The sequence below is a fragment of the Sporosarcina sp. P2 genome, assembly GCF_002743255.1.
Classification (GTDB): domain Bacteria; phylum Bacillota; class Bacilli; order Bacillales_A; family Planococcaceae; genus Sporosarcina.
This window is the reverse complement of the sequence record NZ_PDYY01000017.1, coordinates 1-57,671: the sequence shown is the minus strand read 5'-3', so window position 1 is coordinate 57,671 and position 57,671 is coordinate 1. Positions and strand designations below refer to the sequence as shown.

60 protein-coding genes (1 of these 60 running past the window's edge) are annotated in these 57,671 nt (G+C 41.5%); 18 read left to right on the top strand and 42 right to left on the bottom strand.

What is annotated here, in order from left to right:
* The 4 genes from cshA to CSV67_RS15315 all read right to left on the bottom strand — a co-directional run.
* Positions 1–1,345: the 5' portion of a degradosome RNA helicase CshA gene (gene cshA, locus CSV67_RS15330; protein ID WP_099632475.1), read on the bottom strand. It extends 170 nt beyond the left edge of the window; the window shows 1,345 of its 1,515 coding nt (coding positions 1–1,345); the start codon lies at positions 1,343–1,345; its stop codon lies beyond the left edge, outside the window.
* 429 nt (positions 1,346–1,774) lie between these two features.
* A complete protein-coding gene (locus CSV67_RS15325; protein ID WP_099632474.1) occupies positions 1,775–2,467 on the bottom strand; it encodes an alpha/beta hydrolase in 693 nt (230 codons plus the stop codon).
* Positions 2,464–3,834 (bottom strand): UDP-N-acetylmuramoyl-tripeptide--D-alanyl-D-alanine ligase, encoded by a 1,371-nt coding sequence (locus CSV67_RS15320; protein ID WP_099632473.1) that lies wholly within the window; start codon positions 3,832–3,834, stop codon positions 2,464–2,466. The genes CSV67_RS15325 and CSV67_RS15320 overlap by 4 nt, the downstream gene beginning before the upstream one ends.
* A 14-nt stretch (positions 3,835–3,848) precedes the next feature.
* The gene (locus tag CSV67_RS15315; RefSeq protein ID WP_099632472.1) at positions 3,849–4,910 is read right to left on the bottom strand and encodes a D-alanine--D-alanine ligase; all 1,062 of its coding nucleotides are present in this window, start codon (positions 4,908–4,910) and stop codon (positions 3,849–3,851) included.
* A 217-nt stretch (positions 4,911–5,127) separates the two neighbouring features.
* Between CSV67_RS15315 and CSV67_RS15310 the strand changes: the two genes are divergently transcribed.
* Both CSV67_RS15310 and CSV67_RS15305 read left to right on the top strand, forming a co-directional pair.
* Positions 5,128–6,312 (top strand): FtsW/RodA/SpoVE family cell cycle protein, encoded by a 1,185-nt coding sequence (locus CSV67_RS15310; protein WP_099632471.1) that lies wholly within the window; start codon positions 5,128–5,130, stop codon positions 6,310–6,312.
* Positions 6,313–6,385: 73 nt separating this feature from the next.
* Complete coding sequence (locus CSV67_RS15305) at positions 6,386–6,730, top strand: zinc ribbon domain-containing protein YjdM (protein WP_099632470.1); 345 nt, start codon at positions 6,386–6,388, stop codon at positions 6,728–6,730.
* Between the two features lie 69 nt (positions 6,731–6,799).
* On the opposite strand, the gene CSV67_RS16720 is transcribed toward CSV67_RS15305, so the two are convergent.
* A complete protein-coding gene (locus CSV67_RS16720; RefSeq protein ID WP_198166092.1) occupies positions 6,800–6,940 on the bottom strand; it encodes an Lmo0850 family protein in 141 nt (46 codons plus the stop codon).
* Between the two features lie 240 nt (positions 6,941–7,180).
* On the opposite strand from CSV67_RS16720, the gene CSV67_RS15300 reads away from it, so the two are divergent.
* The 5 genes from CSV67_RS15300 to cls all read left to right on the top strand — a co-directional run bounded on the left by CSV67_RS15300 (position 7,181) and on the right by cls (position 13,204).
* A complete protein-coding gene (locus CSV67_RS15300; RefSeq protein ID WP_233189495.1) occupies positions 7,181–7,510 on the top strand; it encodes a metal-sensitive transcriptional regulator in 330 nt (109 codons plus the stop codon).
* 12 nt (positions 7,511–7,522) lie between these two features.
* Positions 7,523–7,726, top strand: coding sequence for a copper chaperone CopZ (gene copZ / locus CSV67_RS15295; RefSeq protein WP_099632469.1), 204 nt, complete (start codon positions 7,523–7,525; stop codon positions 7,724–7,726).
* 26 nt (positions 7,727–7,752) lie between these two features.
* Positions 7,753–10,158 carry a heavy metal translocating P-type ATPase gene (locus CSV67_RS15290; RefSeq protein WP_099632468.1) on the top strand — a complete coding sequence of 802 codons (2,406 nt, stop codon included), beginning with the start codon at positions 7,753–7,755 and terminating at the stop codon, positions 10,156–10,158.
* Between the two features lie 319 nt (positions 10,159–10,477).
* Positions 10,478–11,653: an MFS transporter gene (locus CSV67_RS15285; RefSeq protein WP_099632467.1), complete on the top strand. Its 1,176-nt coding sequence runs from the start codon at positions 10,478–10,480 to the stop codon at positions 11,651–11,653.
* A 99-nt stretch (positions 11,654–11,752) separates the two neighbouring features.
* A complete protein-coding gene (gene cls, locus CSV67_RS15280) occupies positions 11,753–13,204 on the top strand; it encodes a cardiolipin synthase (RefSeq protein ID WP_099632466.1) in 1,452 nt (483 codons plus the stop codon).
* 43 nt (positions 13,205–13,247) lie between these two features.
* On the opposite strand, the gene CSV67_RS15275 is transcribed toward cls, so the two are convergent.
* On the bottom strand, positions 13,248–14,183 hold the full coding sequence (locus CSV67_RS15275; RefSeq protein ID WP_099632465.1) for a M15 family metallopeptidase: 936 nt from the start codon (positions 14,181–14,183) through the stop codon (positions 13,248–13,250).
* 172 nt (positions 14,184–14,355) lie between these two features.
* On the opposite strand from CSV67_RS15275, the gene CSV67_RS15270 reads away from it, so the two are divergent.
* The gene (locus CSV67_RS15270) at positions 14,356–15,516 is read left to right on the top strand and encodes an MFS transporter (protein ID WP_099632464.1); all 1,161 of its coding nucleotides are present in this window, start codon (positions 14,356–14,358) and stop codon (positions 15,514–15,516) included.
* Positions 15,517–15,555: 39 nt separating this feature from the next.
* Here the strand turns inward: CSV67_RS15270 and CSV67_RS15265 are convergent, their stop codons facing one another.
* The 4 genes from CSV67_RS15265 to CSV67_RS15250 all read right to left on the bottom strand — a co-directional run bounded on the left by CSV67_RS15265 (position 15,556) and on the right by CSV67_RS15250 (position 18,054).
* Positions 15,556–15,804 (bottom strand): hypothetical protein, encoded by a 249-nt coding sequence (locus CSV67_RS15265; protein ID WP_099632463.1) that lies wholly within the window; start codon positions 15,802–15,804, stop codon positions 15,556–15,558.
* Between the two features lie 63 nt (positions 15,805–15,867).
* Positions 15,868–16,650 (bottom strand): membrane protein insertase YidC, encoded by a 783-nt coding sequence (gene yidC / locus CSV67_RS15260; protein WP_099632462.1) that lies wholly within the window; start codon positions 16,648–16,650, stop codon positions 15,868–15,870.
* A 57-nt stretch (positions 16,651–16,707) separates the two neighbouring features.
* Positions 16,708–17,490, bottom strand: coding sequence for a helix-turn-helix domain-containing protein (locus CSV67_RS15255; protein WP_158232962.1), 783 nt, complete (start codon positions 17,488–17,490; stop codon positions 16,708–16,710).
* A gap of 171 nt (positions 17,491–17,661) precedes the next feature.
* Positions 17,662–18,054 (bottom strand): hypothetical protein, encoded by a 393-nt coding sequence (locus CSV67_RS15250; RefSeq protein WP_233189496.1) that lies wholly within the window; start codon positions 18,052–18,054, stop codon positions 17,662–17,664.
* A 273-nt stretch (positions 18,055–18,327) separates the two neighbouring features.
* On the opposite strand from CSV67_RS15250, the gene CSV67_RS15245 reads away from it, so the two are divergent.
* Positions 18,328–18,825, top strand: coding sequence for a GNAT family N-acetyltransferase (locus CSV67_RS15245; RefSeq protein WP_099632459.1), 498 nt, complete (start codon positions 18,328–18,330; stop codon positions 18,823–18,825).
* Between the two features lie 183 nt (positions 18,826–19,008).
* On the opposite strand, the gene CSV67_RS15240 is transcribed toward CSV67_RS15245, so the two are convergent.
* The 5 genes from CSV67_RS15240 to mntR form a co-directional block, all read right to left on the bottom strand.
* Positions 19,009–19,482, bottom strand: coding sequence for a DUF4064 domain-containing protein (locus tag CSV67_RS15240; protein WP_099632458.1), 474 nt, complete (start codon positions 19,480–19,482; stop codon positions 19,009–19,011).
* 113 nt (positions 19,483–19,595) lie between these two features.
* Positions 19,596–19,913, bottom strand: a complete 318-nt coding sequence (locus tag CSV67_RS15235; protein WP_233189497.1) for a GNAT family N-acetyltransferase — start codon at positions 19,911–19,913, stop codon at positions 19,596–19,598.
* Between the two features lie 55 nt (positions 19,914–19,968).
* Positions 19,969–20,856, bottom strand: a complete 888-nt coding sequence (locus tag CSV67_RS15230) for a DUF1002 domain-containing protein (protein ID WP_099632457.1) — start codon at positions 20,854–20,856, stop codon at positions 19,969–19,971.
* Between the two features lie 66 nt (positions 20,857–20,922).
* The gene (locus CSV67_RS15225; protein ID WP_099632456.1) at positions 20,923–21,774 is read right to left on the bottom strand and encodes a CvfB family protein; all 852 of its coding nucleotides are present in this window, start codon (positions 21,772–21,774) and stop codon (positions 20,923–20,925) included.
* Positions 21,775–21,789: 15 nt separating this feature from the next.
* The gene (gene mntR, locus CSV67_RS15220) at positions 21,790–22,197 is read right to left on the bottom strand and encodes a transcriptional regulator MntR (RefSeq protein ID WP_099632455.1); all 408 of its coding nucleotides are present in this window, start codon (positions 22,195–22,197) and stop codon (positions 21,790–21,792) included.
* Between the two features lie 119 nt (positions 22,198–22,316).
* Between mntR and CSV67_RS16565 the strand changes: the two genes are divergently transcribed.
* Complete coding sequence (locus CSV67_RS16565) at positions 22,317–22,472, top strand: lmo0937 family membrane protein (RefSeq protein WP_143560718.1); 156 nt, start codon at positions 22,317–22,319, stop codon at positions 22,470–22,472.
* Positions 22,473–22,503: 31 nt separating this feature from the next.
* Here CSV67_RS16565 and CSV67_RS15215 read toward each other — a convergent pair whose 3' ends face one another.
* From CSV67_RS15215 to CSV67_RS15175, 9 genes are all read right to left on the bottom strand, one after another.
* The gene (locus CSV67_RS15215) at positions 22,504–23,601 is read right to left on the bottom strand and encodes a GNAT family N-acetyltransferase (RefSeq protein WP_099632454.1); all 1,098 of its coding nucleotides are present in this window, start codon (positions 23,599–23,601) and stop codon (positions 22,504–22,506) included.
* A gap of 40 nt (positions 23,602–23,641) precedes the next feature.
* Positions 23,642–24,004, bottom strand: coding sequence for an ArsR/SmtB family transcription factor (locus CSV67_RS15210; protein ID WP_099632453.1), 363 nt, complete (start codon positions 24,002–24,004; stop codon positions 23,642–23,644).
* 91 nt (positions 24,005–24,095) lie between these two features.
* Positions 24,096–24,470: a Na+/H+ antiporter subunit G gene (locus CSV67_RS15205; RefSeq protein WP_099632452.1), complete on the bottom strand. Its 375-nt coding sequence runs from the start codon at positions 24,468–24,470 to the stop codon at positions 24,096–24,098.
* Positions 24,448–24,732 carry a Na(+)/H(+) antiporter subunit F1 gene (locus CSV67_RS15200; RefSeq protein ID WP_099632451.1) on the bottom strand — a complete coding sequence of 95 codons (285 nt, stop codon included), beginning with the start codon at positions 24,730–24,732 and terminating at the stop codon, positions 24,448–24,450. Before CSV67_RS15200 ends, CSV67_RS15205 begins: the two co-directional genes overlap by 23 nt.
* On the bottom strand, positions 24,729–25,211 hold the full coding sequence (locus CSV67_RS15195) for a Na+/H+ antiporter subunit E (RefSeq protein WP_099632450.1): 483 nt from the start codon (positions 25,209–25,211) through the stop codon (positions 24,729–24,731). Before CSV67_RS15195 ends, CSV67_RS15200 begins: the two co-directional genes overlap by 4 nt.
* A 15-nt stretch (positions 25,212–25,226) precedes the next feature.
* Positions 25,227–26,711 carry a Na+/H+ antiporter subunit D gene (locus tag CSV67_RS15190; protein WP_099632449.1) on the bottom strand — a complete coding sequence of 495 codons (1,485 nt, stop codon included), beginning with the start codon at positions 26,709–26,711 and terminating at the stop codon, positions 25,227–25,229.
* The gene (locus tag CSV67_RS15185; RefSeq protein WP_099632448.1) at positions 26,704–27,030 is read right to left on the bottom strand and encodes a Na(+)/H(+) antiporter subunit C; all 327 of its coding nucleotides are present in this window, start codon (positions 27,028–27,030) and stop codon (positions 26,704–26,706) included. The genes CSV67_RS15190 and CSV67_RS15185 overlap by 8 nt, the downstream gene beginning before the upstream one ends.
* Positions 27,030–27,455 carry a Na(+)/H(+) antiporter subunit B gene (locus tag CSV67_RS15180; protein WP_099632447.1) on the bottom strand — a complete coding sequence of 142 codons (426 nt, stop codon included), beginning with the start codon at positions 27,453–27,455 and terminating at the stop codon, positions 27,030–27,032. Before CSV67_RS15180 ends, CSV67_RS15185 begins: the two co-directional genes overlap by 1 nt.
* Entirely contained in the window at positions 27,442–29,856 is a 2,415-nt protein-coding gene (locus CSV67_RS15175; protein ID WP_199173197.1) for a Na+/H+ antiporter subunit A, read from the bottom strand. Before CSV67_RS15175 ends, CSV67_RS15180 begins: the two co-directional genes overlap by 14 nt.
* Positions 29,857–30,151: 295 nt before the next feature.
* On the opposite strand from CSV67_RS15175, the gene CSV67_RS15170 reads away from it, so the two are divergent.
* Positions 30,152–30,826 carry an adenine nucleotide alpha hydrolase family protein gene (locus tag CSV67_RS15170; protein ID WP_099632446.1) on the top strand — a complete coding sequence of 225 codons (675 nt, stop codon included), beginning with the start codon at positions 30,152–30,154 and terminating at the stop codon, positions 30,824–30,826.
* Between the two features lie 260 nt (positions 30,827–31,086).
* On the opposite strand, the gene murB is transcribed toward CSV67_RS15170, so the two are convergent.
* On the bottom strand, positions 31,087–32,007 hold the full coding sequence (gene murB, locus CSV67_RS15165; protein ID WP_099632445.1) for a UDP-N-acetylmuramate dehydrogenase: 921 nt from the start codon (positions 32,005–32,007) through the stop codon (positions 31,087–31,089).
* 166 nt (positions 32,008–32,173) lie between these two features.
* Here murB and CSV67_RS15160 point away from each other — a divergent pair, with 166 nt between their 5' ends.
* Positions 32,174–32,689 carry a YceI family protein gene (locus CSV67_RS15160; protein ID WP_158232961.1) on the top strand — a complete coding sequence of 172 codons (516 nt, stop codon included), beginning with the start codon at positions 32,174–32,176 and terminating at the stop codon, positions 32,687–32,689.
* A 178-nt stretch (positions 32,690–32,867) separates the two neighbouring features.
* Here the strand turns inward: CSV67_RS15160 and CSV67_RS15155 are convergent, their stop codons facing one another.
* The gene (locus CSV67_RS15155; RefSeq protein ID WP_099632443.1) at positions 32,868–33,560 is read right to left on the bottom strand and encodes a DsbA family oxidoreductase; all 693 of its coding nucleotides are present in this window, start codon (positions 33,558–33,560) and stop codon (positions 32,868–32,870) included.
* Positions 33,561–33,659: 99 nt separating this feature from the next.
* Between CSV67_RS15155 and CSV67_RS15150 the strand changes: the two genes are divergently transcribed.
* A complete protein-coding gene (locus CSV67_RS15150; RefSeq protein WP_099632442.1) occupies positions 33,660–35,039 on the top strand; it encodes an FAD-dependent oxidoreductase in 1,380 nt (459 codons plus the stop codon).
* Positions 35,040–35,090: 51 nt separating this feature from the next.
* Here the strand turns inward: CSV67_RS15150 and CSV67_RS15145 are convergent, their stop codons facing one another.
* The gene (locus tag CSV67_RS15145) at positions 35,091–36,017 is read right to left on the bottom strand and encodes a manganese-dependent inorganic pyrophosphatase (RefSeq protein WP_099632441.1); all 927 of its coding nucleotides are present in this window, start codon (positions 36,015–36,017) and stop codon (positions 35,091–35,093) included.
* A gap of 52 nt (positions 36,018–36,069) precedes the next feature.
* Positions 36,070–36,516, bottom strand: coding sequence for an RrF2 family transcriptional regulator (locus CSV67_RS15140; protein ID WP_099632440.1), 447 nt, complete (start codon positions 36,514–36,516; stop codon positions 36,070–36,072).
* Positions 36,517–36,706: 190 nt separating this feature from the next.
* Here CSV67_RS15140 and hmpA point away from each other — a divergent pair, with 190 nt between their 5' ends.
* A complete protein-coding gene (gene hmpA, locus CSV67_RS15135; RefSeq protein WP_483315698.1) occupies positions 36,707–37,918 on the top strand; it encodes an NO-inducible flavohemoprotein in 1,212 nt (403 codons plus the stop codon).
* 39 nt (positions 37,919–37,957) lie between these two features.
* Here hmpA and CSV67_RS15130 read toward each other — a convergent pair whose 3' ends face one another.
* The 12 genes from CSV67_RS15130 to CSV67_RS15080 all read right to left on the bottom strand — a co-directional run bounded on the left by CSV67_RS15130 (position 37,958) and on the right by CSV67_RS15080 (position 49,608).
* Complete coding sequence (locus tag CSV67_RS15130; RefSeq protein WP_099632438.1) at positions 37,958–39,007, bottom strand: YkvI family membrane protein; 1,050 nt, start codon at positions 39,005–39,007, stop codon at positions 37,958–37,960.
* A 51-nt stretch (positions 39,008–39,058) separates the two neighbouring features.
* On the bottom strand, positions 39,059–39,655 hold the full coding sequence (locus CSV67_RS15125; protein ID WP_099632437.1) for a DNA-3-methyladenine glycosylase: 597 nt from the start codon (positions 39,653–39,655) through the stop codon (positions 39,059–39,061).
* Positions 39,656–39,676: 21 nt separating this feature from the next.
* Positions 39,677–41,413 (bottom strand): ABC transporter ATP-binding protein, encoded by a 1,737-nt coding sequence (locus CSV67_RS15120; protein ID WP_099632436.1) that lies wholly within the window; start codon positions 41,411–41,413, stop codon positions 39,677–39,679.
* Positions 41,414–41,433: 20 nt separating this feature from the next.
* Complete coding sequence (locus CSV67_RS15115) at positions 41,434–42,096, bottom strand: uracil-DNA glycosylase (protein WP_099632435.1); 663 nt, start codon at positions 42,094–42,096, stop codon at positions 41,434–41,436.
* Positions 42,097–42,204: 108 nt separating this feature from the next.
* A complete protein-coding gene (locus CSV67_RS15110; protein WP_199173201.1) occupies positions 42,205–43,347 on the bottom strand; it encodes an MFS transporter in 1,143 nt (380 codons plus the stop codon).
* A 418-nt stretch (positions 43,348–43,765) separates the two neighbouring features.
* A complete protein-coding gene (locus tag CSV67_RS15105) occupies positions 43,766–44,728 on the bottom strand; it encodes a siderophore ABC transporter substrate-binding protein (RefSeq protein WP_099632433.1) in 963 nt (320 codons plus the stop codon).
* A 33-nt stretch (positions 44,729–44,761) separates the two neighbouring features.
* On the bottom strand, positions 44,762–45,523 hold the full coding sequence (locus CSV67_RS15100; RefSeq protein WP_099632432.1) for an iron ABC transporter ATP-binding protein: 762 nt from the start codon (positions 45,521–45,523) through the stop codon (positions 44,762–44,764).
* Complete coding sequence (locus CSV67_RS15095) at positions 45,520–46,470, bottom strand: iron chelate uptake ABC transporter family permease subunit (RefSeq protein ID WP_099632431.1); 951 nt, start codon at positions 46,468–46,470, stop codon at positions 45,520–45,522. Before CSV67_RS15095 ends, CSV67_RS15100 begins: the two co-directional genes overlap by 4 nt.
* On the bottom strand, positions 46,463–47,413 hold the full coding sequence (locus tag CSV67_RS15090; RefSeq protein ID WP_099632430.1) for an ABC transporter permease: 951 nt from the start codon (positions 47,411–47,413) through the stop codon (positions 46,463–46,465). Before CSV67_RS15090 ends, CSV67_RS15095 begins: the two co-directional genes overlap by 8 nt.
* Before the next feature lie 230 nt (positions 47,414–47,643).
* Positions 47,644–47,850 carry a DUF6612 family protein gene (locus CSV67_RS16715; protein ID WP_158232960.1) on the bottom strand — a complete coding sequence of 69 codons (207 nt, stop codon included), beginning with the start codon at positions 47,848–47,850 and terminating at the stop codon, positions 47,644–47,646.
* A 154-nt stretch (positions 47,851–48,004) separates the two neighbouring features.
* Positions 48,005–49,273: a GTPase HflX gene (hflX, locus tag CSV67_RS15085; RefSeq protein ID WP_099632429.1), complete on the bottom strand. Its 1,269-nt coding sequence runs from the start codon at positions 49,271–49,273 to the stop codon at positions 48,005–48,007.
* 74 nt (positions 49,274–49,347) lie between these two features.
* Positions 49,348–49,608, bottom strand: coding sequence for a VOC family protein (locus CSV67_RS15080; protein ID WP_158232959.1), 261 nt, complete (start codon positions 49,606–49,608; stop codon positions 49,348–49,350).
* Between the two features lie 203 nt (positions 49,609–49,811).
* On the opposite strand from CSV67_RS15080, the gene nfsA reads away from it, so the two are divergent.
* Together nfsA and CSV67_RS15070 are read left to right on the top strand one after the other, a co-directional pair.
* Positions 49,812–50,543 carry an oxygen-insensitive NADPH nitroreductase gene (gene nfsA, locus CSV67_RS15075; protein ID WP_099632427.1) on the top strand — a complete coding sequence of 244 codons (732 nt, stop codon included), beginning with the start codon at positions 49,812–49,814 and terminating at the stop codon, positions 50,541–50,543.
* A gap of 22 nt (positions 50,544–50,565) precedes the next feature.
* Positions 50,566–51,762 (top strand): class I SAM-dependent methyltransferase, encoded by a 1,197-nt coding sequence (locus CSV67_RS15070; RefSeq protein ID WP_099632426.1) that lies wholly within the window; start codon positions 50,566–50,568, stop codon positions 51,760–51,762.
* Between the two features lie 56 nt (positions 51,763–51,818).
* On the opposite strand, the gene CSV67_RS15065 is transcribed toward CSV67_RS15070, so the two are convergent.
* Positions 51,819–53,003, bottom strand: a complete 1,185-nt coding sequence (locus CSV67_RS15065) for a MalY/PatB family protein (RefSeq protein WP_099632425.1) — start codon at positions 53,001–53,003, stop codon at positions 51,819–51,821.
* A gap of 146 nt (positions 53,004–53,149) precedes the next feature.
* Here CSV67_RS15065 and CSV67_RS15060 point away from each other — a divergent pair, with 146 nt between their 5' ends.
* A complete protein-coding gene (locus tag CSV67_RS15060; protein ID WP_158232958.1) occupies positions 53,150–55,378 on the top strand; it encodes an S-layer homology domain-containing protein in 2,229 nt (742 codons plus the stop codon).
* Positions 55,379–55,440: 62 nt separating this feature from the next.
* Here CSV67_RS15060 and putP read toward each other — a convergent pair whose 3' ends face one another.
* Positions 55,441–56,922: a sodium/proline symporter PutP gene (putP, locus tag CSV67_RS15055; RefSeq protein ID WP_099632423.1), complete on the bottom strand. Its 1,482-nt coding sequence runs from the start codon at positions 56,920–56,922 to the stop codon at positions 55,441–55,443.
* Between the two features lie 227 nt (positions 56,923–57,149).
* Between putP and CSV67_RS15050 the strand changes: the two genes are divergently transcribed.
* On the top strand, positions 57,150–57,473 hold the full coding sequence (locus tag CSV67_RS15050) for a YbjQ family protein (protein ID WP_099632422.1): 324 nt from the start codon (positions 57,150–57,152) through the stop codon (positions 57,471–57,473).
* Positions 57,474–57,671 lie beyond the last annotated feature (198 nt).

Here is a 57,671-nt window from a genome sequence, read left to right as displayed (position 1 = left end):
AACGTGATGAAGATGGTCTGCGTGAAGGTAGTGGGCGCTCTTCTGAAATAGTTACAGGAGTCTCATCAACACTCTTAGTCAATGACTTAAGTGCTGCCGCCACAACTTCTTTCGCATCATGTTTCTCAAGCAATTGTGCTGCTAATCCAGCATAATCCTCTGAATTGTTCTGTTCAATTACTTCCACCAAGGAATCCACTGCATTTTTCTTCTGTTCAAGCAATGCCTCGTCAGAAGTCGGTGGGCGTAATGGAGTCATACGCTTCTTAGTAGTTTCCTCAACGATACGAAGGTAACCCATTTCACGTGGTGTTACGAATGTAACAGCCACTCCGTTTTTACCAGCACGGCCTGTACGACCGATACGGTGAACATAGCTCTCTGGATCTTGTGGAATGTCAAAGTTGTAAACGTGTGTTACGCCTGAGATATCCAATCCACGTGCAGCTACATCTGTCGCTACAAGTACATCGATTTTATTGTCTTTGAACTGACGCAAAACTGACATACGCTTTGCTTGTGTCAAGTCACCATGAATTCCTTCAGCAATATAGCCGCGGATACTTAGCGCATGAGCCAACTCGTCTACCCGGCGTTTTGTACGTCCGAATACGATAGCCAATTCAGGCTGTTGAACGTTCAACAATCTTGATAACACATCAAATTTCTCACGTTCATGAGACTTTACGAAGAACTGCTCAATGTTCTCAACAGTCATTTCTTTTGATTTGATTTTCACCATTTCTGGGTTTTTCATGAAAGTTTCTGCAATTTTACGGATTGGAGCAGGCATAGTCGCTGAGAATAGCAACGTCTGACGCTCGGCCGGTACGCTTGCAAGAATTGTATTGATATCTTCGATGAATCCCATGTTCAACATTTCATCTGCTTCGTCCAAAACAAGTGTTTGAACGTGATCAAGCTTCAATGTTTTACGATTGATATGATCCAAAATACGTCCCGGTGTACCGACTACGATGTTTGGATTATTACGAAGTGCACGAATTTGACGTCCGATTTCTTGTCCGCCATAAACAGAAAGAACCTTCGCACGGCTACCGTAGCCGACTTTATAAATTTCTTCTGATACTTGGATTGCCAATTCACGAGTTGGTGCGATGACCAGCGCTTGAACCGCAGTACTCTTCGGATCCAACTTTTCAATGATCGGAATACCAAATGCTGCTGTTTTACCAGTACCTGTTTGCGCTTGCCCGATTACGTCGCGGCCTTCCATACCAAAAGTGATTGTACCTTCTTGGATTGGCGTTGCCTCTTCAAACCCCATGCGTAGCAAAGCGTTTTGTGTTGTTTCACTAATATTTAATTCTGAAAACTTAGTCAAAATATTCATTCTCCTTTATTTCTCCATTTGACAATTGGTTACATCTGCAAATGAAAGCGCGGCAAATTCGAGCCATGTACTTTGAAAGTTGGGAGCGTTTCCGATATATCCATCTCTGGTTTGTTAAAAGAATCTTCTAGAAGGATTCTTGTGGTTGAGAGGGGTCATATCAATTACACTTATCGTAATTGCGTCCAGATTTTTATACAGCACAATGTAAAACCCGTGACATACAAGGAAAGCTCGGTCCTTGCCGAGCGGTGAAAACAGCAAATCATTGCTAGTCTGCCTACTAATCACCGTTTTATTCAAAAAAAAGTACTCTCCGTATAATATAACGGAAGAGTGCCGTGTAAATGTATCCAATTCCTTTCATCATTCTACCATGGCTTACACAAGACTGCAACGAATCCGCTTAAGTTCCATTAATCAGTCTTCGTCCATGAACTTCAGTACTTTCGGGAACCACACATGGCGATCTTCGCTATAACAAATATGGTGTTTGCCATTTTTCGAATAAATCAAGTGTTTTTCTTTTGATCCGAGTTGCTCGTATAGTAACTCTGCTGTAAATGCGGGAACGATTCCATCTTGCTCTCCTTGCACGATGAAAACAGGTGTTTTGACTTGATGATAATACCGCCGCACTAAGCGAAGGACGCGTAAAAACTCTATTGCTACACGAACAGGTGTATTTGTCAGCTTATAGTTATACAGATGATAAAACGAGTCTGTAGGATAGTTCTTACGTCTAAACGACCTCATCATTATTCTGGCATCATCTAATAAAATACGCGGACTAATATACTTCGCCGCAGCACTTAGTAAAATAAGCTTTTTTATTGGGTAGCGTAGTGCCAAATACATAGCGATCAAGCCCCCCATAGAGAAGCCGACGACTATGACGTCATCCACTTCTTTCTGTAGTTTTCGTAATGCTAATTCCCCCACCATCATCCATGACTTGGCGGAGCCTTTCTGTACGCCTAGATCCATTTCATGCCCCGGTAAAACAGGCACGACTATTTTCCAATTGGTATGATTCTCTAGAAATCTTTTGAACGGTGCGATTTCAAAAGGACCGCCCGTGAATCCGTGAATGATGAGAACACCTGTTGTCACAACTTTTCCTCTGCGAGTATCTCTATGATCCGTTCTAGTTTCATTCCTCTAGACCCTTTAAACAACACCACTGTCTGATCTGTTAGTTTTGGGCGCAATGCATCCGCAAGCAATACCGTGTCATTCGCTGTCCACATAACTTCTCCAGGGTAATCCTTCAACTGGTTTGACAACCACTTCATACGGGGTCCAAATAGCGCAATCCCACTTACGTTCATAGTAATCAATTCCTCCGCGAGCTCTTCGTGGTAGCGCTGTTCGTCAGTACCAAGCTCTAGCATATCCCCAAGGACAAGCCACTTGTTTTGTTTGACTGACGTTTCATCAATAAAACGGAACGCCGCACGCATGGAAGTGGGCGCAGCATTGTATGCATCATTAATTAGTAATGAACCGTTTTTCCCCGCTATAGGTTGCATGCGCATATCCGTTAATGTTGTTTCACTCAATGACTCTTCAATTTGTTTTTCTGTTAGACCTAACTCGTTTGCAATTATAATCGCGGCCAGTGCATTCTTCACTTGATGAGAACCGTAAACAGGAATGGTAAACTGCCCTTCAAGCTTACCGGTTACAGTGAATGCACTACCTTTATCGGTAGATATAATTTGTTGCGCAGTCAAATCAGCCTGTTCATAACCGAATGACACACTTCGCAAACTTGACTGTTGATGTACTAATTCTTTTAATAACGGTTCATCACCATCGTAAAGCAACATACCGCCACTCACCAGACCGTCGATGATTTCAAATTTTGCCTTTGCAATCCCTTCGCGTGAACCTAGGTCTTGCATATGTGCCTCACCAATATTGGTTATGACTGTAAACTGTGGTTGAGCAAGCGTTGATAGAAATGAAATTTCTCCAAAGCCGCTCATCCCCATTTCAAGAATAGCGACTTCTGTGTCATCTTCAACAGATAATAACGTCAATGGCAAGCCAAGCTCATTATTGAAGTTACCTTCCGTTTTCTTGACCTTGCGATAAGGTGACAATACCCCTGCAACCAAATCCTTAGTCGACGTTTTACCATTCGACCCTGTGACTCCGATGACAGTACACCTTAATTCACTTCGGTAGCTACGGGCCATTTGCTGTAATGCGAGCTCTGAATCCTCGACGAATAGAAGAGGTAGACCTGTCGGTGGATTAGGTTCATCTTTTAGCCAAAGTGACGCGATTGCACCTTGCTCAATTGCCCCTTTGACGTATTGATGACCATTTACTTGTTCACCTCTAAAAGGGATGAACAAGTCCCCCGCTTTCACATTCCGTGAATCGATGCAGACACCTGTCACTTGTTGCTCTGCGATATGCTGTCCTTCTGCCTGAAGCCATTGCTGGATCGTTGATAGATTTCGTTTCACGTTTCTTCCTCCACTCAGTCCATTGTATATTGTAGTTGTTGTTTTTCTGTATGACGTTCTACTGCCAGTTCAATTAGCTGATCAATTAATTCTGGATAAGTCAATCCAGACTTTTGCCACAGTAATGGGAACATACTTGTCGGTGTGAAGCCAGGTAATGTATTTACTTCATTGATCAATACTTCGTTGTCTGTCGTGACGAAAAAGTCTGCACGTACGAGTCCTGAACAGTCGAGAACTTTAAATGCACGGATTGCCATATCTTTCATATGCTCTGCAACTGCATTGGGCATTTCTGCTGGAATAGATAACTCCGTGCTTTGGTCTTTATATTTCGCTTCATAGTCGTAAAAGTCAGCAACTGGACGGATTTCTCCTGCTACCGATACTTCAGGATGGTCGTTACCCAAAACCGCCATTTCAATTTCACGTGCCACAATTCCTTGCTCTATAATAATTTTGCGGTCAAATTTCAATGCCAACTCAATCGCTTTTTTGAGCGATTCGCGATCATCTGCTTTACTGATACCTACACTTGATCCAAGGTTGGCCGGTTTGACGAACATTGGATAAGTAAGTTCGTGTTCCGCTTGATCTAATAATTGCTCAGCGTGTTCTTTCCACGTACTGCGAATGAAGTGGACATATGCAACTTGTGCTAACCCTGCTTGTGCGAATAATTGTTTCATGACGACTTTATCCATACCTGCTGAAGAAGCGAGCACTCCGTTCCCTGCGTATGGAATATTTAAGACTTCAAATAGTCCTTGTACTGTTCCGTCTTCTCCGTTCGTTCCGTGAAGAAGCGGCAAAACAACATCAGGCATATCTCCTTGCAAAAAACTTTCAATATGATCGGGCTGTGGTTGTTCACTTTTCAGACGTAATGCCTCAATCTCCGTGACCGGTCCAGTCAATGGCTCCCCTTTCAGCCATTCACCTTGCATCGTAATATAGATTGGTAATACTTCATATTTACTTAAATCAACCGCCTCTGTTACTGCGCGCGCTGTAGAAAGCGACACTTCATGCTCCGCGGATTTCCCGCCATATACTAAACCTAACCGTCTTTTCATGTAATCTCCTCACATTCCGTAGTTTTCATTCATACAGTTTACCATGAACAGTGCCAATTCATGAATGAAAAACCAACGTTCTCCACTTCTTTTTCTTTTCGTAGAAACCAATCATTTCACAACTCGTCTATTAATGGGTGTACTTCTTAAAAAGTTTTGCGATATAATAGGTAATTATAATAAGAGAATACTAGCTTAAGAAAAGGTGATTTCATAATTGAAACAATCAAACAGGCTAGGTGAACGATTCGACTGGACACTTGCCTTTATCATTTTACTTTTCGCGATTGTCAGTTTTTTCGTCATTGGATCCGCTCAAACCTCCGAGCAATATACACAGAATTTCGTTTTAAAACAAGTGAGATGGTATATACTCGGTTCTTTCATCGTAGCAATGGTCATGTATTTTGAACCCGATCAATATAAAAAGTTCGCTTGGTATTTCTATGGCTTTGGTATTTTCTTGTTGATTTTTCTCATGTTGGCACCCGGCGGTCCAGGGCAAATTGCAGAAATGCGCTATAGCGCAAAACGTTGGTTGCATTTACCCGTCATTGGGACAATCCAGCCTGCCGAGTTCATTAAGACATTCTTTATTATCGGACTTGCCAAGTTGGTCAGCACACATAACGAACGCTCGTTTAACAGAACGTATACGACAGATCTACAGTTGCTCGGTAAAATTGCGCTAATGCTTGTCGTTCCGTTGTTTCTTATCATGAAGCAGCCCGACCTTGGAACTTCACTCGTCTTCATTTCGATTACCGCGGCTATCGTCATCGTGTCCGGTATCTCATGGAAATTACTCGTACCTATCTTTACCTTAGGAGCCGCAGCCGCAGGCGGGTTACTGTGGATGTCACTATTCGCACAAGATTTGCTCGATAAATTCGGGTTTTCACCTTATCAGTTCAAACGTGTCTATTCGTGGCTCGACCCCTACTCTTATCCAACAGATGAAGGGTATAACTTGATTACGGCAATGACCGCAATAGGCTCAGGACAACTGACGGGTAAAGGCTTTCTGGAGCGCGTTGTATACATCCCCGAGAACCACACGGACTTTATCTTCAGTGTAATAGGAGAAGAATACGGTTTTATCGGTGCTTGTTTAGTTATCACACTGTATTTCATTTTAATTTACCATTTAACGAAAGTTGCTCTTTCTTTGCACGATCCGTTCAGTGTGTATGTTTGTACGGGTGTCATTGCGATGATTGCGTTCCACGTATTTGAAAACATCGGGATGAATATACAGCTGTTACCTATTACAGGTATCCCTCTTCCATTTATCAGTTATGGAGGAAGTTCCTTGTTCAGTAATATGTTAGCAATCGGCTTGATCTTCAGTATGAAGTTCCATCAGCGAACGTATTTATTCGACGCGGATGACAATGACTAACATCAAACGAATCTGACTCCCTTTCCGAGCAACCACAAATTGTGTAGAATGTATAAGAAAGGGAGGTTTTTTTATGTCAACTTTACCAAATTGTCCGAAGTGCCAATCTGAATACGTATATGAAGATGGAAACCTTCTTGTTTGTCCAGAATGCGCCTACGAATGGATGCCTGGATCGACGGAAGAACACGATGAAACAGGTATGCCAGAGATCAAGGACGCAAATGGCAACGTGTTACAAGATGGAGATTCTGTAACGGTCATTAAAGATTTAAAAGTAAAAGGAAGTTCCAATCCATTAAAAATGGGGACGAAAGTGAAAAGTATTCGCTTAGTCGACGGTGACCATAATATTGATTGTAAGATCGATGGATTTGGCGCCATGCAATTAAAGTCGGAGTTTGTGAAGAAAATTTAAAACATAAACTAACGCGAAAAGCTCACTCCTGAATTTAATCGGGGGTGAGCTTTTCGTATGGTCTTTTATTTAATTAGCTTGAACGGGTGGTGCTTGTACGGCAGGCGTCAATGCTTGCAACATATCACTTCTGGATTTTGTGAGTTTTGCGGAAACACCAAGCTTCGCCAAGTTGGAAATAATTTTCTTGAAATCCATTTCTTTAGCCACTTCTTCCACCTCAACCTTCCTAGTCAGTTATATAGACGTTTGATTGCTCGTGAAGTTCTATATTTTTAAAATGTATTATGGTCCTTATTATACCACGCTAACCACCTTTTAAATCTTTCTTTTTTGTTACATTTTCACCTTTTTTGCAAGTTTTAAACCCTAATACGTAGAAATGGATATTTTGACATACCCCCTATACGTATATTAAACTGAATATACACGAAAGGTGGTGGATATCGAGTGGCGTTACTACCTGAAGATCCTTCTCTGGATACAGTAGAAACTTCTTGTCGCAAAAGTCATCATCCGGAAGAAATTAAGACGAACTTGAGTCATCGTCTAAACCGTATCGAAGGTCAGATACGAGGCATTAAGGGTATGATAGAGCGCGATGTGTATTGTGATGATATTATTACTCAACTATCCGCTACACAATCTGCTTTAAACAGTGTGGCAAATGTTTTGTTGGACGGACACTTAAAAGGCTGTGTCAAAAATCGATTAGCTGAAGGCGATGAAGAAGTCTTAGACGAACTGGCTAAGACTATAGCTAAATTAATTAGAAAATAGGAGGAATTAGAGATGACTACAACTACTTTGAATGTCAAAGGTATGACATGCAATCACTGTGTACAAGCAGTAGAAAGTGCATTAACGGAATTACCAGGAGTAGAACGTGCTTTGGTTGATTTGAAAGCGAATAGTGTAGCCGTGCAGTTTGACGAATCTGTTGTAACCATTAAAAAAATGACAGAAGCCATTGAAGATCAAGGATATGATGTCTAAGCGTAACAAGAAAGGTGACCAGCATCATGAATGAGCAAAAAAAAGAAATTGCTATTACAGGGATGACGTGTGTCGCTTGTGCTAACCGCATTGAAAAAGGATTGCAACAAATGGAAGGCGTATCGGCAGCTACTGTCAATTTCGCTACGGAAAAAGCAGTAGTAACATTTGATTCCAACCAACTAGGATTATCTGAAGTGGAAGAGCGAATTCGAAAACTAGGTTATGACGTACTGATAGAAGAAGTCAATCTTAATATTCGCGGTATGACGTGCGCCGCTTGTTCCGCGCGAATTGAAAAAGTATTGTCACGAATGCCAGGCATTCAATCCGCCACCGTCAACTTGGCACTTGAAACCGCTCATATAAGCTATGATCCAGCCGCTTTAGAATTAGCAGATATTTTGCAGAAGATCAAAAAAGTGGGTTATGAAGCATCACCCCGAATAGAAGAATCGGATAGTGAAACAGATTATCGACAGAAAGACATTGATGAAAAGATGCGCAAGCTAATTTTTTCATCTATTCTATCATTACCACTTTTGTGGACCATGTTTGCACATTTTTCCTTTACTTCTTGGATGTATGTGCCCGAAATTTTTATGAATCCCTATTTCCAATGGATACTAGCAACGCCTGTTCAGTTTTGGATTGGGGCCACATTTTATAAAGGTGCGTATGCAGCACTACGTAACGGTAGCGCCAATATGGACGTATTGGTTGTTCTTGGTACATCTGCTGCGTACTTCTATTCGGTCTACCTTACGTTAACTGGTTACGCACTAGATCATGGCTTATATTTCGAAACAAGTGCAGTTTTGATTACATTGATTTTATTAGGTAAATTATTCGAGGCACGCGCAAAAGGCCGGTCTTCCGATGCAATCAAAAACCTTATGAAGTTGCAACCGCAAGTGGCTATTCTGGAGAGCAACGGAGAAGCTGTGGAAATATCCATTCATGAAGTAACCCACGGAGATATTCTCGTCATTCGACCGGGAGCTTCTATTCCCGTTGACGGACTGGTAGTATCTGGAGCCTCCGCAGTGGATGAATCGATGCTAACGGGCGAAAGTTTACCTGTCGATAAACAACAAGGCGATGAAGTGTTTGCTGCTACCGTGAACGCCAATGGTTCATTACGGATAAAAGCATCGAATGTCGGTAAAGACACGATGATTTCCACTATTATTCGCGTAGTAGAGGAAGCACAAGGTTCAAAAGCACCAATCCAGAGACTAGCTGACAAGATCTCTAGCGTGTTTGTACCTATCGTTGTAGGGATTGCGGCCATCACGTTCCTCATATGGTATTTCATAGTTGCACCTGGTGATTTCGAAGCTTCCTTAACAAGTATGATTGCTGTTTTAGTCATTGCCTGTCCATGCGCGCTTGGTCTCGCCACCCCTACTTCCATCATGGCAGGTTCAGGACGGGCGGCCGAAGAAGGCGTGTTGTTTAAAACTGCCGTCGCAATGGAACAAACTCGGTCGATCGATACGATAGTTTTTGATAAAACAGGAACCATTACAAAAGGTCTTCCAGAACTAACAGATTTCCACGTTCGCAATGAAAAACAGCGTATGTCATTACTGTCACTTGCTGCCGCGGCTGAGAGTGACTCCGAGCATCCAGTGGCAAAAGCCATTACGTCACATGGGCTGCAGCATCTTTCTTCGTTACCTACCGTTGAGTCATTTGAAGCAATTCCCGGTTACGGAATTCAAACAATAATTGACGGGCAAAAAATTTTACTAGGAACGAGAAACCTACTTTCTCTTCATGACGTGGAATTTGATTCTACAATTGCTTCCGTAGAACAAATGGAAGGCGACGGCAAGACCGTCATGTTCATGGCGGTAGACGGTATACATGAAGCAATTATTGCCGTCGCAGATACCATTAAAGATACATCGAAGCAAGCAATCGCTGAGCTTCGTGCGATGAATCTCGATGTCATCATGTTGACTGGTGATCAACATATGACAGCTAAAGCGATTGCAAACACCGCAGGCATTGACCATGTCATTGCAGGCGTATTGCCGGACCGTAAGGCAGAGGTCATCCGCACCTTACAAGCTGAAGGAAAGCGCGTAGCTATGGTCGGTGACGGCATAAACGACGCACCCGCTCTTGCGGTAGCCGATATTGGTATGGCAATGGGTACCGGAACAGCGGTCGCGATGGAAGCGGCTGACGTCACACTTATGCATGGCGATTTGTTGCGTGTAGTGGATACGCTGAATATGAGTGAGTTGACGGTCAGGAATATTAAGCAGAACTTGTTCTGGGCGTTGGCGTATAACTCGATCGGTATTCCAATTGCAGCGGCCGGTTTGTTAGCACCTTGGTTAGCAGGTGCTGCAATGGCATTTAGTTCAGTGTCAGTTGTATTGAACGCGTTACGATTGCAGCGTGTGAAGTTGCATTAAGAAAAATATAAGGCTGCCCGAGGAATCGTAAATGACTTCCAAGGGCAGTCTTTTTCTTTTCTGAAGTGAAGGATTAAATAAGCTAAACAGATAGGCTGGTAAGGTTGTTGGGTTGGGGATTTGTGTTTCGAAGGGGAAGCGTGTCTTATGGGCCCGCGGTGAGCCAACCAATAGGGAGCTCGCGACCTGGTTGGCTCACCGCGAGCACATAGGAAAGCGACCGCCAACTGGAGCTTCTATCCCCTCACTTCTACTTGAATGATCCTCCTATTCATCGTACGATAAGAAAGAAACTATTCATTCAGAAAGCAGGTTACACATGAAGAAAACGATCTTATTATTAATGTCCGTCCAGTTCTTCGTTTATCTTGGCTTCGGCATCATTATCCCTATTCTACCCGAGGTTATACTCGCTGAAGGCTTTTCGAAAGTGCATGTCGGTGGCTTGCTGACAATTTATGCCTTGTCTTCATTTTTCACTGCACCGTTATGGGGTGCGCTGTCTGACCGCACTGGTAGAAAGAAACTGATTATGATTGGGTTACTTGGCTTTAGCGTCAGTTTCTTTTTATTCGCAGCATTCATGCACCATATTGTATTGCTCTATGTTTCACGTGTAGTTGGGGGTATTTTCTCAGGTGCGCTGTATACGGCCGTAACGGGTTTTGTCGCTGATATCACAACTGAGGAGAATCGTAATAAATATATGGGTTTGCTCGGTATGTCAATTGGTCTTGGCTTTATTTTCGGCCCAGCAATTGGTGGTATTCTTGGTGACGTTCATTTGCAATTACCATTCATCGCTTCTGGTGCTTTAACGTTATTATTAGCAGTGTACGCTATGATTGTTTTGAAAGAGCCAAAACGTCATAGTGAAGGAAATAAACGGACAATTATTCCCAAAGGTGCCTCTACTCTATGGACGTATCGTATTCGTTATCTATTTATCACTTCATTTATTATTACTTTTTTACTTGCTGGTGTGGAAGCAACATTCCAACTCTTTCAAATAGATAAGATTCAAATCACGCCATTGCAACTTGGGTATTTATTTATGGCTAGTGGCTTAGTAGATGCAGCCATTCAAGGCGGCGTGGTACGACGTGTCAAAAACGGAACGGAAACTTCGTGGATTATCGTTGCGCAAGTCGTTACGGCAATTGGACTTATACTCATTCCATTTTCCACAAGCTTGCTTTGGGCAGGTTTTGCGATGAGCGTATTCACCGCCGGTAATGCACTAGTTCGGACAGTACTCGTATCTCTTACAACGAAAGAATCAGGTGGTATGTATGGTACTGCGGCAGGTCTCTCATACTCGATGGATAATATGGGACGTATTATTGGACCGTTGTTATTTACGTGGGTATTCACCATGCAGGCAGGAAATATGTACTTTGTTTCCGCCATCATAGCTCTACTATCCATAGGACTCGTATTTATTTTCCGGAAATCTACACGCTCTTTGCGAAACACAACAGACCCAATTGTTTAATATGAAGCCTAAGAAGCTTCATATTACACTATAAATAGGTTATTTATTCGCAACTCCGTTATACTAAAGGAATAGTATATACCCTATGGGAGGAAGCATATGACGCAAGTTATTAGTTTGATTATCACAAGCACGTTGATTATTAATATATTTCTCGCCATTGCGTTGATATTTTTAGAGCGTCGGGATCCTACAAGTACTTGGGCATGGCTCCTCGTGCTGTTCTTTGTTCCGATTTTAGGTTTCATTATCTATTTATTACTCGGCCGCCAATTGCGTGAAAAGCACTTATTCCGCTGGGAAGGCAGGAGTAAGATTGGTATTGAAAAGCTGATTAATTATCAACTCGAGGCTATTGAAAATGAGACGTTTGAGTTTCTAAAGACTGATACGGAAGAATATGACGATATGATTTACTTACATTTACGTAATAATCATTCCGTATTAACACAAGATAATGATGTGAAGGTATATACGGATGGTCGTGATAAATTCGATGCATTACTGGAAGACTTAGAAAATGCTCGTGATCATATCCATATTCAGTATTATATTTTCCGACTGGATGGCATAGGTAAGCAGATCGAAAAGATTCTAATCAGTAAAGCGAAATCGGGTGTAAAAGTCCGAATGCTGTTTGACGATATTGGTTCACGTGGTTTGCATGTGAAAAATTTTCATGAATTGATCGATAGCGGAGGTGAAGTGGCAGCGTTCTTCCCCGCCTTGCTGCCATTGATCAATCCACGTTTAAATTACCGGAATCATCGGAAGATTGTAATTGTCGATGGACGAATTGGTTACATCGGTGGATTTAACGTTGGGGATGAATATTTGGGCCTTAGCAAGAAATTCGGTTACTGGCGCGATACCCATCTTCGAATAGAGGGAAGTGCAGTTCATCCATTACAAACGCGCTTTATACTCGATTGGAATCAAGCTTCTCCTAAAACAAATATTCAATACAATGAGCGATTTTTCCCAGCGATTCCTCGCAAAGGGGATGTCGGCTTGCAGATTGTGTCTAGCGGACCTGATTCGGAGTGGGAAGATATTAAAGATGGCTATTTGAAAATGATATTTTTGGCACAAGACTACATCTATATTCAGACGCCTTATTTTATTCCTGATACGAGTATGCTTGATGCACTCCGGATCGCGTGTCTATCGGGTGTAGACGTGCGAATTATGATTCCTAATAAGCCGGATCATATGTTTGTTTACTGGGCGACCTATTCGAATGTTGGTATTTTATTAAAAGCTGGAGCGAGAATATATATTTATGAAAATGGTTTCATCCATGCTAAGCAAATCGTAGTGGATGATAAAGTTTCGTCAGTAGGAACTGCAAATATAGACGTCCGTAGTTTCCGCTTGAATTTCGAAGTGAATGCTTTCATTTATGATCGAGAAAAATCACATGAGTTGGCAGAGATTTTTGAAGAAGATATTCAAAATTCAACCGAGCTGACATTAGATGCTTATTTGGAGCGTGAACGATTGATTAAAGTGAAGGAATCCATCTCTCGCTTACTTTCCCCCATCTTATAAACCAAACAGCCGACAGAAGATCCTGATCTTCTATCGGCTGTTTTTACCGTACACCCAAATATTCTTCTAGAGTAATGCCACGTTTAAATAGTTGTTCAGCTGTATCTTTTCCGATATACCGATAGTGCCAAGATTCATGCATGTAACCAGTCATTTCTTCTTTCCCTTTGGGATAGCGAAGGATAAATCCGAATCGATGGGCATTGGCAGCAAGCCACTTAGCCGCTTCCGTATCACCGAACGAATTCGACGCCCAATGTTTTTCATGATTGACTTCACCTATATCAAATGCAAGCCCTGTCTGATGCTCAGAATATCCAGGGCGTGCACTATAACGATCGGCCGCCTCTCGCCCATCTCTATCCACATAACGGTTGTATAAGGTGGATTGATATTCATACGAACGATACGTACTGAACGCCTGCAGATTAATGCCCGATATAACGGCTTCTGCTGCTAACTCATTGAATGCTTCTCTCGCTTCTGCGCTTTCTCCAGGGGCATAGTCTTTCGGTAAAGGATATTGTTTATTGACAAGTAATACACCTTTAATGAGCTTCGGTTCTTTAGGTAACTTCTGCCCTTTTATATAACCAGTGGGATTGGAAGGTTTTATTGGTTTTTGTGGCACTGCTGGCCCTATAGACTTTTCTTCTTGTATTTCTTCTCTGATTAATGGATCTTCTGGCTTCCGAAGTGGCGCTTCACTCGGCATGTCTGATGGGGATGTATTTTCCTGGCTACGCTTTGTCGGACCGGTACTCTCTGAATCCGAAGGCCCTTCTATTTCTAGAAAGTCGACAGTTGGTTTTGATCCATTTTGAATACGATCAACCGCATTTTCTACGCTCCAGCCGTTCGTTCCTATCCATAACACACTACCCGAAAGGATAATTAAGAGAAGAACAATCCCACCATCTATCCATTTGTTTTTCCGCCTACGCTTCTTGGCGGAATATTCATCATTTTTATTTCTCATGCTATACCCTGCTTTCTTTCTAAATCGCTTATTACACTACCAGTCTATTTTAGATCCAAATTATGCTCTGTTTCAAACTACGTATTCTAGTGTATCACCATTTTTCTTTTTCGTCTGTCTATGCTAGTATTTACGTAACTTAAGATTCAGCCATTATTGTGAGGTAGTGCATGTGAATAATCAACGTTGGCTCTCGATGAGCTTTTTTATATTTTTCTTTACATGGGGGATCTTTTTACCTTATTGGACAGGTTGGCTGACTTCAGCAAAAGGTCTTTCGGTAACACAGGCTAGCGTCATGATGGGTGTAGGGATGATCGTTAGGTCTTTCTCCACGTTCTTCCTATTTCCGTACGCTACACGAAATATGTCACTCCTGCGTGTTATACGTTGGACTATTTTTTTATCCTTCGTTCTCGCGCTTGCTTATATTCCCGAAAGTCCTTTTGCGATTCTATTTGGATTGACGGTTTTATTCAGCTCCATTTATCCTATCATCCTTCCGAGCGTGGAAAGTGGTGCATCTTTATTGATGCAACATGGACAAATTCATTATGGCAAGAGCCGCTCATTCGGTTCAATTGGCTACACTGTCGCCCTGCTCTTGATCGGTACGGTAACGGCAATCTGGAGTGAACAAGCTATTTTGTATATGATGATCATCGGACTCGGTATGGGCTTGATATTTTCCTTTCAATCCGTTCCTGTCGTATTGCAATACCATCCAGTTGGAGATTCCGTAGCACAGAAGGGTCAGCTGCGAGCTTTATTCGCCAATAAATCTTTTGTAATCGTCTTATGTATTGCGATTTTACTGCAAGGCTCACATGCTTCGTATTATAACTATGGGTTTATCTTTTTGGATGACATGGGAATCAACGGTTTTTATATCGGATTGATCCTCAATATCGCAGTGCTGTTTGAAATCATATTTTTCACACAGGCGGATCGTTTGCTTACCGGTGTTAAGACGTCGACGATTTTCCTAATAGCCGCAATTGGTTCTTCCATTCGTTGGATTTCCATTTTTCTCTTCCCTATGACTAGTGTATTTATTGCAACACAAGTTCTTCACTCGGTATCATTCGGCATGGCACATTTTGCATTCATTCAATACCTATCAAAGAGCGTGCCACATCGTCTCATCGCTCCTGCGCAAGGTGTCTATGCAGCCGTGGCATTGAGTCTCAGTATCGCGATTTTGACATTCCCTGCCGGATACTTGTATGACCAGTCACCCCGCCTTGCATTCCTCGTTATGGCTTTTTGTTCCGTAGGAGCATTGACGGTAAGTTTTGGAACAAGGCATCATATTTCTCGTAAAATTGAATAAAAGGAAAGGCCGCTGTTTTATTTGCGGCCTTTCCTTTGCTTAAAACAGTAAGATGTACGCTAATGCTCCTAGTGAACCTACTCCGAAACCTAGTGCCATCCAAAGCATCCATTTCGCTTCACGCATCAAACCTTCGTTTCTATACATAATGGTTCGTGCGGCATTGGTGAAGGTAAACATGATTAGCATGAACAAAATGGCGAATTCTAAATTTAACTTGATGATAAAGTACAGCGCTGCTGCGGCAGAAGCTGTAATTGCCAAGCCCATGATCCATTTCAATTTCATGCAACTCTTCCTCTCCATTGTTGGCAACAAAAAAAGCCGGTATGCACCAGCTTTCAGAGTACCTTACTTTTCTTCCGCTACTGGCGGTTCAACATGTTTAAAGTAAAATTTACGTCCAAGATACGTTTGGAAAATTAACAGTAATCCTCCGACTGCCCAATAGAGTGGTAATGCAGCCATTACAGTATACGAAATGAACATAATCATAATAGGTGACATGTAAATAAATAACTTCATTTGTTTCTGTTGCTGTTCAGGCATCGTCCACAATGACACGCGTGCTTGGACAAAGTATACAGCTCCGGCTACTAACATCATAATAATATCTGGTTCACCTAGTTTAAACCATAAGAATTCATGATTTTTCACTTCAGGTGGTGCATAAAGTATAGCAAAGTATAGGCCCATGATGATTGGCATTTGAATTACAAGCGGTAAACAACCCATGTTTAACGGATTGACACCATGCTTAGAATACAATCCCATCATTTCCTGTTGAAGCTTCATTTGCTCTTCCTTATCCTGAGCTTCCTTAGATGCTTTCATACGCTTTTGGATATCTTCCATTTCTGGTCTTAATCCATCCATCTTTACCTTCATCTCTTGTTGAGATTTATAGTTCTTTAACATCAACGGCATCAAAACTACACGAATCGCTACGGTAATCAGTACGATCGCAAAGCCATAATTCCCATTGAACGCTTCCCCTAGATAATGAAGCAACCAATCCATCGGTCTAACAAATGTACTGTAAAAAATACCTGTTTTGTTTTCTACACCTGAACAACCACTTAAAAACACAGTAGTAATTGCTAGTAAACTCACGAGTCCTATTCTTTTCTTCAATGATTTCACCTACGCTATCTCAAACTAAAGAAAAGTATACAGCAAACAGCGGTAAATTTACAGTGAATCACCTTTTTTTAAAGTAAATTGAAAGTAATTTCTATCTAGTTCCTTCCGAAAGCGTCTAGGCGTTAATCCCGTATACTTCTTAAAGACACGTGTGAAATAACTTTGATTACAAAAATGAAATCTCTCTGCAATTTCTGCAATCTTTATAGTAGAGAAACGTAAATAAAACTGTATCTCTTCGATTTTACGGATTGTAATATATTCTACTAATGTAACAGATGTATGTTCTCGAAAAATGCGAGAGAGGTGACTTGTACTAACATTGAAATGTTTTGCAATTTCATCAACGATTAATGGATTTTTAACATTTTCATTTATGTACTGAATGACTTCATTAACCGTTTCATGCGACAGCGAAGGTTTTATTTTTCCTTTCAAGATGTAACAGTAAAACTCGACTAATTCGTCTCCAATTTCCACCAAGTTTTCTCTATGCAGATTGGTTTCGATCATTTCTATACAAGCCACATTAAAGATAAAGGCATTTTCTTCAGTAAAAATAGATTCTTTTTGTAAGCGTCTTGTGATAATGGAAGAAAGGATAATAAAATAATATTTTACTATTTCATATGAATGTCTAGGTTTATATTCATACAGAATCTCCCTTATTTCCTTAAGACTAGAACGTGCACCGTCTTTCTCCAGATTGAAGATCTGCGTAAGAAATTCTTTTTCTAGATAAAAAAACAACTTTGCTTGCTCTGTGTTTCCCTCTTTCTCAATAACACGGATCAAATCCAAATTAGACGCTTCTATATTCTTGCTCGTCATGAGTATCACCCCACTCATTCTATATATATGACTACGCAAGATCTATTACTATATATATACATTATTTTACCTTATCCCCCACAATTATCTACCCCTTATGTAGTTAACGCTATATATGTATTAAAGCGCCCCTTTATAAGGGGCGCTTTTAGTATTTTACTATGATGAGGTTTAGTTGGATTTATTATTTTTTTCCGCTTCCTTAGTTGATTCATCTTTGTTATATAGCGGTTTGTTATCATTCGTATCTTCGTTTTTCTTGTAAAGACCATCTTTTTTTGCGGCATTTTTATCTGGATCTTGTACTTCTTGATTGTAGTAATGAACACTTGTCTGTGCTCCCTCAGATACCATGTTGTTATCTCTCAAATCTGTCGGATCTGAATGTCCAACTTTTTCAGTCGCTTGGTCAACCAATTTATTGTTATTAACAAATGTGTCTACTTTTTCTTTCAACACACCTACTGTTTCCATTGCCTTATCACGATTTTCCTTTTTACTAAAGAAAGCGTAAGCACCTGCTGCAAGTGTTGCGAATAATAACCCATTTGATTTTTTAGCCATATTTACCATCCTCCATCGTAATGTAATTGTAGCGAATTTCTACCTACTGCTTAATATACCCCACAGTCTTACTTTCAAACGTCTACGGCTTGGTTAGTTGCTTTGTAATTTTAAACTTAGGATGCAAATGACTTTTGAAGATCATTTCTTATTTTACGAATAGATCATAGTTTATGAATTACTTCAGGTGTCGTTAGTGTTTTCACCGCATAGTAGTTTTGCAAAGCCCAATTTGTTATACTATGTAGAAAGAGAACTAGAGGTGAGATCACTATGATTCGTAAAATGACAGTAGAAGACATTCCAGATGTTCAACAGATTGCCCATACGGCATGGCAACATACATTTCAACAACATATACCTACAGAAGTGATCAAAGCATATATTGAGCGTACGTATTCCGATTTAATGCTGAAGAAGCAATTGGAAAAGACCATGGTATTGCTCGCAATAGACGAGCTAGGGAATTCTATCGGATATTTAAGCTATACGCCGATTGATGTAGATGGTGAGAGTGAATTAACAGCGCTTCATATGCTTCCTGGGTGTTGGAATAGCGGATACGAGGAAGCATTGTTAAAAGAAGCACTTGTAACGTTACAGGAAGCTGTAAATGTCGATGTGTATGTCGATCAAAATGATATAGCACTTCAAGAATTTTATGCAAAACAAGGATTTAATTTTGTTGAGTCGTTCCCTGAATTATTTGAAGGTGTTTCCGTGAACATTCTTCATTATTCATTGCCCATCACACAACCTGCACATACTTGACCAAAGTGTAGATGAGTTACTAGAAAGACACCGTTTACTACTCAATCGGACACTTTCTAGTGAGTATGGTCGTCTTTCACTTAAAATAAACTAGCATGTTTTCTTTAATTACAGAGTAACTACTAGAACGTATACTTAAGACCCTTTTCTTAAAGAAAAGGGTCTTTTAATGTCAGTTAGTATTTAGTTCATCCAGTTAGATTGTGTTGAGACGTATTCATCAGATGAAGGTTCTGGAGCCATTGGGGATTTCTTTGTGAAACAAAGAATGGCCGCGATGTAGAGTAGGATGGATGGCAAGGATAGGAATCCACCTAACAGGCCTGCAATAATGAATAATATACCAGCCGTTTTTGGATTCTTATTGTTCCAAACCTTTACTAGACCGATAATATTCAATACTAAACCTATAAATGCTACCACTACCAAAACCCATATGATAGTAGAAAAAGAGCCCATAAACGACATGAACATATCCACTTCTTCAGTGTTTAATACTCCTTCACTCACAATGCCTTTATGGAATTCATCCATGAATGTTGGATCCGTGCTTGCCATATTCCAAATGAACGCTACTAACGCAGCACCTAAAACGCTCAGTGTCAATAAAACAGCCGATATGATACCGAGTACGCGCTCTGCCGTACGATTAATCATTCCACTTCATCCTCTTCTGCTAGTTTTTTCTCTATTAACTATACGTACAAAAATGAGAAAAGTTTCATAAAGTGATGGGGAACTTTTAACGCGTAGCCATTCAGTAAAACCACTTATGCTTTTACGTCGTTGTATTCATCACTTCGGTCGAACGCATTCACGACATACGAACAAACCGCTTTCATCTTTAATCCTTTTTCACGTGCATTATCGGCTGCTTGGTCAAGCAATTTCTTGGCGACACCTTGGCCGCGTAATGAATTGTCTGTATAGGTATGTGTCATCGTCATAATCCCATTTTCTTCAGTCCACTCGATTTCCGCTTTCACATCGTCCGCTACTTTATATTGATACGCGTACTTCGATCCGCCTAACTTCACGAGCTCAAAATCAATTCCTTCACGCTGCTCAATATCTTTATTTTCACTCATGCATATCCCTCCTTTGTAGTTATACGTCTACTCTGTAACGTACCACAATGACAACTTAACTAAACAAAGATTTAAGAGAATCCGCCATATTTCTGAAAAACTCTTTTACCTTTTCCCAGAAACTTGGATCGATATTGCCTAATTTATCTTTAATTTTTGATGTCATGTCAGAGAGTTGTTCGTTAAGCTTCGAGAAGTCGATATCAAGTTTAGAAATACGATCCATTAAGTCAATTAACAATTGACGATCTGCTTCGTTCAACTCTATATTAAATTTCTGCAATTGATCATGGACAATTTGTTCTACGTCTTCCTTCGTTGCCGGCTTTTGTTCCGAAATCTGTTTTTTTATTTCCGTTAGCAATTTAGCTACTTCATCTTGATTAACGCCTGCTTTTTCTGAAAGCTTCGTTGCTAGACTCAATTCATCATTTGCTACATCTGTACGTTCGGTATCAAGAACCTCTCCTGACACTTCATATGCCTTGTAGATTCCAACGAGAGCAGAATGACCCGTTACCTTTTTGGGAGCCGCGACTTCTACTATGGCGTCTTCAATACCTGCTGTCGTCATAGCCGTTGCATACATGTCTGCCGTTACTTGCGTAATATTGTCTGGCGTCACAATATTGATGACAAGGCCTTCGCCTTCTTCTTGTCTAGTGATCTTGGCAGAAGAATACATTCGGGCATTTCGGTCACCGCCAGGAATATACTTGATTAAATCATTGCCGTCCACTGATAATTCTTCCACTTCAGCTTCATTAGCGACTGTTAAACTTTCTTTAACACTCGCTTTTTCACTATCCGATAAATTTGAACCATATACTACAATCGGAACTCCCAGTTTTTCATTGATGACTTTATCTGCTGATACCACAGCCGGTGCTATGATTGCGACCATCATCATGAAAGTCAGTAGAGAGGCTAATCTTTTTTTCATACAGTCATTCCTCCTTGTTCTATATGTATAGATACGTTGAGGCTCATAAGAAAGTTGCGTTTATGATTATATAAGTGTTGTCCAACCGTCTTGTTGTGTAATTCTTCGTTCTCTCATCAACGTACCAAGTGCACGTTTGAAGGCACCCTTACTCATCTGGAACATCTCATCGATTTCTTCAGGAGTAGATTTATCGGTAAATGGCATTTTACCGCCCGACTGGTGCAAATACGCTAAAATTTGTTCGCCATCTGTTTGTAAACGGTCTTGTTTCCTTGGTAATAATGAGCCGTTCATTGTGCCGTCTTCATGGACTTCAATAATCCGAACATCTACTTCTTCACCTAATCTCGGCTCAGCTTTACGTTCTGTTTCGTGAACGAAAATACGTTGGATGTCTTCCGTCAATAGGAACGTACCTATTGGCAGCAAGCGGTACGCTCTTGCTTTGACATTCTGATTGTACATATCTGCTTCCGCTATTGTATAGTGCTCCTGGATTCTTTCTTCAGTCACTAGACGTCCGAACAAGTTGCCTCCTGGATCTGAACGTAGCGTCATATATAATTCATCACCTGGCTGTGGCCATAGTTCTTTGATTTGTGGAAAGTCCGCTCGATTGATTAGCACTTCAAAAGATGCACCAATATCTACGTAGGCCCCTTCATTTCTGTCCAAACGAATAACTTTTGCCCATCCGAATGAATGAACTGTAACGGACGGAATTTGCGCAGTACCTGTTAGTTCGCCTCTTCTGTTGATATAAAGAAAAACTTCTATTGTCGAATGCTCTTGTGCATCGGGTGCTTCGGATTCATTCATATAGATTTCTTCTCCGGCAGCGTCCAATACAAAGCGTGATCCTTCTTTGCGAAGTATTTTGAGCGATGCAAGTGTACCTGGCTGTAATAATGTCATATAGGACAATCCTCTCTAGAGTGCTTTACTTTTTAATTTTTTTATAAATTCAGGATCAGACTCAAGTGTCTCTACTAGGTCAGTAATACGATCCATCGCATTCCAACTTAAGTGATGTTCAATCCCTTCTACGTCTCCATAGATATTTTCTTCTTCCACACCTATGATACGCAGGAATTGTTCCAGTAATTCATGGCGATGCACAAGTTTTTTACCAAAGCGCAAACCGCGTTCTGTCAATGCCAATCCCCGATAGCGCTCATAGTGTACATAGCCTTCACGATCCAGCCGCTGGGCCATTTTGGTTACAGACGAAGGGAGTACCGAAAGCGCCTCTGCCACGTCGGACACACGCGCTTCACCTCTTGTTTCTAATTGTAAATAAATTTGTTCTATATAGTCTTCCATACTCGGTGTAGCCAAACTATCGCCTCCTCATTTGACTCTCAACATCCACCCTTTCAAATCTTAAAAGTTTAAGATTTGAAAGGGTGGGTAATATACTTACATAGCAAATAACAATGAAAAGGAGTTGATTCATCATGGGTCGTTTATTATGGCTTATTATCGTAGTTCTAATAGCATTATGGGTAATTGGTTTAGTAGCAAATATTGGCGGTGGCTTAATCCACACACTTTTAGTAATTGCTGGCATTATCTTTGTCATTCAATTAATAACTGGAAGACGTTCGATATAGTGAAAACTAGCTTAAAGTGCTCCTTCTGTGATCAGGTAACTATCGCATACACACATGTGTTGCGTAGGCCTTGCCCATTCGCAGAAGGGGCATTTTTGCGTAAAATCCCTTCCAGTTCAAAATTTGTTCGTTTTGCTACTGCACGACCTTTACTATGGTTCTCATCACAAACCAATTCAATCCGCACAGCCGATAAATCTGTAAATGCAAACTCCACAAGTTCTTTGATCGCTTCTGTCATATAGCCTTCACCTTCAAACTTTGTATCCAGCCAATACTCTACTTCAAACTTACGAATGCTCCAATCGATATGATGGAAACCTGCGCAACCAATGAATTCACCCGTTTCTTTTAAAAACAGATGAAAGTTCAAAGATTTTCTACTGATGAACTCAGAAACTGAATGGCGTACATATTCCTCTGTCGTTTCAATCGTCATATCCTTCTGCGCCCATCCAGTCCACTTACGTAACGTAGGCATTGAATGTGATACCGCACCCCAAACATCCATCACGTCGTTTAATTCAGGCGCTCGAATATGTAGCCGTTCAGATTGTAGCTGTTCTTTAAAACCGGGTATGCTCTTAACATCACGTTCTCGGTCTTCCCAACGCACAGGCGTTGTTGTTCCAGCTTCATAATCTTCTCTCGTCATTCCATATGTTACCGCATCATAATACGTATTCTCTTTCGGAAGGAACCATGCTTGGCGCAAATGTGCTTCCTTTACAAAACCGGCCCGCTCAAACGCTTTACGCATAGCCGCATTATCATGGCGTGTATGTCCTTCTATACGAATCTTATGCTCCGGTAATTCGAACACGTATTGCGTAAGTTTTTTCAGCGCTCGCGAACCATAACCATAACCTCTAAAATGATCAGCAATCCGCAAGTCGAATAATGGTACATCTTCTTGTAAGTCATAGACTTTTACGATTCCCACTTTTTCGTTTTCATTATTCTCAATCCAGAATGTCTTTACGTCATCAGATGCATAGCCGCCTTCTTCAATCGACTTTTCAAGCAACTCGCGACCTGGCTGACTACTATCATGGTAAGGCCATGAGTTTGTCGTCATAAACTGAATAAGCAAATCTTGTTCTTCTATCGTCCATTCTTGTAAGCGCATTAAAATTCCCCCATCATGACTACAGGCGGCTCACATGATATTATATCGTTTGCTGGGCTTCGATTGCATGTTCGTATGCAATTTTCACTAAGTCCGCAACATGCTCGTCTGCCAAAGAGTAGTATACCATTTTTCCACGTCTTTCCGATTTAGCCATTGAATGATCCCGTAAATAACGTAAATGATGAGAAGCGGTAGCGGATGAAGATTGAATCACTGCCGCTACATCACAGACGCACATTTCTGATTCCAATGTCAGTGAATAAGCAATCCGCAAACGTGTTTCATCAGCTAGTGCTTTAAAGATTTGTACCATTTCCGTTACATCAGGAAGCTCTTTTCGAATTTTACGAACTACATCTTCGTGCACAACGGTTACTTCACAAGCATCTTGATTTAACACTTTATCACCCCATTCAGTCGACTACAGATTACGGTAATTATATAGATAGGACAGTAAAAAATCAATTGACTCTCCTGTTCATTTGAATCAACTATTGCTTTGTATCTCCTGTGTTTTGTCCATGGATTTTTTCATATAATTCATCTTCTGTGGAAATATCCGCCAACTTAACTTTCGATCGATAAGCAGCACGGATAATTACATGCCCCGCTACCGGTGCTGTTAAAAATACAAAGCCGATCCCAAGAAGCAATCGTACGCTAATAAAGTTTTCGGAGAAGAGAAAATAAACGAATGAGCCGGACAATGTCAATAACACTGCCAACGTCGAACTTTTCGTTGCCGCGTGTGACCGAGTATAGACGTCCGGTAAGCGGATCAACCCAAAGACACTCAACATACTGGCAACAGCCCCTGTCAAAATCAACAAAGCCCCTATAAATTCACCGATCTCGCTCCCGTTCAACTATTTTCCCCCTCTCAATAAATTTTGAAAATGCGATCGTTCCGATAAAGGAAAGAATTCCAAGGATCAAGATCGCTTCCAAAAATGCTTTTGTATTTAAAATCACCGACACGACGGCAATTGTAGCAATTAAATTCACACCGATTACATCGAGTGCTACCACACGATCCGGTAGGGAAGGACCTAAGATAATTCGGATGACTGCCACCAAAATAGTCAGCGCGAATAGTATGACCGATATTGTCAGCATACCTGCTATCATCGTGTCACCTCCATAATCGCTTTCTCGAAGTTCTTCAGTTGCTTAATTAATCCATCCCGCGACTCTTCCACGTCCATTGCATGAATATATAACTCATTTCCCTCAGAAGATACCTCCATCACGACCGAGCCCGGTGTTAAGGTGAGAAGCATAGACAGCATGGTCACTTCCACATCACTCGTCAAAATCGTCTCGTATTTAAAGATACCTGGTTTAATACGCAGTGTAGGTCTCACGATTTGGGAGATGACTACTATACTGGACTGCGTTAGTTCACTTATAAAGATTAACAAGAGCTTGCACGCAGCATATACTCTACGTAAATAGAAATGCGTATCGAAAAAGCGGCTCATGACAAAGATAATGCCAAGTCCGACTAGAAACCCCATGAAAAATGTCGTGAATCTCAGTTCGTCCTCATCCATCAGCGTCATCCATAAAAATGCGATGAATAAATTCAGCAGAAGCTGTAACGGCATGTCGTCTCCCCCTCCCTACTCTAAATCGTCACCCATCACAGCACGTATATACTGTTCCGGATTTGTTAATGCATTGGCCGCGTCTTCTATATAAGGCGACAGCAGTTCCGCACCTATACCTAATCCAACTACAAGTATTGCAAGCAAAACGAGCGGCAAACCAACCTTCTTTTGAAAAGGTTTCTGATCGTCTTCACTAATTATCGTTTCTCCCCAAAAACTATTGAGGAAAATACGAAGAAGTGAATACAATACACCGATACCCGATAAAAACGACACTGCCAGCAATACGTAAGAGCCTGTTTCAATTGCACCTAACCCTATGTATACTTTTCCGATAAATCCGCTAAATGGCGGGATTCCCGAAACCGCTAGCATCGTCAAGAAAAATAACCAACCGACTAGCGGATAGTTTCGAATTAGGCCGCTGATTTCATTGAACTTCGAACGACCTGTCAAATACACGACAGTCCCTGCCAATAAAAATAGCAATGCCTTACTAACCATGTCGTGAATCAAATAATAGCTTGCACCTTGAAATGCAGTATTCGTAGCAACCGCTAGACCTGTTAACACAAAACCAACGGAAATGATGACGTTATACGAGACGATCTGACGTATGTCAGAATATGCAATCGCTCCGAGACAACCCGCGATCATTGTGACAATGGCTAGCACGCCAATGATTTTATAAATAATCGGATCATGTATGAATATTAATGTGAACATGCGGTACAACGCATAAATACCGACCTTCGTCAGTAACGCGCCAAACAGCGCCGCGACTGCAATAGGGGGTGCGGAATAAGAACCCGGAAGCCAGAAATAAAGTAGCAAGCCCGCTTTTAAGCTAAAGACGATCAAGAAAATAATTGCGATCAGCGTCAAGAGAGGTCCTTGTCCCGTTTCTGCTACGCGTACAGCGATATGTGCCATGTTTAACGTACCTAGTACACCGTATACATATGCGATGCCCAACAAGAAGAACCAAGAAGCCAGCACATTGATCAATACATACGTAATACCTTCTTTTAACTGTGTTTTACGTCCTCCAAGAGTCAGCAGCACATAGGAAGCTAGTAACATTACTTCAAAACAAACAAATAGATTAAATAAATCGCCAGTCAGAAATGAGCCATTGACTCCTGCCACTAAAAATAGGAAGAATGGATAGAAAAACATCACTTCTGTCTCAATCCCTGTCGTAGCGAATGCATACAGCAAAATTATACTGGAAACGACGCACGCAACCAATACTAATAACATGGCGAAGGAATCGCCCACAAACAAAATTCCATGTGGTGGTAACCAATCTCCAAAATCCAAACGCATGATGCCGTTTAGGTGAATATGTTGGAGACAATAGGCTGCCACAGCAGCAGAAGCTATCATCGTCAGTACACTTAGTACACGTTGAACACGAATATAAGGACGTAGGAATACTAACATCACACCTACCAAAACAGGCAAGATCATAGGCAATACCAATATATTATTCATCTTCTTGCCCTCGCAATCCAAGTCCAGACTCTTGATACACACGGTACGATAATACGAGTAAAAATGCTGTCACCGCGAAACTGATAACAATCGCTGTCAGAATCAACGCTTGCGGCAATGCATCGGTATATTCCGCTGCCGTCTCTGTTAGCAAAGGAACCTCGCCCTTTTTTAAACCGCCCATCGTCAATAATAATAAATGAATGGCATGCGACAGAATTGCTGTTCCCAAAATAATTCGCAACATTTCTTTTGATAAAAGTAAATAAACGCCTACTGCCACTAGCACACCTACCAGAAGGGTAATTAATGTCTCCATTACTCCACATCCTCACTGATTCCCAAAATAATCGTCACGACAACACCGAGGACAGTCAGTGCGACTCCTGCTTCGAAAATCGTCATCGTTCCAAGTTCTGTCTCACCAAAAACCGGTAAGTCCACAAGCCATGTGGTCTGTGACAGGAAAGAATCACCAAACAACAACGACAGCATTCCTGTACCTACCGCAAGCAACACACCAAATGCCGCCACTCGCTTAAAATCAAAAGGCGTTCCTCGGTGAACTGTTTCTATGTCATATACTAAATACAATAATACAAACGCAGAAGAGAGCACCAGTCCGCCAATGAAGCCACCGCCTGGATTATTATGTCCTGATAAAAAAAGCTCCACGCCAAACGTTAAGATGATGAAGAATACGATCTTCGTCACCGTCTGCAAGATCACATCATTTTTCTTCAGGGTGATCCACTCCCTTCTTGCGACGCAACTTGACTAATGAAAAGACACCGAGGCCTGCAATAAATAATACCAATACTTCAAGCATCGTATCGAATGCACGGAAGTCACCAAGTATCGTATTCACTACATTCAACCCACCTGCAAGCCGTGATGCTGTTTCATAATAGATGGATATAGACGGATACAAGGAATGGCCTTGCACGAGCAAAGCGATAACAGTAACAGCAACGCCGGAAGCCACCGCGATCAATCCATTACGCACTCGCATGGAAATCGACTTATGCTCGTTTTTCCATTCCGGTAAATAATAGAAGCACAATAAGAACAGTACGGTTGTAACCGTCTCGACAATGATTTGTGTCAACGCCAGATCCGGAGCGCGGAATACAACAAATAGAATGGCGATAGAATAGCCGAGCACTCCGTTAAGAATAATGGCAGTAATCCTAGATTTAGCAAATAAGATCGCTACACTTGAACACATCATAACGAAAATAATGATGCTTTCATTAATTTCAATCACAGCATCATTCGAAAAGTCGAAAATGAATTGCTGGAAACCTAGCAAACCTATACCGACAAGGGCTATGAAAAACAGCATGATATACGAAACGTAATCTCGCACCGACCCAGTCATATACGTTTTCGTCACCACAGAAGCCACTCGTTCAATTCGTTGTAATAATGCATTATATGAGCGATCAAGCGTCCATTGTAAAAAGCCTAAACTGTAAATCCCTTTCCAGTAACGCAAGAAACCATACAATAAAATTCCTACGATAATTACACCGATCGTCATGAAGATTGGCATCCCAAAACCATGCCACACGTGTATTTTTGGTACTAGGCCAGGCAACCCCACAAATTGCGGATATACCGCATTCATTGCTGGCCCTAAAATATACGTCCCGAGTAGATTCGGGAAGATGAAAATAAGTACGACCAGACTGCCAAGTACCATAGGTGAAATCAACATCTGAATCGGTGCTTCATGAGCAGGTCTATGTCCAGGAACCGGTGCATGTACTTTGCCAAAAAACGTCTGAAATACTATGATCATACAATAAATGAACGTGAATATACTGCCGACCCATGCAATGATTGGGAACAATAACACCAACGAATCCACTGATAATAGATTCGCTTCTTTTAATGACAGCATCGCTTCAAAGAATAATTCCTTACTTAGGAAGCCGTTGAATGGTGGTAGTCCTGCCATGGAAAAACTGCCAATCAGCGCAATGGTAAATGTAATGGGCATGATCGTTGCCAAGCCACCAAGTCGTTGAATATTACGTGTTCCTAGCTCGTGATCTAAAATTCCGACGACCATAAATAAAGAGCCTTTAAATGTGGAATGATTAATCAAATGAAATAAAGCAGCGAAAGTAGCAGCGGTGAATAACGCGATGTGCGTGCTCTCAGAGGAAGCGAATGCCAATGAGCCGATACCAAGCAAACTCATGATCATCCCCAGTTGACTCACTGTTGAGAATGCGAGCAACGCTTTCAAATCCGTTTGCTTCACCGCGTTGACAGACCCCCATAACATCGTCAATAAACCTACACAAGATACGACATAAAACCACGTCGTATCACCTGCGAAGACCGGGGTAAATCGCGCTACTAAATAAATACCCGCTTTAACCATCGTAGCGGAGTGTAGGTAGGCACTAACAGGCGTAGGGGCTTCCATTGCGTCAGGTAGCCAGATATGGAATGGAAACTGTGCAGACTTCGTAAATGCGCCAATTAACACAAGCAACATAGCAGGTATGAACAGCGAATCTGCCGCAATCACTTCACGCATAGCGATTAACTCTTGTAAATTGAACGTTCCTGTAATGGTATATAGCATTAAAAATCCGACTAACATGAAAATACCGCCAGTGACGGTAATCAGCATCGATTTCTTTGCTCCGTATCTTGACTGCTTTCGGTGATACCAAAAAGCAATTAGTAAGAAGGATGAAATGCTCGTCAATTCCCAAAACACATACAGGACGATTAGATTATCGGATAACACGACACCTAGCATAGCTCCCATGAACAACAGTAAATATGTATAAAAACGACCAATCGCTTCCCGTTCAGAAAGATAGTAAATGGAATACAATACAACCAGACTACCAATTCCTGTAATCAATAAAGCGAAAATTATACTTAGTCCATCTAAATGTGTGGAAAAATAGATATCTGCAGAAGGAATCCAAGGCAACGTGTATAAATAAGAAGCTCCTTCAGAAAGCGAAGGAACAAGTCGAATCAGTAAGGCAAACAAGAACATTGGAATGGTGATGACAAACCAACCGATTCGACTACCGGTCAAAAATTTATGTATAAATGGAACCAAACAAGCTGCGATAAATGGAATGAATATTGCCAGTAAGACGGTTATCAATCCAACACCTCCCAGAATTAATCGATTAGTAGTGTCAATAGAATACTCAGAGACTCTTGACTGAACACTGTACGTTATGCATAATGGGACTCTAAGCAAAGTGTACATTCCCTACTCGAAAGTATACACTACTTTAGTGAAAACCGCATAAAAAGCGCGGTCAGTATACAGGTAGGCAACGTTCGTAATCCTATATAGGATGAGGTTCTCTGGCGAAATTGCAGCGGAAAGCATTCCCCTAAAGTGTGAACCGGTTATCATTAATTTATTGAATTTGAAGAGGTGATGAGTCATTATGGGCAAAATGAAAAGCCGTATGGACGAGGGAATTCTCGTTTGTGTGTATTACGGTCCAAATGGTGAACGTCTCATTAATAGAGGATATAAAATTGCAACAATCATGGACTGTCCGTTCTATATCCTGACAGTCGACCCTGCACCACTCGATGATTTTCATGTAGAGAAATCGGAGTATATAGACCGTTGGAAAGAACTTGCGGAAGAGTTGGATGTCGAAGCATTCATTATCCGCGACGATGAGAAGCTTCCAGCTGCAAAAGTTATCAAAGAAGTGGCTCACCAATACGGCATTACACAAATCATTATCGGACAGACCGCGCAAAGTCGCTGGGAGGAAATCACAAAAGGCTCTTTCATGAACGTCTTGTTGAGAGAAATTCCATTTGTTGATTTCCATGTCGTGTCGGTTGATCGTGCGATAAAGAGTGAGATAGAAGGATCGTTTGAAAAAGGCGTACGTGCGTATTTGATTTCCGATGGCGAAGGCTTCCGTATCAACTTCACGCTTTCGAAGCATGCGCAGTATGAGGGAATCTTCTTTAAGGAGATTGGGACTGATTTTAACAATGGGGTTTTTAAGTTCATGCAAAATAGTAAGATATGCCAGGTACAGATTGAAGATGACCAAGTGCTCGACTCAAGCAAGATCCAGTGCAAGATACAAAATTAATATCACGAGAGGTGGCTAGAAACGAGGCCCCTCTTTTTTTGCATAGATTTAAGGTTAAGCTCTAAGAATTTATTTAAGGAGAGTTAAGTGGTAAGTACGATGGGACGCTTTCCGGCTAGAAGGCCCTCTAGGAAAACGTACCCGCTGAAGCATCCATACCTACCTCATCACTCAGCCAGCTATTCCCCCAACTTTTCACGTCAGAAAAGAACTGTCCCGAGAGGTCGTAATGACTTCGTGGACAGCCCCTGTCACTTCTATTATTCAGAAAGTTCTTCCCCTACGATCTTCACTTCCATCTCCAGATCAATCCCGAAGTTCTTTTTCACTTCCGCTTTGACCATCTCAATCGTCTGGATGTAATCTGCCGCTGTGGCATCACTTTTATTGACGATGAATCCCGCGTGTTTAGTAGACACTTCTGCTCCACCAAAGCCTTTACCTTGTAAGCCGCTATCTTGAATCAACTTTCCAGCAAAGTAACCTGGAGGACGCTTGAACACACTTCCTGCTGACGGATATTCAAGCGGTTGTTTTGATTCACGTTGGAACGTTAAGTCGGCAACTGCCGCATCGATTTCACACTGTTCACCTTTAGTGAGCCAGAACTCTGCGGATAGGACATAATAGCCTTCTGTAGTAATGATGCTCTTACGATACCCTAGTTCCAACTCCTCTTTTGAAAGCTTGAAAATTTTCCCTGTGTCATCCATTACAGTCGCTTGATGAATAATATCTTTGATTTCTCCACCGTACGCTCCTGCGTTCATTGCCATTGCACCACCAATTGAACCCGGTATTCCGCAAGCAAACTCTAGACCCGTTAAACAAGCTATCGCTGCTTCCTTAGACGCGTCGATAATATTTGCTCCAGCTTCCGCAATCATTCTATTCCCATCAATCTCGATCTGATTTAGGTTCGCCATATACATTACAATTCCACGAACGCCACCGTCACGAACGACCATATTTGAACCGTTCCCGAGCAACAAAATAGGAATTTCATGCTGATAAGCATAGCTAACAATCGCTTGCACTTCTTCTATTGTGCCAGGCGCCGCGATGACATCCGCTTTACCACCCAGACGTGTTTTCGTATATTTGTTTAATGGCTCGTCAAGTAATAACCAACCGTTTTGTATGTTCTTTTGAAGGTCTTCAAACCATCGATGTTTTGACATCTACATCAAGTCCTTTCAGTATACGTGTCTCCAGTTTTACGGAAACAATCTTATCCACCTATTAGTATGCTTGCAATCAGTCCTTTTGACAAGGTTTTTCATTTTGACTTTTTAGGTTTTTTCAATTACAGTTTAGCTAATTAAATATCCATAAGGAGGAGTGAAAGTGAATACATGGAAAGTAGATCCCACGGCATCCACTGTCGGCTTTTCCGTTCCACATATGATGGTATCTACTGTCACGGGAACTTTTGAAGAGTTTTCAGGAGAATTACAAGGTAACATAGCGGATTTGACGAAAACTAAAATTAGTTTTCAAGTAATTGTTTCTTCAATTGAGACAAAGAATAGAGACCGTGATCTACATCTATGCTCCGTGGACTTTTTTGATGCCGAAACTTTCCCCAAAATGACATTCTCTTCCCGCACAATTTACAACGATACAGACGGTAGATATCAAATGTCCGGTGACTTGACTGTTAAAAACACGAGCAAAAGAGCCATATTCTGCATCACTCCTCAAGAAGTTACCGTATTTGGTGCTACGTATCTGGTCGAGGGTGAAATCAAACGAAAAGATTTCGGATTAATGTGGAACCGCGCAATCGAAGCTGGCGGTGTAATGGTTGGAGATATTATTAATATCAAGATGTATGTTGTGATTTGCAAGAACGAAGGTTAACAGGAAAGTGCCGTTGATCGACATTCAAGTGAAATGCATTCCACTTACAATTCACTTACGTACTATTTTAAACAGACTAGAAGTCCATGAAGAAAAAACTGAAGACAAAACTCCCTTTAATTCTTAAGAGTTTTCTTCAGTTCCATCGAACCATTCATCTATTCAGCTTACTGTTTCCTCAGATATCACAAGCTCCATCATCTGTGCCTAATACTTGCAACTTAGGTTTTGTCATCTCTTCTTCCTCAGCAATCTTTTCAAACGCTTCAACAAATGCTTCCGTAGGCTGCGCTCCACTTATAGCATATTTACGATTAATTACGAAGAACGGTACACCTTGGACACCAATTTCCTGTGCTTCTTCGATATCTTTTTTCACTTCACCCTCGAAAGCATCACTATGAAGCATGTCTTTCGTTTTCTTTGCATCTAATCCAGCTGATGTTGCAATCGCTACGAGTACTTCTTCCGTATCGATACGCTCCCCTTCCGCGAAGTAGCCATGCATGAGATGCTCTGTTACTTCCTTCTCTACATTTTGTTTCTCTGCGAATTTCGCTAGACGGTGTGCATCGAGCGTATTAGAGGTTTTCATTCGATCCACTTGATAGTGAAGATTAACGGTTTTTGCTTGCTCTTTTATATTATTCATCATGTTTTCTGCTTCTTGTTTGGTGACTTTAAATTTACTAGCTAACCCGTCTACTAATGATTGGTCTGAAGCTACTGGCGTATTCGGATCCAGTTGAAACGCCTTGAATACAACTTCCGATTTCTTCTCAAGCCCTAATTGTTTCAATGCATGCTCTAAACGTCTTTTTCCAATGTAGCAAAACGGACAAACATAATCCGACCATACTTCAATTATCATATTTTTGCTCCACCTTTCTATTCTCTATTTTAGATTCAGGTAAAGTTGGGAACAATGTTAATGCTTGGGTTATATAATTTCACAGAATGAGGTGTCGGAATGAATCAATCTTTATGGCTTGCCACCGCTTATCCGAAGTCTACCTATCCAACTGTAGATGATGATTTAACTTGCGATGTGTTAATCATCGGAGGCGGACTGAGCGGCATAGCAAATGCATATTTTTTGTCTAAACAAGGAAAGGACGTCGTATTGCTCGAAAAAAACAGTTTGCTTCATGGGGCAACGGGAAATTCTACAGGTAAATTAACCGCACAACATGATCTAGTCTACGCGGACATGATTGAACAGTTTGGTGTGGAAAGCGCAAGACAATATTTTAATGCAAATGAACAAGCTATTGATTTCGCGCGATCCATCGCTGAAGCAGATCAACTGCAAGCCGCACACTCCGCGCTATATTCTCAAACACCTGAAGGTACGGAACGATTACTTGCGGAGAAAAAAGCTTATGAGGCGATTGGGATTCCATTTACACTTGCAGGTAATGCATCCTACTTACCATTTGAAACTGCTCATACTTTACTGATTGAAGACGAAGCACAAATACATCCAGTGCGTTTTGGACAACGATTAGCACAACTCGCTGTGAAAGAAGGCGCACGTATATTTGAACATGCACAAGTAGCTGCTCTAGATACTGATCGTTATTTTGTCAAACTCTCTTCATCTAAGATAGTCAGTTATCGACAACTAGTTATCTGCTCACATTATCCCATTGAAGCCCTAGAAGGCATGCAAATTCTCAAACTGGACGTCCAGCGCTCCTATATCGCCGCGGCAAAAACGGATACTCTCTTTGATCATCAATATATATCGGTAGATGAGCCGAAACGCTCGATACGGACAGCGACGATCGATGACCAGTCTTACTTGTTGCTAGCCGCTCAATCTCATCCCGCTGGATCGGAAAAAGAAACACAGCTACATTACGACAGCTTAACGGAGGATATAAAAACGACATTGGGACATCCTGAAGTTGTCTACAAATGGTCGGCTCAGGATCCGTCCACGCCTGATTTAGTACCTTATGCAGGAGCTATTTCAAACTCTTCGCCGGACGTCTACATTAGTACAGGCTATCGAAAATGGGGACTATCTAATTCCTTAGCCTGCGCGGAAATTATTTCGGATGCGATTATCGGTCGATCGAATGCCGCTAGCGAATTATTTTCTCCCAGCAGAACAGATTTCGGCTCCATGTCAAGCCGCGCTTTACTATTAGCCGGACGTACCGTAAAGGAATTTGCCGGTGGACATATCGCCCGGACCGACTCCCCGATTTGTACGCATATGGGATGTCGTACCCGTTGGAATAAAGGAGACCAAACGTGGGACTGTCCGTGTCATGGATCACGTTTCCGGGCGGATGGAACCGTGTTGGAAGGTCCTGCCACACAGCCCCTGGATTTAGGATAAAAAAAACTGTCACGGAAGATCGGGTTACCGATTTCCATGACAGTCTATTGATTAAGAAAGTGCTTCAGTCAATACAGGCACAATTTGCTTCTTACGTGAAACAATACCTTTTAACAGAGCGGAATTATTATTGAAGGCTACATTAAATGCAGATCCTGCACGTTGGGCTTCTTTTCCTAGCGCAATGATTACGGAATCGCTATTGATAATATCCGTCACAACAAACAGGAATAAATCTAGCCCTTTTTGTTCGATCACTTCATTTAACTCCGCTTCTAGTTCATCTTGTCGACCCAGAATGTCTTGTAAGTCCACTGCATTTACTTGTGCAATTTCCATTTTCACATCGCCAAATATAAATTCTTTCGAATCTAGACTAGCCAAATCCTTTACAGGTACAGAGCTTAAGTCTGCTCCAGCTTTTAACATGTCCAAGCCGTAGACGGCAGCATCCACTTCTGCAATTGCAGCTAGTTCTTCAGCAGCTACTTGGTCTTGATCTGTGAATGTTGGCGATTTGAATAATAATGAATCCGATACGATTGCCGAAAGCATTAAGCCGGCAATGTTTTTCGGAATTTCAACACCATGCTCTTTGAATAATTTGTTCAAGATCGTTGCCGTACAGCCTACTGGCTCTGCACGATAATACAATGGATCATTTGTCTGGAAGTTCGCGATGCGGTGGTGGTCGATTACTTCCAATACTTGTATATCATCCAAGTCATCCACACTTTGTTGTCTCTCGTTGTGGTCAACTAAGATGACTTGAGATGTTTCAGGTGCTGCTCTTTCAATTAAGCGGGGTGCTTCAAAACCGAAAGTTTCAAGCGCATACGCTGTTTCTTTCGTAATACTCCCTAGTCGAACAGCTTCTGCATCCATACCGATTTGTTGTTTAAGATAGGCATACGTAATCGCTGATGCGATGGAATCTGTATCCGGGTTTTTATGCCCAATGACTAACACTTTTGACATATTTAATTCCTCCTAATTCACTATGTTTACTACCTATATTCTAACACACTATTCAGGATTGACTAGTGGGAAATAGTAAAGATTGTATTTCTTCCTTGTTATGAAGGAAATCTGCAATCGTGTAACGATCTAGCACAGCGAAGTAAGCTTGAAGCGCTTCGTATAACACACCCCTTAGCTGACAGGCTTGAGACAACACGCACATATTCTTACTCGGATCAAAACATTCGACTAAGTGAAAATCGTCTTCTGTTTTCCGGACTAGTTCACCTACATTCAAGCTTGTTGGATCTACACTGAGACGGATTCCACCACCACGTCCACGAATGGTTTCAATCAGTTCCAGTTTTCCTAATTCATGGACTATCTTGGTGAGGTGATTTTTCGAGATTTGATATGCATCCGAGATTTCTTGGACTGTGGACAGTTCATCCGATTGCTTGGAAGCTAAAAAAATCAGAACACGCAGCGAATAATCTGTATACATTGTTAAACGCATAATATCACCACTTTCTCTGCTTTCATTATTATAGCATTTTCAATTGAAAAATCATGGATTGACACTGGTCGTTACACGTAATAGCATGACTAATTATTGAATATAATGTGACAACTTTCACAGTATATTTTTAAACATGTATTTTATATATATCTTTTGAATTCTAAATGATTTATGATAGAGATATCAAATACGGAGAGGTTGTGCATTATCCATGTTAGATCAAAAAACTATCGACGTTATCAAATCCACAGTACCAGTACTAGAGGAACACGGAACAGCGATTACTACGGCTTTCTATAAAAACATGTTTGTGGCTCATCCCGAATTACTAGATATATTCAACCATGCTAACCAATCTCAAGGTCGTCAACAGACAGCCCTTGCAAACACAGTATATGCAGCAGCGCAATATATCGATAACCTAGAAGCCATTCTACCGGTGGTTGTACAAATCGCGCACAAGCACGTATCTCTTGGAATCTTGCCAGAATATTATCCAATTGTTGGAGAGTATCTGTTAAAAGCAATCAAAGAAGTACTTGGCGATGCAGCAACGCCTGAAATTATGGATGCATGGGAAGCCGCTTATGGCGTAATCGCTGGCGCTTTCATTGGTGTAGAAAAAGATATGTATGAGAATACAGAAAAAGCTGATGGTGGATGGCACTTATTTAAAGACTTCGAAATTGTCGACAAAGTAGAAGAAAGTGATGTCATTACTTCATTTTACTTAAAACCTGTTGACGGTAAAAAATTGCCATACTACTTACCAGGACAATACATTACGATCCGCATGGAAATCCCAGGCGCGAAAAATATTGTTAATCGTCAGTACAGCTTGTCTCAAAAATCAAACGACGAGACTTTCCGTATCTCGGTTAAACGTGAAGATACATTATCACCAAAGGGTGTAGTATCATGCTTCTTGCATGAACATGCAAGTGTAGGTGACATCGTCGAAGTGAGCGCACCGGCAGGCGACTTCTATCTAGATCCTACTGGCACAGCACCTGTCACATTAATCAGCGGTGGAGTTGGTATTACACCAATGAAAGCTATGTATTCAACTATCGCAGATTTGTCTCCTGAACGTGAAGTGGCATTCTTGCACTCTGCACGTACACGCAGCCAACAAGCATTTGCGAATAAACTAGAGCAATTAAATGCTAAACTGCCAAACTCTACGTACAAAGCGCTTTATTCAGAAGAGGGAGACGGCATGTTCACACGTAAATTCTTAGAAGAAAACGTGATTGCAGGCAGTGATGTCTATGTATGTGGACCAACTGGCTTTATGGAGTTCGTTCTTCAACAGCTTCACGCCATGGGTATTCCTGAAGAGAAAATTCACTTCGAGTTCTTCGGACCAGCTGTAGCTCTTCAATTACAATCTGTTTAAGCACAAACAACCCCCGCGAATTTTCCCGCGGGGGTATATTTATATTTTATTCGGCATACGGATTGAAGCCCTAAGAAGTGCCACAACTAAAAACAAACCTAAGTAGCCGACAACCGGATACAGTGTATTAACCAAATTTGTGAATCCTAGAAAACTTAATGCATAGCCAATTACTAGTGAACACGCTACGAATAACTTAAACTTCATCGTACCACTTTGGATGAATCGAGCACCAAACGCATAGAACATACTGACTGCTGTATTGAAGATCATACCGTATAAAATAACCGCCATGAAGATTGCAAAGATTGGGGAAATATTATTGATGATGGCAAGCATCGGTAGATCTGTTCCCGCCACATTTTCCACTTGCGAAAAAAGCGCCAAATGACTTAACAGAATTAGAATACCTAATCCAAGACCACCTACGAATCCACCTCGCGCCGCAATCTTTTCATCTTTTTCCGCCCCTCCCATGACAATAGTCATCGAAGCACCTACCGCAATATTAAATGACACATAATTAATTGCGGATATGAACCAATTAGGCAATGTCGTTGGCACTGCTTTTGCAACAGGATCAAGGACTGCGAAAGTTGTATCCATCGTGATAATACTGTAAACAGAGACGACAACTACTGTAATAATTAAAAACGGCGTCACACTGCCGATTACAGCAACCACTTTATCTACGTTTAATAATATCGTCAAGAACACCAAAACAATCATCAGTAAACTACCTACAAATGTCGGCAAGCCAAATTGCTGATGTAAGTTGGCACCCGCACCCGCTAGCATCACTACACCTACACCAAATAGTGTAAAGATGATAACACCATCCACTATTACGCCTAGAAAGCGTCCACTGATTTTGTAAATCACGTCTTTATGTGAAGTTGTTCGCAGTCGACTTCCAAGACGCGTCAATGTCATGCCTAAGTAAGCGAAGAGCGCCGTACAAATTACTGCGCTAATCATGCCTAAGTAGCCGAAACTCGTAAAATACGTCATGATTTCATTACCGGATGCAAATCCTGCCCCTACGATAATTCCAATAAACGCACTACCCATTTTCAATATCTTCTTCATAATTTCCCCTATTCTTCTCTCTAACCAAATACTTGCGAGACGTTCATTAATTTATTTTCTATATTTTGAGACGAACGGGTTGTCTTTTTCATAGAAACGCCAAGGATAATGCACAGCTTCACCCGTGTTGCCAATCCCTACCCGTGGACCCGCTTCTATTTCAGCCTGAGGAAAGCCTTCAGCTATGTAGAGAGGCTTCTGTGTCCAATGATGACCGTAATATGACATCGTCACCCCGAGAGCCTTAGAAAGCTTTCCGGGTCCATTTGTAAGATCGGTTTCTTTTTTAATGTGTATGCCACGGCGTTGTTGCATATGACTTACTCCTTCTATTGGTTCACCCGCCCGCAGTAACACAGCATGCGGTGTACCCTCTTGTGCACAGACGACATTCATTAGTGTGTGGGTATGCATTTGATATGTATATACGGATCCCGGTTTACCAAACATGATTTCTGTACGCTTCGTCCTACGATTACCATAACTATGTGCTGCACGATCTTCAGCCCCGTGATACGCTTCAGTTTCCACAATTCTAACTACTGATAATCCTTCGGGTTGCTCATGGACAATATATTGACCGACTAAATTACGGGCAAGCTCTAGTACAGGTACATTATAGAAAGATGAACTAATCGGTTCATACATACTACCTTCTCCCTTCAGTTTTCACGCTATTCCTTGTCCTTCTGCGAAATCACGATAGAGATCATGTGTCTTCAATAATTCCGTGTGATTTCCTCTACCAGTAATCTGACCATTTTCTAAGAACAGTAATTGATCTGCGTGCAATACGGTTGCCAATCGATGTGCAATAATTAGCGTTGTTCTACCTAGCATCAAATGGCGTAATGCTTCTTGTACATGCGTTTCCGAACCGCTATCCAAATTCGACGTAGCTTCATCCAATAATAGAATCTCGGGGTTATGCAATAAAGCGCGCGCGATGGCAATACGTTGGCGCTGACCACCAGACAACTTCATGCCGCGCTCCCCAACCATGGTATCGAATTGATCCGGCATATCTTTTATGAATGTATAAGCATTGGCAGCTCTTGCAGCTTCAATGACTTGTTCAAGAGGCGGTCTCTTTTTTAAACCGTACGCAATGTTATCTAAGATCGTTCCGCTTAATAATGGGCTTTCTTGTGAAACATAGCCTATACGCTGGCGCCAATCAGATAACGGGATCTCTTGGATCGAATCTACTCCAAAACGTATTTCTCCCGAAGTTGGTTGATAAAATCTCTCCACCAATGAGAAGATTGTTGTCTTTCCTCCGCCGCTTGGTCCGATGAATGCCGTTACAGTTCCTCGCTCTGCAGTGAATGTAATTCCGTTCACTACATCCCTGCCCTCTTCATATGAAAAATGAACATTTGAAAATGCGATGGCACCTTCCAGTTCCGATGTATGGTCACCGCCTGCGGGTTCAGAATCCATTTGTAAAATTTCTTGAATTCTTTCTGTTGCCCCTACTGCTTTTTGGAACGAAGTGAAAAATCGAGCCATTTGCGCGACCGGTACAATGATCTGAAATAGCAAGAAAATAATTGCAACCAGTGTTCCCGCTGATAACGCTCCTCTTGCCACTTGCGCTCCTCCATACCCAAGAATCACTACTAGGATACCCATCATTGTCAACATCATGATAGGTGAAATAACAGCTTGAATTTTTGCTTCTTTCAACCCATATCGAAATAATGATTGAATAGCAACTTTACCCTTCTCTCCTTCAGTAGGTTCTGCGCGGTATGCTTTCACTAACCGGATATCGCCAAGCACACGGCCAAGATGTCCCGAAAACTTTGCCATTTCAGCCTGTGTGGCTTTTGCTACTTTGTGCATTAAGCGGCCAAGTGGATACAAGATCACCATACTAACCGGCACACTAATCAACATGATGATCGTCATCTTCCAATCGAGTACCAATAAAATAATAACTGCTCCAATAATCGAAATTAGCCCCGAGATGAACGATACTAGATGCTCTGAGACAAGTGACTTTAATACGGTTGTATCTTGCGTAACGCGACTCATCGTTTCTCCAGTTTCATTCCGATCAAAATATGGCACAGGTAAACGCAGTACTTTTTGCCATAATTGATTGCGCAAGTCCGCAACAACCGTCTCCCCAATAAAAGCAAGCATATAATAGGAAAAGCCACCGGCAATTGCTTGTACCACAAATAAAACGAGCAGGAATATGCCCGTCTTCCAGTTCAATAGTTCACTTGTGAATGAGTCCACCAAATCTTTAGTGATTAATGGTACAGCAAGACCGGCAACCGTTTCAACAAAAGATAGCACCAGGGCAATGATGGTTACGGCTACCGGCCAACGCAATGTCTTGACTAAACTCATAAAGTTTTTAACGGATCCTTTAGGTTTTACTTGAGCATTCATAATGCTTCCTCATTTCTACCTTATTCAAACGGATACCGCATTTCCCCTTGGAGATATTCACCAATCCGGTGCCAATCGGCTTCCAGATCAGGTCTATGGGATGGGCGATAAAAGACGGATGCTGGATGGAATGTCGGTATGATAGTGTACGATTCATCTGTTAAACTATATTGTTTATCATCCAATTTCGCTAAATATTGTACAGGTTGCGTTAGTACTTGTCCATGAAGAGCCGTGACCTTCGCATGTTTACCTAGCAATCGCTGCAGACCTATATTGCCGAGTGTTACGATAAGCTTCGGTTTAAGGTTGGCTACTTCAAAATCAAGGACCTGTGCATGAGCCAATTGCTCTTTTTGTGTCGGTGGACGATTATACTTTCGTTCCGTCAAACTACCATCCCGTTCTTTCCTCGTTCCCCATTTGTACGGTCTACTGCGGAACGAACTCGTCATATAGACATCTTCACGTGTTAGCCCAATCGATGCAAGAGATTTCATTAATTCATCACCTGCGCGACCGATGAACGGAACACCATGTATCGCTTCGTGTTCCCCCGGTGCTTCACCAATCAGCAAAAGTGTTGGTGATTGCGGCCCTTCTCCGTGGACAAATCCTTCCACTGGAAATCCCTCGCTACGTTCTAAAGCTATACGCGCAATTTCATCTGGTACACGAAACATTGTATTCACTCCTTTCTGTAATTATAAAGGTTTTACTACCGAATAAAAAATGTTAGCCATCGAAAAAGCCGCTCCCATTTATATAAAATGGAAACGACTTATTTTATACTATGTTAACTCAGTTTGTTTCGTTTCTGTTCCAAGGAAAATGACAGCTAGTACACCTACCATGATGGCTGCACAGAAAATACCAAAAATGACTCCGAAACCGTATCCAGCTGTTAACAGTGAACCAACGAGAAGCGGTCCGAAAATCCCCCCCACACGCCCGACCGCTGCTGACACTCCAGAGCCTGTCGCTCGAATAGCGGTAGGATATTGTTCCGGCGAATACGCATAGAGCGCTCCCCAAGCACCCAAGTTAAAGAAGGATAGAAACGCACCTGCGACCATCAATGTAGTCAATGTCTCCGCATTACCGAAAGCTAGAGCACTGAGTGCCGTTCCGAATAAATAGGTAGCGAGGACGAATTTTCGTCCCATGCGTTCAATTAGCCAAGCGGCACTGAAATAACCTGGTAACTGTGCTATGGTCATCAATAATACATAGCCAAAGCTTTTGATTAAACTGAAGCCTTTGATCACCATGACGCTTGGTAGCCAAAGGAACATGCCGTAATACGAGAAGACCACCGCAAACCATACGATCCACAGCATAAGGGTCCGTTTTCTAAATGCTGGCGACAGTAATTGCTTTAGTTTCTGTCCTGTCGTTTGTGATATTTTTTCTTGCTCTACAAACTTCTTGGAGTCGGGTAAATTACGTCGTAAGTAAATCGCATAAAATGCCGGTAGTGCCGTGATGATCAGTGCTACTCTCCAACCGAATTCCGGGATAATGAAATACGCTATTAAAGCCGCTAAGAGCCAGCCCGCCGCCCAGAAGCTCTCAAGTAACACCACTACACGTCCCCGCTCTTTTGCGGATACGCTTTCCGCAACCAATGTAGAGGCAACAGGCAACTCCCCACCCAACCCTGCTCCTACTAAGAAGCGTAAGGCTAAAAACGCCCATAACGTCGTCGTCAAAGCGGATAAGCCGCTGGCAACTGAAAATAAAACCAATGTCATCATAAATACTTGCTTACGTCCAATTCGGTCCGCCAATAAACCGAATACGAATGCACCTATCGCCATACCGATGGAGTTAATGCTACCGATCCAGCCCATCTCAGATGAAGTCAGATTCCAATCTACAGCTAATGCAGCAATGACGAATGACAGAATTCCAACATCCATTGCATCGAACATCCAGCCAGTGCCTGCGATTCCTAGTAATTTATTTCGTGAGATTTCTTTCTTTTTCACGGGGCTTCTACCTTTCTATTGTGCAATCTTTATATGTCTTTACAGGTGTCATTATAGCACTTTTTAATGGTATTTGACTAGTTTTGTTTAGTGGATATTTTTGGATGTTGTTTGTTAGTGTAGTTATTGAGCGGGACGGCTGTGGTTTTGAGCGGAGTGCGAACGGGATAGAGCGGGAAGGCCACGGCTTTGAGCGGATAGCGAACGGGATAGAGCGCGACGACTACCCCTTTGAGCGGTGAGCGAACGGGATAGAGCGCTCCTCAAAGTTTATTGAGCGCAATCCATAAATTAAAGCTAAAGAATAATTATGTAATACAAAAATCCCAGAAGACAGAGTCTCCCGGGATTTCATTCGTTCTTATAGGCCAGCTTCTACTTCTTTGATCATTTCTTTGATCGATTGAAGTCCGCCACCAGATAGGTACCAGTATTCGCCGTTCAAATAAACCATTTTGTCGTTCTTGAATGCGTTTGTTTTCTTCACAAGATCGTTTTCAACAGAATCTTTCGCTGTTGCGCCGTTACCGATGGCTGCGTCACGGTCGATCACGAAGAGAATATCTGGGTTCGTTTCTAAGATGTATTCAAATGTAATATTTTGTCCGTGTGTAGAAACTTCAATTTTTTCATCAGCAGGTTTAAAACCAAATACGTCATGAACTAGTCCGAAACGTGAGCTTGGGCCGTATGCACTTACTTTCCCTTCAGTTGCCAGGATGATTAATGCATTGCTGTCGATGCCCTCAGTTTTAGTTTTGATTTCTTCGATGCTTGCATCTACGTCTGCTAATTCAGTGTTCATTTCATCTTCTTTATCGAAGATTGTAGCGATTTTATCCATGTTCTCTTTGAAAGATTCCATGTAGTTAGATGTATCAACACCCATGTAGATTGTTGGAGCGATTTCAGATAACTGATCATACAAGTCTGTTTGACGTCCAGAGATGAAGATCACATCTGGCTTCATTGCATTGATTGCTTCAAAGTCAGGCTCTTTCAAACTACCAAGATTCTCATACTTTTTATCTTCGTATTTAGAAAGGTAACCCGGTACGTTTGATTGTGGAAGACCTGCCACTTCAATTCCTAGCTCATCCAATGTATCCAATGTTCCAAAGTCAAAAACTACTACCTTTTCAGGGTTCTTTTCAAGTGTTGTTTCACCAAGTTCATGTGTAATTGTTACCTCTGTGCTTTCTTCAGCTGGCTTATCTTCAGGTGTAGCATTGTCTGCAGGTTTTTCTTCGTCTTTTGCACCGCCACAAGCAGCCAGTGCAAGCATTAAGATTAATGCGAATAAGGATAGAGTAAGTTTTTTCATTTCAGTATAATTCCTCACTTTTTATAGTTTATTTTAAGAGTTAAAATACACACAAATACGGCAATCCTTCATTTGTTGTATCGGAATTTCCATATCGTAAATTTCTCGTAATGATTCGGAGGTGATAATATCGTTTGTTACACCGTCTTTGACGACTTTTCCGTTCTTCAATGCCACGATACGGTCTGAATAGACAGAAGCAAAGTTGATGTCATGCAAGACGATGACCACCGTTTTGCCAAGTTCATCAACGAGCTGACGCAAGATTTTCATGATTTGCACAGAGTGTTTCATGTCCAAGTTATTCAATGGTTCGTCGAGTAAAATATAATCGGTGTCTTGTGCAATCGTCATGGCAATGAAAGCTCGTTGACGCTGACCGCCGGATAATTCATCCAAATAGGCTTCTTGCATGTTTGTCAGGCCCATATATTCCAACGCCTGATCCACCATCCGCTCATCTTCTTCCTGAAGACGGCCCTTACAGTGCGGGAAACGACCGAACGAAACAAGTTCGCGAATGGTAAGTTTGACATTCATGAAGTTGGATTGCTTTAAAATCGCGACGCGTTTAGCGAAGTCATTGGATTTCATGTCTTTCACTTTACCTTTGTCGAGCAATACTTCGCCCGTGTCAGCATCCATTAATCGACTTACCATCGATAGAAGAGTAGATTTACCAGCCCCGTTCGGTCCAATGAATGATGTGATTTTTCCACGGTGAATATTTACACTGACCTTTTCGACGACTGCTTTTTTTCCATAAAACTTCGTTAGCTCACGAACTTGGATCATGAAGATCGACTCTCCTTTAATAATAAGTAGATAAAGTAAATGCCACCGACAAAGTTAATGATCACACTGAGTGTGGTCGAGAAAGAAAATAAACGTTCAACAATCCATTGTCCACCCACTAATGCAATGACACTCATCAGTGCAGCGCCGGCAATTAACACCGAGTGCTTAAACGTGTTGAAGAATTGGTAAGACAAATTGGCTACGATCAACCCGAAGAATGTAATCGGGCCTACAAGTGCCGTGGACACCGCAATTAGTACTGCCGATAAAATCAACATGATTTTGACGACCGACTGGTAGGGCACACCTAGATTAATTGCTGTATCCCGTCCCAATGATAAAACATCGAGTTCATTGATATAGCGCCAACCAATCAGAAGTGTGATGACTAATATCGCCAACGCCCACCAAACGAGATCTCCATTGATATTGTTGAAACTCGCAAACATCTTATCTTGCACACGCAAGAATTCATTCGGATCAATCATTACTTGCAGGAATGTCGAAATACTTCCAAAGAATGTACCGACGATGATACCGACTAATAATAAGAAATAGATCGGCCGGTTCCCTTTACCGAATAAGAAGTGATAGAGCAGCAAGGCGAACACTATCATCGCACCAACAGACAGCATGAAGTTAAATTGCTGGTTGATCAGTACAAATGAAGTCGATCCGAAAAAGAAAATTAGAACGGTTTGCAGCAGGATATAAAGCGAATCCAACCCCATGATACTTGGCGTTAAGATACGGTTATGCGTGATTGTCTGGAAAATAACTGTAGAGTATGCCACTGCCACACCTGTTAAGATCATCGCCACCACTTTGACCGCTCTTCTGGGAAGTGCATAGTCATAGCTGCCGTTCAAGTCTTGGAATAGATATAATCCGCAAAATACTAATGAGAATGTTAATAAAATCAGTAGCTTCGTTGAATTACGCATAGGCTTTCCCCCTAAACAACAAGAACAGGAAGATTGCGCTTCCTATGACACCGACCATTAAACTGATCGAGATTTCATAAGGGAAGATAATAACCCTGCCTAGAATGTCACAGATAAGGAGGAAGATCGCGCCTAGCAATGCAGTATGCGGCAACGTCTTTTGTAGATGGTCTCCTTTAAAAATCGAGACGATGTTCGGAATGATTAACCCTAGGAAAGGAATTAATCCTACCGTCAATACAACGGTTGTCGTAATTAATGCGACCAAGATCAACCCGATGTTGACGATACTCTTGTAAGCGAGTCCTAAGTTCTTGGAAAAGTCTTCTCCCATACCTGCCACCGTAAATCGATTCGCATATAAATATGTAATGATCAACACAGGTATACTAATATACAAAAGCTCATAACGGCCTTTCATGATCATGGAAAAATCTCCTTGAAGCCAAGCAGACATATTCTGGATCACGTTTGCTTTAAATGCAAAAAATGTGGCGATGGAAGAAAGGATATTCCCAAACATCAATCCAACAAGGGGAATGAAGATCGCATCTTTAAATTTAATACGTTCAAGAATTTGCATAAACAAGAAAGTGCCTAGTAAGGCGAATGTGAACGATACCGCCATTTTCTCTAATAGTGTTGCGTTGGTAAATATCAACATAGACACTAAGATTCCCAGTTTAGTCGCATCCAACGTTCCCGCCGTGGTTGGAGATACAAACTTATTGCGGCTTAGTTGTTGCATAATCAGACCTGCAATACTCATACCTGCGCCTGCAAGTAATATCGCGACTAATCGAGGAACTCGACTAATCAAGAATATTTCTGTTGCTTCAGAACGCCAGTCCAATAGGTCCGCTGGTGTGATTCGGCTTGCACCGACAAACAGCGAGAGAAGTGATAAAAGTATAACTGCTGTAATTAAGTAACGTTTCTTCATGAAGAACTCCGATATCGAATATTTGAGCATTTCTCACTTAAATGAAAATGATTATCATTCGCTCAAGAACAACATTACTCCGTTTAACATATGATGTCAATATCTAAATGAAAATCGTTATCAATACTTTTTGGGAATTAAACATTACAAGACTTAAGTAACGTTATTTAACTATGTAGAATCATACGAAAAAACCATTTTCCATATGATTCGGAAAACGGTGAATTCATTTACTGCTGATTTATCCCTTGATCCATTTCTTGAGCGCTATCCATTATTTCTTTCAGTACTTTAATTTCATCAATCTCATTAATCTTTGTCACAATACCCTTAATTCTCTGTGTGACTGTAACTTTCTTACCTTGCTCGTCCATGGTCATAATCATATCCATGTCAAAATCCTTTGTGAAGAAGATCTTTTTATAATTACTGTGCATAAAGAAAAGTATATTAAGTCTTTTTTCTTATTTCTATTAAAGATGTTTAGATCTTTGTAATTCGGGCAAACTAGAAGCATCCCACCCCCTTTCTCTTCTTATAAAGATAAAAGGATTTGGCTGCATGCATTGCGCATGCAGCCTTTTTTTACGTTCACTTTAAAATGAATTCTTGAAGACGTTCACATTCACTTTCGGGCATTTCCACAGTCATCAATGTTCCTTCTTCTTCGTATGCCGTATCTTTAATCGAAGCATTTTCATTGAGATGGGCAACGATTTCCCCACGGTCGTATGGAATCATTAATTTACACGTGACATATTGTCGAAATAAGTTTTGTTGGATTAAAGTTAGCAATTCAGAGATACCTTTATTTTCGCCAGCTGACATCCAAATACTCTGATCCTTTACACGCGGATAGGAGATTTCAGTCAAGTCCGATTTATTATATATGTTGATAGTAGGGATACTTTTTACACCAATATCTCCTAGTGTTTCGTTGGTAACATCCATCATATGACCATGTTCTTCGTCGGAAACATCCACAACATGCAGCAGTAAGTCAGCATTCTTAGCTTCTTCTAGTGTCGAACGGAATGCTTGGACAAGATGGTGAGGGAGTTTGGAAACGAACCCTACGGTATCCGTTAAAATAAATTCCTTTTTATCTTGCAGTTTGATTTTTCTTACAGCGGTTTCCAGCGTTGCGAACAACATATTTTTTTCACTAACTTCTTTGGATTCATCTACATCCGTATATTGCAACAATCGATTCATCAACGTGGATTTCCCAGCGTTTGTATAACCCACGATCGATACAACAGGTATGCCGCTTCTGACACGCTGTTTTCGCTGTGTTTCACGTTGATCACTCACATGCTCGAGTTCTCGGCGAAGTTTCGCAATCTGATCTTCGATTTTCCGACGGTCGAGCTCAAGCTTCGTTTCACCGGCTCCTTTATTCTGTAAGCCGCCACCTGTTCCGCCACCTTGCCTACTGAGTGAAGCACGAAGTCCAACAAGTCTCGGCAATGTATATTGCAGTTGCGCCAATTCAACTTGCATCTGCGCCTCTCGATTGCGTGCCCGTCTTGCAAAAATATCCAATATAAGCATAGTACGATCAATGATTTTACATTCTAGATCTCTCTCCAGATTTCGCAATTGGGAAGGTGATAATTCATCATTGAAGATGAGTAAATTTGCTTCAGATTCCTCATATACACTACGGATTTCATCAATCTTGCCTTTTCCAATATAAGTAGATGGATTTTTCCGTTCTAAATTCTGTGTCACTTCACCTAGGACTTCCACATTGATTGCTTCCGCCAAATTCTTTAATTCTTCCATCGCATATTCAAAGTGCAAATCCTTCTGTTCGTGCACGCCAACTATTATGGCCTTTTCAATTAACACATCCATGCTAGCATCCCCCTGACATCTTTATATATAGTTTACCCTACGTTCTGTTTGCTAACCGTTCGTGGTGAAATGAATCATTGCCAACCGTCTCCAGTTTGCTGACCATGAAAGTATTGTGCAATAAGCGGCAGATCCGTTGCCGCGATTCTGACTTTGTCTTCGTCTTCTACGGTTAGCCATTCATTATATACATTGTCAGCATACAATAACGCATTCGCTGTTCCAAAGCTTTCATGCTGTCCTAGAACTGCTGCCCGATTACCTTTTGCACGTAGTTCCATGACTATGCTGTGTGGATCATCCTGAGTGAAATAGATAAGGTGGTCGAGTTTCATAGTAAGCATGCCCTCCTAAATAGATGATTTTCTTCTATCATATCAAACCTGTCCTATCAATCGAGTTCTCCACCTTTCTTAGTATGAGATCAGCTACAGTCAAAATAAGCTTCAGTGTTTCCCGAAAGGTCAGAATAGTGTAGGATAATAGAAGAGTTTCAGGGATATATATATCCTGATGAAAACGAATGCGGAGGGATTGTATGGTAATCGATTTATTAAAATCTCACTCATCGGTTCGACGTTATAAGGATGAACCGATTTCAAGAGAGACAGTGATTGAACTAATTAAAGCGGGTCAACACGCAGCCAGTTCTCACTTCGTGCAAGCATGTACCGTAATGTATGTAACGGACACGGAAAAACGTGGTCAGTTGGCCGAACTATCCAAGAATCGCCGTCAATTCTATACAGCCGGCGCAGTCTTAGTATTTTGTATGGACTATAACCGATTATCTCACGCCGCCCGTTTACATAGTCAAGAAATTGACTATACAGTAGCGGAGAATGTGCTAGTTGGTGCAATCGACGTTGGTCTATTCTCACAAAATGTCGTCATTGCTGCCGAATCAAAAGGCTACGGTATTTGCTATATCGGCGGTGTACGAAATGCAATGGAAGAAATCTCAGAAGTACTGGAATTGCCAAAAGGCGTTGTGCCTCTATTTGGATTGTCCATCGGAGTTCCAAATGAATCCAATGAGGTCAAGCCGCGTTTACCTGTAGAAGCCGTCTTGCATGAAAACACGTATAACGAAGATCAGTATAAGGATCTATTGCCAGCATATGATGAAATAATGAAAGAATACTATGCGAGTCGTGATACCAATCAGCGTGATGCGATGTGGACGAAAGAAATGGCGGATTTCCTTGAGACACCAAGAAGGACGGATCTCGAGGCTTTCTTACAAAAACAAGGATTCCTATTGAACTGAAGAAAGACAGGAGTGTCAAACGATGTCAGTAGATGACGTGCTGGAACTACTCCAGCGACGCATGACAGATGGAACATTCATCCGTGCCACAATTAGCGGGCCACGAATGAAATCCAATGATGTGAAACGAATTAAATTAAAGCCACTTGAACTAAAAGGTCAATTTTATATTCAATTTGAATATCAGCATGAACGTATTCTCAAACATGTTAATGTGGCACTTGAAGACGTGGCGCAACCATTGCATGACGCTTTGGAAAACTTTAAGCAATTCCATGTTGATTTATCAGATGAAACGATGCAGATTCAACTATCCAAGAAGATGAAAGTGTCAATCAAACGAATTTTTCTCGATACGGAAAAGACAGTCGACTATGCGCATAATCGGACGAAGAATTACGCTTTGCATGAAGGTACACCTTACCCATTTCTCATTCGTCTCGGCGTTCAAACACCGGATGGTAAGGTCAAAAATCAAAAACATGATAAGTTTCGTCAGATTAATCGCTTCGTTGAACTGATTGATGACACACTTTCTCACTTGCCAAAAGACCGACCGATTCGGATTTTGGATTTCGGATCAGGTAAATCTTATTTGACATTTGCACTGTATCACTACTTGCGAATTGAAAGAGACCTCGATATTCGAGTAACTGGATTAGATCTAAAGAAAGAAGTCATTGAAGAATGCCAGGAAATTGCACGTGATTTGCAATACGATCAGCTAGAGTTTCTAGTAGGCGATATTAATGAATATGATGGGGATACTGCAGTCGATATGGTCGTCACACTTCACGCATGTGACGTGGCAACAGATATGGCATTGGCTAAAGCAGTCAACTGGGGAGCTTCAGTCATCCTTTCTGTTCCTTGTTGTCAGCATGAGCTGTTTTCACAAGTTCAATCCCCTGCACTCGACATCATGTTGCAACATGGATTAGTGAAAGAACGTTTTGCTGCACTTGCAACTGATTCCATCCGCGCTGAGCTGCTGACATTAGTTGGCTATGAATCACAACTTGTGGAGTTTATCGATATGGAGCATACACCGAAGAACATCTTGATACGTGCCTATCGAAATGATAAAAAGCCAACTCCAGAGCAAATTGATCGTTACGCAGCATTCAGGAATATGTTGCAGGCGAAGCCTTTCTTGGAAAATGAACTGAAGCATTTGCTAAGTTTTCTACCGGCACATGACAATCAGAACCTATCATAACGAAAAAGATCGACGCAATGTCCTATTACGACAATGCGGCGATCTTTTTATATATCTTAAGATTGTGGCAAATGCTCGATAATGCTATCCACTGCTTGCTTAATATAGTGCGGTTTCGTGCCGAGATTTAAACGAATGAAGCCTTTCGAGTTTTCACCAAACCACTCTCCGTAGTCGATTGCCAGTTTACATGTATCTTGAACAAATTCTTTTACACCGTCTGGTTGGATATGTGCACGCAAGTCAATCCACAATAAGTACGTCCCTTCCAACGGTGTAACGATTAACTTGGGCGCATGCTCTGCGAACTGTTCGACCGCATAGCGTTCATTCGATTTAACGACTTCTCGCAATCCTTCAAGCCAGTCTGTACCATGATTATAAGCTGCTTCTGCAGCCGTCATACCTAGCATATTTACTTCTGTTTGACTAACAGATTTCACAAACGTATCGAACTGCTCTAGCAACGCTTTATTTTCAATTATGATCTGTGATGTCAACAAGCCCGCCAAGTTGAATGTTTTGGAAGCCGAAGTAACGGTAATGACACGCTCAGAGTACTTCCCTTCAGCAACGATTGCAGAGGGTATATGTGTGTGATCACCAAACGTCATATCATGATGTATCTCATCGGACACTACTATTACATCATGCTTTTCACAGATCGACAGAAGCCTCTCTGCTTCCTCTGCTGTCCACACACGACCAACGGGATTATGCGGTGTACAATGAATGAATAATTTTACGTCATTCTCCACTATTTGCTTCTCAAAGTCCTCAAAATCAATCGTGTAAATACCCGCTGTATTAATGAGCTCACTGCTAATCAGTGTGCGGCCGGTATCTTTTACTGCGTTGGCGAAAGGATAATAGACCGGAGACAGGATAATCACGGCTTCTGTAGGTTTCGTAAAGGCATTAACAAACCAGTACAGAGCCGTCACGACACCTGTTGAAAAACGCATCCATTCCTCTTTCACTTCATATCCATGATGCTCACGTTCCCAGTTAATGAACGCTTCAAAATAGGATTTAGGTGCATATGTATAGCCAAACACCCCAAAGTCCACTTTTTCTTTCAACGCTTCTATCACTTGCTCTGGAGCCTTAAACTCCATATCCGCTACCCAGGCCGCAAGTAAATCTGCATCTCCAAAACGTTCCTCAAGCTTGTCCCACTTCAGCGAGTTCGTACCCTTCCGATCAATTGCATAACGTTCCAAAAACTCTTCTTTATTCATATAGAAACCTCCACTTTTATCGATTTCATAACTGTCATTCTATTCCGATTGTATCATATGTCCCCTTTTGCTTCCTCCGTTGTTGTTATGAATTATTTTGGGGTATACTAGAGTATTGAAGCAGCATTTAGTTGGAGGTCATGAAAGTGAGAAAATGGAATACTGTAACACTTTTACTAGCATTACTTTTCATTTGTTCCATACAGTCTGTCAGCGCACAAACGACAGATGTAAAATATATAGATGTCCCGGATCATCACTGGGCGAAAAATGAAATCATGCAGTTGGATGAAATGAAAATCATTACAGGCAATTTTGATATGCAGTTCCATCCTGAAACACCGCTAACAAAAGGACAGGTCGCTGTTTCTTTATCTAAAATCTTTGGATCAAAATTTATTGATAAATCCTACGGTTTTTCAGATATTGCCTGGGGATCGGATAAAGGACGTTTTGCTTTGACTGCGGTCGAAAATGGCTGGATTCAACCAAGCAGACGAGGTTTTTTCGGCTTTGATGAACCATTGACGAAAACAGAACTCTGGAACTCATTCATTACGGCTTTTGATATGGAAAAGGACTTCGGTAAAATATTAGCCACTAGTTGGCCTTCTAGTTCGGATAGAGTTACATTAAGAAATATTCCCGTTTACACGTATCCTCAAGCGGAGGAATTTCTTCATTACGGTGACTCGATCGTATCAAGAGCATATTTTTCAAAAGCATTGCATCGGATACTAGTGGAAACTAATCGTATTAAACAACCGAAGCAGTTTACTCTTTCCACCCCAGAAGAGTCCGGTCACTATAGTAAAAGCGTCCCCGAGACTTATTTAGGAAGTGTCCCATTCAATACACACCCTCTTTATTTGCGCTCTGAGGAAACATTTGCATACAAAGACTTTACACAAACTAATTATGGGTTTTCACGTGATAGTGCGTATACATATGCTGTCGGAAAAGAAGGCGCTGAAATCAAATTGACAGTTCGTGAATTGCCTAACAAAGATGTATTTGTATTCTCGGAACTAACGAATCCAACTGACAAATCTATAAAGGTGGAAGTACTTCAAAAAGAACACGATATCGAACGGTTTGATCTATTCCGCTATGATCGCTATCCACTCATGCGTGAGAATCTAGATTTGGCGGATGCGGATATGACAACTTATCCAACAGGCTTGCTGCGCTTCATCAAGACGGACGGTACTGTGGAAGAACGAATGATTGGACAGGCCTATCAATCCAAACAATTATCACTTCGCTATGATAATGATGAAGAAAGTGTTTCGCGTGAACTCCTTGGAGAGCGAGAGAATTTCTCCTATGCGTTAGCCGGTAAAACGCTTTTATCATCCTATACACTACAAGCTAACGCAGGCGAAATAGTGGATCACTGGTATGTAGATTCTGATGAGCAATTGTTTAATTCAAAAGATGACCTATTCAAGTGGATGAGAGAAACAAGTCAGAACCACAAGAAGCGCAATAAGTGGTACACAGCTGAAGGTTCATATAATAAATTGGCTGACTCAACAGAACCGATGCCCGTTACAGGTCAAAACTATGGTCGTAATTTATTGATGTTAAAAGAAGATCGCGCATTGACGCTTTATCACGAAAATAAAGGACGTTATTTTGAGAATTTAGTCTATAACGCTTTCGTCAACTTGAAAAACTTTAAAGAGGACAAAGACTACTGGGAAACAGAAGTAACCAGTACGTATCTTAAAAACTTATATGACATTCACGCACCCTTTATTGATACGCGTTTCAATGAACAAATTGCTTTATTCTATTATAATAGCGGCGATGAGTTTGGAATTCCATCTGCGAATGAACCACTGCGCGATTATGCTGACCTTCTCGTATCCCAGCAACGAAAAGGCAATATTATTCGAGTAGCTAGTGATGCTTATTACATTGCTGACTACTTTCCAATCAAACAGAAAGTCACTACCCATACATCCATGAATCATGCACTCGGTGGTATGAATATTTTACTCATGTCTTACCAGGCGTTCGGGGATTGGCGATATCTTCACACCGCGCGCAATATCCAGCGAGCCATTGTCTATCAAAAAGACAAATGGATTCGCAACAATGGAGACATTTGGTACAAGATTTCTCCGGAATCCACTTTTAAGGGCGATGATTATAAACATTTAACGCTGGAAGACTTGATAGACTCCTATCAACTTTGGCAACAAATCGATCCAATTTACTTGCCTACACTTAAGCAACTAATTATTTCGAAGGCCAATTTCCTATCAAATGAAAAACTCGGCTATACGACGAAGATTAAAAAAGGCTTGAAGAAAATTGGATTATACGAGTATCTGCCCGATGGCGACGAAGTGACGGACGCGTTATAAATGATATAGACAGAGAAAAGAGAGCTATCCATTGCATATTGCGCAATGGATAGCTCTCTTTTTCACATCTCTTTTTCAAGTAATTCCAATGTGTCATCGTATTCTCTTTCAATAACAGGGTCTTGTTTATACGTTGCCTTGCTGACCAATACCGCAACAATAAGGCAAAGCACAAATCCGGGAACAATTTCATACAATGTGTCGTGCAGGAAATCGATACTTCCCCAAACACCTACCGTTACAGCACCAATAATCATACCGAACAATGCCCCTTTAGCTGTTAGCTTTCTCCAGTATAATGACAAGAGAATAATAGGACCAAACGCCCCGCCGAAACCTGCCCAAGCGAATGAAACCAACTTCAATACAGATTCTTTATTCGGCCAAGCGAGTACCATTGCGATGATCGTCACGACGAGAACAGCTAAACGCCCTAAAAATACGTAGTGACTATCTGTAGCATTTGTTTTGAAAACCGCTTTATATAAGTCTTCAATTAAAGCAGACGATGTCACGATCAATTGTGAAGATATCGTACTCATAATAGCCGCCAATACCGCCGCTAACATGATGCCTGCAATCAACGGATGAAAAATAATTTGTCCGAGAACGATAAAGACCGTTTCTGGATCCGCCAAGTCCGCGCTGTTTTGTTGAAAATAAGCGATACCAATTAATGCAGTAGCAATGGCACCAAACAAACTTAGCATCATCCAACCAATACCAATCCGTCTAGCACTCTTCGTCTCTTTCACTGACTTGATCGCCATGAAACGGACGATGATATGCGGCTGTCCAAAATAACCAAGTCCCCATGCAAGCGAGGAGATTATGGTGACAACACTAACACCTGACACAAGGTTCAGCAGTGCGGGATCCACTTCACGTATACTCGCTGCCGTTTCAGAGAAACCACCTGTGATAAAAATCCCGAACAACGGAACTAAAATCAGTGCCAAAAACATAATCAAGCCTTGTACAAAATCCGTATAACTAACTGCCAAGAATCCACCAAACAATGTATAAGCCAGAACTACCACCGATACAATAATCAGACCCGTATGATACTCAAGTCCAAATGAACTTTGGAAGAACTTCCCGCCGGCTACCATACCTGAAGATACATAGAACGTGAAAAACACTAAAATAATAATGCCTGAAGCCACTCTCAATAAGCGGGATGTATCTTTTAACCTGTTATCCAAGAAACTCGGGATCGTGATGGAGTTATTTGAAACTTGCGTATATGCACGTAAACGTGGTGCGACATATAACCAGTTTAAATAGGCACCCAATGTCAAACCAATTGCAATCCAGGCTTCACCCAGTCCACTTAGATAAATAGCACCCGGCAACCCCATCAATAGCCAACCCGACATATCAGAAGCTCCCGCACTTAATGCGGTGACTGCTGGTCCGAGCGACCGTCCACCTAACATATAATCCGTTAGATTCGATGTGCGTTTGAATGCATACCAACCGATTAGCAGCATGGCTATCATATAGACGACAATAGAAACGAGTTGGTACATTTGCTCCGTCATATAATCATCTCCTTTCTTACTATCAATATACTTATACTACCTTATGGATAGCACACTTTGAACATTTTTTTGGCGATTCGTAGAATTGAACTATTTTTTCATACAGTATTCCCCGGGAAATTACACCATTTGACACAGCAACTTAACGTAACGTACTTTACATATTCTACGCATATATTGAAACCATTCTTTCTATTGTAACGTATATAAAAAAAGGGGGAGATAAAATGTTACACACGACAACTAATATGCTGCAAGGTCGGACAATTGAAACGTATCACGGGATTGTATCAGGGGAAACCATTATGGGGGCAAATATCGTCAGGGATATTTTTGCATCTGTCACCGATATTGTAGGTGGACGCAGTGCTGCCTATGAAAGCAAACTAACGGAGGCACGGCAAACAGCATTGGATGAAATGTCTCAGAAAGCGAGTGCTATGGGAGCGAACGCTGTCATTGGTATAGACTTAGATTTCGAAATGGTACGTGAAGGCATGATGATGTGTATCGCAACCGGTACAGCCGTTACGTATCGCGACGGGGAGTAATTAAATCCACGAAAAGAGGCTGGGACATAACTTAAAATACAGTCCGTTCCCCTACGCTACAAAAGGCGCGCTTGAGCCTCCTCGTCGCTAAGTGCAAATACATGCTCTTAACGCTCCGCTTTTAATCGCAAAAGCCGTCCTTCGTAACGGCTCTCGCTACCTGCGGGGTCTCAACATTCGCGCTGAATCCCGCAGGAG

Coding starts and splice junctions, on each gene's coding strand:
- CSV67_RS15315 (WP_099632472.1), bottom strand. CDS start 4,910: ATGAAAAGACGGTTAGGTTTAGTATATGGCGGGAAATCCGCGGAGCAT.
- CSV67_RS15305 (WP_099632470.1), top strand. CDS start 6,386: ATGTCAACTTTACCAAATTGTCCGAAGTGCCAATCTGAATACGTATAT.
- copZ (WP_099632469.1), top strand. CDS start 7,523: ATGACTACAACTACTTTGAATGTCAAAGGTATGACATGCAATCACTGT.
- CSV67_RS15290 (WP_099632468.1), top strand. CDS start 7,753: ATGAATGAGCAAAAAAAAGAAATTGCTATTACAGGGATGACGTGTGTC.
- CSV67_RS15285 (WP_099632467.1), top strand. CDS start 10,478: ATGAAGAAAACGATCTTATTATTAATGTCCGTCCAGTTCTTCGTTTAT.
- cls (WP_099632466.1), top strand. CDS start 11,753: ATGACGCAAGTTATTAGTTTGATTATCACAAGCACGTTGATTATTAAT.
- CSV67_RS15275 (WP_099632465.1), bottom strand. CDS start 14,183: ATGAGAAATAAAAATGATGAATATTCCGCCAAGAAGCGTAGGCGGAAA.
- CSV67_RS15265 (WP_099632463.1), bottom strand. CDS start 15,804: ATGAAATTGAAATGGATCATGGGCTTGGCAATTACAGCTTCTGCCGCA.
- CSV67_RS15255 (WP_158232962.1), bottom strand. CDS start 17,490: ATGACGAGCAAGAATATAGAAGCGTCTAATTTGGATTTGATCCGTGTT.
- CSV67_RS15250 (WP_233189496.1), bottom strand. CDS start 18,054: ATGGCTAAAAAATCAAATGGGTTATTATTCGCAACACTTGCAGCAGGT.
- CSV67_RS15245 (WP_099632459.1), top strand. CDS start 18,328: ATGATTCGTAAAATGACAGTAGAAGACATTCCAGATGTTCAACAGATT.
- CSV67_RS15240 (WP_099632458.1), bottom strand. CDS start 19,482: ATGATTAATCGTACGGCAGAGCGCGTACTCGGTATCATATCGGCTGTT.
- CSV67_RS15235 (WP_233189497.1), bottom strand. CDS start 19,913: ATGAGTGAAAATAAAGATATTGAGCAGCGTGAAGGAATTGATTTTGAG.
- CSV67_RS15230 (WP_099632457.1), bottom strand. CDS start 20,856: ATGAAAAAAAGATTAGCCTCTCTACTGACTTTCATGATGATGGTCGCA.
- CSV67_RS15225 (WP_099632456.1), bottom strand. CDS start 21,774: ATGACATTATTACAGCCAGGTACACTTGCATCGCTCAAAATACTTCGC.
- CSV67_RS16565 (WP_143560718.1), top strand. CDS start 22,317: ATGGGTCGTTTATTATGGCTTATTATCGTAGTTCTAATAGCATTATGG.
- CSV67_RS15215 (WP_099632454.1), bottom strand. CDS start 23,601: ATGCGCTTACAAGAATGGACGATAGAAGAACAAGATTTGCTTATTCAG.
- CSV67_RS15200 (WP_099632451.1), bottom strand. CDS start 24,732: ATGATAGCAGGTATGCTGACAATATCGGTCATACTATTCGCGCTGACT.
- CSV67_RS15195 (WP_099632450.1), bottom strand. CDS start 25,211: ATGCCGTTACAGCTTCTGCTGAATTTATTCATCGCATTTTTATGGATG.
- CSV67_RS15190 (WP_099632449.1), bottom strand. CDS start 26,711: ATGAATAATATATTGGTATTGCCTATGATCTTGCCTGTTTTGGTAGGT.
- CSV67_RS15185 (WP_099632448.1), bottom strand. CDS start 27,030: ATGGAGACATTAATTACCCTTCTGGTAGGTGTGCTAGTGGCAGTAGGC.
- CSV67_RS15170 (WP_099632446.1), top strand. CDS start 30,152: ATGGGCAAAATGAAAAGCCGTATGGACGAGGGAATTCTCGTTTGTGTG.
- murB (WP_099632445.1), bottom strand. CDS start 32,007: ATGTCAAAACATCGATGGTTTGAAGACCTTCAAAAGAACATACAAAAC.
- CSV67_RS15155 (WP_099632443.1), bottom strand. CDS start 33,560: ATGATAATTGAAGTATGGTCGGATTATGTTTGTCCGTTTTGCTACATT.
- CSV67_RS15150 (WP_099632442.1), top strand. CDS start 33,660: ATGAATCAATCTTTATGGCTTGCCACCGCTTATCCGAAGTCTACCTAT.
- CSV67_RS15145 (WP_099632441.1), bottom strand. CDS start 36,017: ATGTCAAAAGTGTTAGTCATTGGGCATAAAAACCCGGATACAGATTCC.
- CSV67_RS15140 (WP_099632440.1), bottom strand. CDS start 36,516: ATGCGTTTAACAATGTATACAGATTATTCGCTGCGTGTTCTGATTTTT.
- CSV67_RS15130 (WP_099632438.1), bottom strand. CDS start 39,007: ATGAAGAAGATATTGAAAATGGGTAGTGCGTTTATTGGAATTATCGTA.
- CSV67_RS15125 (WP_099632437.1), bottom strand. CDS start 39,655: ATGTATGAACCGATTAGTTCATCTTTCTATAATGTACCTGTACTAGAG.
- CSV67_RS15120 (WP_099632436.1), bottom strand. CDS start 41,413: ATGAATGCTCAAGTAAAACCTAAAGGATCCGTTAAAAACTTTATGAGT.
- CSV67_RS15115 (WP_099632435.1), bottom strand. CDS start 42,096: ATGTTTCGTGTACCAGATGAAATTGCGCGTATAGCTTTAGAACGTAGC.
- CSV67_RS15110 (WP_199173201.1), bottom strand. CDS start 43,347: ATGTTCGATGCAATGGATGTTGGAATTCTGTCATTCGTCATTGCTGCA.
- CSV67_RS15105 (WP_099632433.1), bottom strand. CDS start 44,728: ATGAAAAAACTTACTCTATCCTTATTCGCATTAATCTTAATGCTTGCA.
- CSV67_RS15100 (WP_099632432.1), bottom strand. CDS start 45,523: ATGATCCAAGTTCGTGAGCTAACGAAGTTTTATGGAAAAAAAGCAGTC.
- CSV67_RS15095 (WP_099632431.1), bottom strand. CDS start 46,470: ATGCGTAATTCAACGAAGCTACTGATTTTATTAACATTCTCATTAGTA.
- CSV67_RS15090 (WP_099632430.1), bottom strand. CDS start 47,413: ATGAAGAAACGTTACTTAATTACAGCAGTTATACTTTTATCACTTCTC.
- CSV67_RS16715 (WP_158232960.1), bottom strand. CDS start 47,850: ATGCACAGTAATTATAAAAAGATCTTCTTCACAAAGGATTTTGACATG.
- hflX (WP_099632429.1), bottom strand. CDS start 49,273: ATGGATGTGTTAATTGAAAAGGCCATAATAGTTGGCGTGCACGAACAG.
- CSV67_RS15080 (WP_158232959.1), bottom strand. CDS start 49,608: ATGAAACTCGACCACCTTATCTATTTCACTCAGGATGATCCACACAGC.
- nfsA (WP_099632427.1), top strand. CDS start 49,812: ATGGTAATCGATTTATTAAAATCTCACTCATCGGTTCGACGTTATAAG.
- CSV67_RS15070 (WP_099632426.1), top strand. CDS start 50,566: ATGTCAGTAGATGACGTGCTGGAACTACTCCAGCGACGCATGACAGAT.
- CSV67_RS15065 (WP_099632425.1), bottom strand. CDS start 53,003: ATGAATAAAGAAGAGTTTTTGGAACGTTATGCAATTGATCGGAAGGGT.
- putP (WP_099632423.1), bottom strand. CDS start 56,922: ATGACGGAGCAAATGTACCAACTCGTTTCTATTGTCGTCTATATGATA.
- CSV67_RS15050 (WP_099632422.1), top strand. CDS start 57,150: ATGTTACACACGACAACTAATATGCTGCAAGGTCGGACAATTGAAACG.